The sequence below is a fragment of the Parabacteroides provencensis genome (assembly GCF_900232875.1).
GTDB lineage: Bacteria > Bacteroidota > Bacteroidia > Bacteroidales > Tannerellaceae > Parabacteroides > Parabacteroides chinchillae.
In genome coordinates, this window is record NZ_LT960489.1 from 1 (window position 1) to 57671 (window position 57671).

Sequence of the window (57671 nt, forward strand, 5' to 3'; positions counted from 1 at the left end):
GAATAATGATCTGCCGGCGATTTTCCCCATTTAATTTAAGCGATAAGTGCATAAAGCCTTTCAAGCGGTAAAAAATTACCTGATCAAAATTCAGTTTACTTTCTTTCAAGTCTTCCAATAATAGATTGCTTCCCAAAGTATAAATATCCACAGCTTCTCCCTTCCGGTGCTGGGAATCCCTTGCTCCTCTCACCCGACGGTTCAGCTCTTCACTCCGATAACCACTGCAAATCGGTATCGGCTTGCCATGGTATGCACGAAGTGGTTCCAGCAATTTGTCTACCAGATTCCGTATCCCTTTTACTGCATCTGAAGGGGGCGTATTATCCAATCCATTTTCTACAGCTACACGGCTATAGATAAATTCATCCATACAAAAATGTTCACTAATCCGATCCGTACGTTTTCTATTTCTATGTTGATTCATATCTTTATTTTTCGATTTAGTCAGACATTCATTCTACATGAGGACGGTCGCACTCCTTTTCTTCGACTTCCGGGACAATTCTGGTATATTCAAGCGCGTTTTTCGTTTCACGCAATTCGCTGCCAGGCGTAAAGATCAGTTTCGGCTTGCGAAGCATTGTCTGATCAAAGTCCCTAACATCGGTTACACCATCACTACTCACAGACATACGAAAATTGCCCAGTTCACCCAATTGCACGATACGCCCCTCCTGCAATTCCATATCCATTACAAAATTCAGATTATCCAAAACAGCTTTGACATCTGCACTCGAAACTGTACTACGGGCAGCAATCATCTTACATAGATGTTTCAAACCGGATATGCCATTGTTTATCGAAACAGCATAATTTTTTTTCTCCGAACCCCGAACACCCGGTCTGGACGGGCGTTGCACTAACTTAAATCCTTGCGCCATATTTTTTAATTATAAAAAGGTGTATGTGTTCCCTATTGAACACGACACAAAGGTAGGATGATCCAGAACCTCCACATTGGGGTACTTTTCAGCACATTAATCTATAGACCAATATATTATTTCCCAGAACCATTTCAAACACCAAACTATCGGCACATAACAGATTTCCCTGTTTTTATTACATATTCATACTATTTTTGCCGGATATATGTTCCTTCGTAGCGTCCAGACCTCATGGCCAACCCTATGGTATTATCTCACTAAGATCATAAAAGTCGTTCCCTACAAAAATAAACAAACTCATAGTTATAATTTTGGAAAGTTGTAACTATAAGTTGAAAAAATCATAACTATCAATTTCTAGCCATTACCTTATCTTCGCAATTATAAAAACCGTCCAGGTAAATATTCAAATCTTTATCTATTTCCACCACTGCAAAACTATTATTATCGGGCAAACTGCCTTCTATCATTCCTTTCATTGTAAAATAATGAATGCCTTCTTTAAAGCTATAATGGCCATAATGATGATGTCCCTGAAAAACAGCTATTACTTTCCGGCTTTGTTCAAGTACATCCACTATCTCATCCGCATTACTAACACAAACATCTTTTGATATATCCGAAAAGGCATCCAATAATTGATGTACAAACACGACGACAGGATATTTACTTTCCTCCAGTTCTTTTTTCAACCAGATTTTCTGGCCGGCCGGAATCATTGCTTTTGTCCAAACAAAATTACCACAGTCATAATCGGAACCGTCTTCATTAAAGTTTGCATCGAGAACAATAAACTTAACACCTTGCCGGATAAATGAGTAGAATGTTTTCCCTTGCGCTTTTCCATCATTTCTCGTATGTTCCAAATAGTCCTTCTTGGAGATACTATCCATATCATGATTACCCAATACATGATATACCGGTTTATTAAATGTACGCAAGGTTGTTTCTATTTCGTCCAGAAAAGACAATGTCTGCACCCTGTCCGGAAGTATAGCCTGATCCTTCAAATCTCCCAATTCAATTAAAAAGTCAAGTTTTTCATTATTAAAAACATGTATTGCTTCTTCCAGTTTTTGTTTGGATTGTTCATAAAAGCGCGTTTCCCACTTTTCCTTATGAGCAAAATGCAAATCCGTGATCAATCCAAAGCGCACCTTTTCATTTTCTTCAGGCAAATGAAACCCTGAACATGCCAACACAGCCATTCCCCCACACGACTTCTTAAAAAACATTCTCCGGTTCATAATATATCTTCTATTTAAGGAAACAAAGAAATGGCTATCTGCCACCCTGTCTTCAAAAACAACAACATAATAATATATAGCAAAAATAGACACATTCGGATGAAAACAAAATTCCTTTCGGGAGAAATTAAAATTTCTCCCGAAAGGAAATAAAAAAGCTCCATTTCCCGAAAGGAATATGGAGCCTAGTTCACCTCATCAACGGGGGTTAACCTAAATACGATTTGAGGAGCTTGCTACGCGTTCCTTGTCTTAATCTTCTTATTGCTTTTTCCTTGATCTGGCGGACGCGCTCTCTTGTGAGGCCAAATTTGTCGCCAATCTCTTCCAATGTCATTTCCTGACAACCAATACCGAAAAACATTTTGATAATCTCACATTCTCTTTCGGTCAATGTAGCAAGTGCTCTATCAATTTCTTTAGCCAATGATTCGTTCATCAACGACCGGTCAGCGATCGGAGCATCATCGTTCACAAGAACATCCAAGAGGCTATTATCTTCGCCTTCTACGAACGGGGCATCAACCGAGATATGGCGTCCGGATACTTTCAAAGTATCAGAAATCTTATCTACGGGAATATCCAATTCTTCTGCAAGTTCTTCCGGCGACGGTCTGCGTTCGTTTTCTTGTTCGAACTTAGAAAAAGCTTTACTGATTTTATTCAGTGAGCCTACCTGGTTCAAAGGAAGACGTACAATTCTTGACTGTTCTGCCAAAGCCTGCAAAATAGACTGACGAATCCACCAAACAGCATACGAAATAAACTTGAATCCTCTGGTTTCATCAAATTTCTCAGCAGCTTTTATCAATCCCAGGTTACCTTCATTAATAAGGTCGGGCAAACTTAGCCCCTGGTTCTGATATTGTTTAGCTACAGAAACGACGAAACGCAAATTAGCCCGAGTTAATTTCTCCAGCGCTCTTCGGTCTCCTCTTTTAATTGCCTGTGCCAATTCTACTTCTTCTTCAACTGTGATAAGATCCTCACGACCAATTTCTTGAAGATATTTATCCAGCGAAGCACTTTCGCGATTGGTAATGGACTTTGTAATCTTTAACTGTCTCATCCAATTGTTTTAATTGAGAATACGGGGTGCAAAGATAATAATATTTTATTGAAAGAATTGGCCGAATGCACCCCACATTCAGCCAATTATAAACCTTTAACAATCTTTTTACACCTATAAGACTAACTTATTTGTTTTTCTTATTCGGCCAGATCTATAGCATAGTACTTCGTACGTCCGTTCGGATAGAAACCTTTTATAAACAATCCCTGATCTTCGGAACGTCCCTGAAGTATGCTTTCCACAATCTTTTCCAAGTCTTCCGGGGTAGATATCTGTTGGTTATTAGCAATCATGATAATGAAGCCTTTCTTAATGCCGGCATCCTGCAATTTACCCTTGGTCAGTCCGGTAACTTCTATACCATAACTAACACCCAACTGCTGTTTTTGTTTATCCGTCAGAACTTTAAAAGCTGCGCCCAGGACTTCGGTACTGTCACCACCTTTGATAATCTGTGTACCACCTTGCATATTACGAAGTTCAACCGTAAACGTCTTAACCGTGCCATTGCGATCTACCTGAATCTCCACCTTATCGCCCGGACGATATTTACTGATTTGTTCCTGCAATACATTAGCAGATTTCACTTTTGTACCATTTACTGCAATAATCACGTCACCAATTTCGATACCGGCTTCTTTAGCAGAACTGCGTTCTCCGAAACCCGCAATATAAACACCTTCCGACACTTTAGTCTTCGACTTCATTGCTTCAAGTTCACTCTTACTTTTCGCATCCAGATTCGGCATACTCAAGCGCTCGGAAATATCGGATACGCTCAGGATATTAACTCCTAACATAGCTCGTTGCACAGTACCAAACTGCTTCAAGTCGCTTGCCACTTTACTGGCAATACTGATAGGCACGGCAAATGAATATCCCGCAAAATTTCCTGTCTGAGAATAAATAGCGGTATTGATACCAACCAGTTCTCCTTTTGTATTCACCAAAGCACCACCGCTATTACCCGGATTTACTGCTGCATCTGTCTGAATAAATGATTCGATCTTGCTTCCGCCACCCATTGAAAGACCGCGGCCTTTTGCACTCACAATACCGGCAGTTACCGTAGAAGTCAAGTTAAATGGATTACCGACAGCCAATACCCATTCGCCTACTTTCAATTTTTCAGAATCACCGAATGGTATAATAGACAAGTCTTTTGCATCAATTTTTAATAAAGCAATGTCTGTAGACGGATCGGCACCAATCACTTTGGCTGCAAACTTACGGTTGTCGTTTAGCGTCACTTCCAATTCATCTGCTCCTTCAATCACATGGTTATTCGTTATAATATATCCGTCTGTCGAGATAATCACACCCGAACCCGAACCTACACGCGGTTGTGGTTGCGGACGCTGAAACCCTCGGTTACCGAAGAAAAATTCAAAAGGATCAACATATTGTCCGCCTCCATCCGGTTCTTTCGCATTGGCAACAGCCTTAATATGGACTACACCATGAACCGTATTTTCGGCAGCTTTTGTAAAATCTGTATTTTCAGCAGCGACAGAGTTGTAATTTGCCAGTCGAAGGGGTTGCTTAAACGTGTTCTCCACTCCGGTAGCAAAAACGGGCTGTTCACTCTTCATCATGTAAGCGCTCGTTCCTATTGCAGCTCCCGAGCTTATTGCAGCCACGAGAACAACTCCAAGCATATTCTTCCACATTTTTTTCATATTTCTATTATTTAATTAAACACTTAAATTTAACAGTTTCTTTGCGACAAATTAAACTCAAAAAACGTGCAGATATTCCATTACACAATGTTTTTTTATCACTTTTAACGACGCTAATCCGTTGCTTAACTGCGCTTAACAGTACTGTGTATTACAAAGTACCTTTTTAACAATCTTAAATCTGCCAAATGGTCATACATTTATTATTATAACAGACAGGGCAACGAAAAGTTGGCAGTAAAAGAAAGCATGCTCCATTTCTTACGAATACCGCAACACAAGTTGTATATCAAAGGATTAAAGTTACTAATCAAAGACTATACAAAATAATTGTCAGGTGTCTGCAGCCAACTGTCAACTAAATTCCATATCTTTGTAGTATTGCAGTCTGCCGGTCTGTCGCTCATCTTCAAGATGGGAGGAAAGTCCGGGCAACACAGAGCACCATACTTCTTAACGGGAAGTTGTCTGTAAAGGCAAAGTAATGTAACAGAAAATAACCGCCGGATCCGTCCGGTAAGGGTGAAAAGGTGAGGTAAAAGCTCACCGGGTTCCGTAGTAATACAGAATGCCGTACATCTTATGGGTTGTAAGGTCATGTATACCGGCGCATGTAGGATTGCTCGTCCGATGCCGGGGGGTAGACCGCTAAAGCTTGCCGGTGACGGTAAGACGAGATAAATGGCAGACGCTTCCGCCAATTGGCAGAAGTACAGAACCCGGCTTACAGGCAGGCTGCATCTTTTAATATTTTCTTTATGAAAACATCTGATAAAAAGCCTATTGGAGAACGAATCCAGATATTGCTGACACGCACGATTCGTTTTGTCACTTACGATATCTGGCGGATTACCGAGAATGAAGTAAGCGGCCTGAAAGAGCTTTATATCAACACTATCAAAACCATTATTCTTGCCATTCGCGGATTCCTGAATGAAAATCTGCAAACAAAAGCATCCGCACTTACGTATAGTACACTTCTTTCTATTGTTCCATTGCTGGCAGTATTACTAGGTGTTGCCAAAGGCTTCGGATTTCAGGGTACGGTACGGGAAGAATTAATAGATTATTTTCCGGGGCATGAAACAGAATTAAACAAAGCATTCGAATTTGTAGAAAGTTATCTGGATCAGGCACAGGGCGGAATTATTATAGGCATCGGTTTTATTCTATTACTGTACACGGTTATCAACCTGATTTCTTCCATAGAAGACACCTTCAATGATATCTGGCAGATACAAAAATCACGTCCCTGGTATCGTAAAATATCCGATTATCTGGCCCTGTTTATCATTTTACCGGTATTAATGATGACCTCAAGCGGCCTTTCGCTATTTGTATCAACACTACAGAATTCTTTCCTGAGCAAGTATTTATTTTTCACGCCGCTAATGGAAATTATCCTGAATATAGCACCTTACCTTATCACAACATTAACGTTCACAGCATTATACATTTCACTTCCCAACACGAAAGTACGGTTCGTAAACGGATTGATTGCCGGATTCATCGCGGGTTGCGCTTTTCAGTTTTTCCAATTCATATATATAAGCGGACAGATCTGGGTCAGCAAATATAATGCGATCTATGGTAGTTTTGCGGCCTTACCTTTATTATTATTATGGTTGCAACTTTCATGGCTGATTTGCTTATTCGGAGCCGAATTAACTTATGCATCACAGAATGTGAAGAAATTCAGCTTTGAAAGAGACAGTAAAAATATCAGTCGCCGTTATAAAGACTTCCTCACCCTGCTTATAGCTTCACTTATTGTCAAGCGGTTTGTGAAAGGAGAAAAGCCTTACACTGCCGATGAAATATCCGATGCTTACCGAATCCCTATCCGGTTAACGACACAAATATTATACCTCCTGACGGAGCTAAATATTATCATCGAAGTAAATTATGGTGACGATGACCGCGTAGCTTACTATCAGCCGGCAATTGATGTCAACAAGATTTCCGTAAGCTACCTGCTGACAAAAATGGATGAATACGGTTCAGAAAACTTCAAAATAGACACATCCTGTTTATTCAGTAAAGAATGGAAAACCCTTTTAAAGACAAGGGAAGATATGATAAAAGCAAACGACAACATTCTGCTTAAAGACCTATAAACCGCTAAGAGTGGAAAATGAACAACTGACAGTTAAAGCAAAAAACAAGAATGACCTGACGCGCGGTCCTGTATGGAAAGTCATCCTAGGTTTTGCATTGCCGTTACTCATAGGTAATTTATTACAACAACTGTACAACATAACCGACAGCATCATTGTAGGCCGTTTTCTGGGAAAAGAAGCGCTGGCAGCTGTTTCGGCCTCATTCTTCATATACTACTTTATCATATCTTTTGTAATAGGAATAGGCAGCGGGACATCAGTCGTTGTGTCGCAATTTTTCGGTGCCAAAGAATATGGTAAAGTACAACGTGCTTTTTCTTCTTTCTTTATTTTTATGCTTGTTGCCGGCATATTACTGTCTATTACCGGAATGATTTTTGCAGAACCCGTATTCAGAATCACCAAAACACCCGAAGAGGTCATACCACAGGCAGTTGCCTATTTCCGCATTTATATAGGAGGGACTTTCCTGTTTGTAACTTTCAATAGTATTATTTCCATACTCCGGGGCGTAGGAGAATCTTTCCGTCCCATGCTGTTCATCTTACTTTCGACCCTACTGAATATAGCATTAGACCTGCTTTTTATTATCGGCTTCGGCTGGGGAATAGAAGGTGCTGCCCGGGCAACTGTTATCTCGCAAGGAATAGGCATGTGCGCCGCCCTAATCTATGTTAACAACCAACATCCGTTGCTTTCCATAAAAAAACAAGATTTATTGTTCGACGGAGCCTTGTTCAAAGAAGGCCTTAAGATAGGTCTGCCTACCAGCATACAACAATGCGCCATAGCTCTCGGCCTTATTGCCTTGCTGGGTATTGTGAACAGTTTCGGCACGGATACGCTTACAGCCTATGGTGCAGCAGGCAAAATAGACACCATAATTACCCAGGCCATACTAACCCTATCGGGAGCTCTGGCAGCTTTTTGCGGACAAAATATCGGAGCCGGACGATTAGACCGTGTCCAGAAGGGGGTACGTTTTTCGATGCTGATAAATGTAGTATTCAGTCTAGCTGTTTTTACTTCTATCTTCTTCTTCGGCGATACGATGATGCTTGCATTTACAAATGATCCTGCAGTTATTGACATAGGAAAAGAATACCTGCTGATTGTAGGCGCCTTTTTTATCGTACACGGAATGCTCAACATATTTAACGGAACTTTGCGGGGAGCCGGAGATACAGTCTTTCCGATGGCCGTAGGCATTGTATGCCTATGGCTTATTCGTATTCCACTAGCCTACTGGTTAAGTTCCATATTAGGAAGAAGCGGAATATGGTGGGCTATTTCTTTCAGTATCACAACAGGTACAATTATTACCTATATTTATTACAAAACCGGACGATGGAAAAGTAAGAACATCACAAATAAGACATCAATTCCCGAAAAAAATGATTTAGGAAATAGTAGTATTTAAGAATATGCTTTCTTCTGTTATCTTTTCTGCATTATTGAGAAAAGAAATATTCCAAATTATCTACCTTTGTTTTTTATAAAGAGTGGCTATATCCAGAGTTCCGAAGGTTATGGCTATCGGAAGTGTGATTTGTAAATTCAGTAACCGACCGACAGGACAAAAATCACGGATAGGAAATATCATTATTGTGTTCCTGCCAGTTATTCGTTTCTCTTTACGGTCTTATCTGCTTAATTGTATTTATTCCGTATAGTATTGTACCGGTTACTTTGTGTTCTGCCTGCTGCTGGTTACCGTGATAACGGTAATGGTAGTTCCAACAATCTGGCATCCAACGGCAACTATTGGTCTTCTACTCTTAATGCGTCAGGTAAGTCTCCTAAACTGAACTTCAACAGTAGTAGTGCCAATACGGGTGAGAACAACCTTGCGTACGGCTTCTCCGTCCGTTGTGTCCAAGCATTTACAGGCCACTCTTTTGATTCAATTCTTTATCATCTTGCTGATATACTTACCAACAATATCGAACTCAAGATTTACCACCGTACCTTTTTCTATCTGGCAGAAATTGGTATGATCATGGGTAAAAGGGATAATGGCAACCTGAAAACTATTCTCTTTTGAATTGCAAACAGTAAGGCTAACACCATTCACACACACAGAGCCTTTTTCTACTGTCAGATAACCTTGCTTGGCCATCTCTTTATCATAAGGATACTCAAAAGTATAATACCAACTGCCATTTGCGTCTTCCACATTAGTACAAACAGCTGTCTGATCCACATGTCCCTGTACAATGTGACCATCTAAACGTCCATTCATCAACATACTTCTCTCTAAGTTCACCAATGATCCATGTTTTAATAAGCCCAGATTAGAACGTTCCAATGTCTCCCGCATTGCTGTAGTAGTAAATGTATTTCCTTCTTTACGAACCACTGTCAGGCATACTCCATTATGCGCTACGCTTTGGTCTATTTTCAATTCATCGACAAAAGAGCATTCCATTGTAATATGTATATTATCCTTATCATGCTCAATGTTAACCACCCGCGCTGTTTCTTCTATTATTCCTGAAAACATAGTATTATTGTGTTGTTTTAAAAAATATTACCAGGCTCAAAGATACGTAATTTTACATTACTTGGTGTTAGCAATTCAATCCTCAATGATATAAAACATCATTTCAAAGAAGTACAGCAACTATTTTCCTTGTATTTTTCATATATTTGCAGTAATTAAACAGTATTAAAATAGAATCATCCGTATTATGGAAATAACGCCAAAAGAAAAAATACAGAAGGCAATGAGCCATTCGATATACCGCAGAGCCATGTTTATGCATCTTTTGCTAACCGGTTATAAACTTTTCAACTCTATCCAAACAAAAAAAAGATGCACGAATAGTGAGTTCACATACAAAGATGCAGAAGAAATTGCCAACGCTTTAGAAGAAATAGCAGGTATGGATGTTTCCCCCTCGCAACTTCTGTTCAATAAAAATGAACTGGCAGACAAACTACTTGACGACTATCAGAAACTCCAGTCTATGATGAACAGCACTTTCGATGAAATAACGCGTTCCATCGCAAATGCTTATTACCATCATTTATATTTTTATCGCAAACCGGATTTCGCAGGTGTTATCCATCCTGTATTAATTGCCTTGACAGCTTTTATGGATTATATAACCGGAGTTATCAATAAAGAGGAATTAAAAAATAATATGGTCGCTTTTGATATACGCAACAATGAAATGATCGTAATAGACTCCAAATATGCACGACATAATTTTATTAAGCTGGAAAAAGATTTCAACGATATCTGTATCAAGCACACAAACAGATTTCTGAAAAAACCCGGCAAAGATCAAAACAGCAACTGTTCAATCAATATTTCTATTTCTTAAAGGAGACATCCCCAAAAAGAAAAAGAGGTAAAACAGTTTTGCTCTACCTCTTTTTTGATCAATAAATATATCTTATATTACTTAGCCTGTTCCAGTTGCAAAGTCTTAGTAGGCTCGTCGCATACTTCTGTCGGACCGAAATACTGTATAGGACCCGGATAAACATAGCTGGTAGTCATAGCCCATTCATCACGGTTGGCTGCAAATTTCTTAAATGGAGCACCATCCAGTTTAACCAAAGCTTTCTGGATAACCGGTTTCATTTCGCCATGACGACGTTCCATATTCATCATCATAGTAACAGGAATACCACCGGCAATCCATTTGTCGGCCGGAGCAGTTGTGTTACGTACAGATGACATATAGCCCGTCTTGCCCGAAGCAATCAGGCAAGAAGCCGTATATCCCAAAGAATAACAGTAGTCGGCATCATAATTTGACGGAGCAGCGCAACGTCCTTCATAACCGAAGAAGTGATGTTGTGCAGCAAATTTACCAACATATTTACCTTCTGCTTTCCATTCAGCCAATTTCTTGCCAACCATTTCAGAGAGCAATTTTTCTGTTTCGATCAAAGAAACCTGGACATTTCCATGCGGGTCGCGATCCAAAGATAATTGACGAGCTACGCCTTCAGGAAGAGAGGCATACAGGTCTGAGTTTTCTTTTGTCAGCTTACTGATGATATATGCACGTTGTTCGCTCTTCTTAATCATCTTGAATTCTACATCGTTCTTAGCAAGGAAGTCATTCAATTCTGCAATCAAACGTTTCATAGCCGGAACAAATTCAATCAAGCCTTCAGGAATCAAAACCGTACCGAAGTTATTTCCCTCGACAGCACGTTTTGCAACAATCTCTGCTATATAAGTCACGATATCATCCAGAGACATGTTCTTTTCTTCTACTTCTTCCGAAATGATACAGATATTCGGTTGAGTCTGTAAAGCACATTCCAATGCAATATGAGAAGCAGAACGTCCCATCAATTTAATAAAGTGCCAGTATTTTTGTGCAGAATTACAGTCACGTTGAATATTACCAATAACTTCTGAGTAAACTTTACAAGCAGTATCGAAGCCAAAAGATGTTTCGATCTGTTCATTCTTCAGGTCGCCATCAATCGTTTTCGGACAGCCAATTACTTGTACACCTGCATTGATAGCCTTATAATATTCGGCTAATACACAAGCATTTGTATTTGAATCGTCGCCACCAATAATAACCAACGCCTTAATGTCCAATTGTTTTAAGATTTCAAGACCTTTGTCAAACTGTTCTGTCGTTTCCAGTTTAGTACGACCGGAACCAATCATATCGAATCCACCGGTATTACGATACTCATCAATAATATCGGCAGTAAGTTCCATATATTTGTGATCAATCAAACCGCCCGGGCCAAGGATAAAGCCATATAAGCGAGAAGTTGCGTTATGAGCTTTGATTCCGTCAAACAAACCGGCAATCACATTATGACCACCAGGAGCCTGACCACCGGAAAGGATCACACCCACATTCATAGCCGGCATTGCTTTCTTTTCATTACTTTTTTCGAAAGTAACGATAGGCATACCATACGTGTTAGGGAACAATTTCTTGATTTCTTCCTGATCGGCCACTGATTGAGTATACTCGCCATCTACAGCCTTAACAGCACTTTTCAAAGCAGCAGGTACCTTTGGTTGGTAAGCTGCTCTCGCGATTTGTAATGCACTCTTTGTCATTTCTTAATCTTATTTATTTAGAAATTATCTGATTCATTTTCAAAAGCGGTGCAAATATAGAATTTTTTCTTCAATTTCACATACAATCTGTTTGTCGATTTTAAGGAACATGCCCGTACTAATGATTTTACAAAAAGATCGGGATGATTTTTAGAAATCATCCCGATCTTTTTATTATATTGTTTATAAAGAAGTCGACTATTAATTTTCACACTCAAAAAAGCATTCGGATGAAACTTTAAAATCATTAATCTGTAATCCGGGTATTTTTTTCCGTAATTTATCTACAATACATATCCTTGGTTATTTCTTATGTTTGTAACATCTGGAAGGAAAATTAAGAGAAATGATCACAATCGTTACTTTAACTACACAACAAACTCTACCCCAATTAAAAGCACACACAAACGCAGCCCTCAACATAGGAATCAGTCCCATTAAAATTCGAGAAGCTATTTATCAATTCGCTCCATTTATTGGTTTTCCTAAAACACTGAATGCGATAAACATTATCAACAGCAACTAGCAATAAAACAATACCAATCCTGATTTCGTACTTTTCAGGTAGACAACCAGCAAAGAAAGGATAAGTAAGAAAAAAGAGACTGTCTAACTTTTTATTAAACAGTCTCTTTGCTTTAATTTGCTATTTGCTTTCGCGGTGCGTACGGGACTCGAACCCGTGACCCCATGCGTGACAGGCATGTATTCTAACCAACTGAACTAACGCACCAATTATAAAAAAGGAACTTCCAAATATTGTGCGGTGCGTACGGGACTCGAACCCGTGACCCCATGCGTGACAGGCATGTATTCTAACCAACTGAACTAACGCACCAATATGTTCCTAAAGACAACCTCTCTCGATTGCGGTGCAAAGGTAAATATTATTTTCATATACACAATAGGCCAAGGAAATATTTTACAAACATTTTCTACACCTATGCTGAAAATCAATACATAAAGGCCTTAAATTCATTATAAAGATAAAATCAGCAAGACATAATCTTTAAACCACTATCCAAACAGGCAGTTTATTACAAATCAAACCCTTTTTGCAACTTTTCATCAACTATATATAATATGTTATGATAATTTGCTACTTTTGCATCTCAATATAAAAGCGTAACAAGAATGGATGTAGCCATTATTAAATATAATGCCGGAAATATTTACTCTGTAGACTACGCATTAAAGCGGCTAGGCATTACTCCCGTTATTACAGCTGATCCGGAAATTCTTTGCAAAGCTGATAAAGTTATCTTCCCGGGTGTTGGTGAAGCTTTCACTACAATGGAATATTTAAAGGAGCATAAACTTGACAGCTTAATCCGTAATCTAAAACAGCCGGTGCTTGGCATTTGCCTTGGCATGCAATTAATGTGCCGGCATTCGGAAGAAGGAAATGCCAATTGCCTAGGTATATTCGATACGGATGTAAAACTATTCGCTCCCAGAAAGCATGAAGACAAAGTGCCTCACATGGGCTGGAATACACTTACCAATGTTAAAAGTAAATTATTTAACGCAGGATTGGAAAACAAATTTGTTTATTTTGTACATAGTTACTATGTGCCAATAAACAATTATACCGCTGCAACTACCGACTATATACTTCCTTTTAGTGCTGCACTGCACAAAGATAATTATTATGCAACACAGTTTCATCCGGAGAAAAGTGGTTCGGTTGGCGAAATTATTTTAAATAACTTCCTAAAATTGTAACAGCAATATGATAGAACTTATTCCTGCTATCGACCTGATTGACGGTAAATGTGTACGTCTGACTCAAGGAGATTATAGCACAAAAAAGATATATAACGAAGACCCGTTGGAGGTCGCTAAAATATTTGAAGATCACGGGATACGCCGTCTTCATGTAGTTGATCTTGATGGCGCCCGTGAAGGACGGATTATCAACTATCGTACTCTTGAACGAATAGCCAGCCGTACCTCTTTAATCATAGATTTCGGAGGAGGACTAAAACAAGAAAACGATCTGGAAATTGCTTTCGAAAGCGGTGCACAAATGGTTACAGGAGGAAGTATTGCTGTAAAAAAACCGGAAATTTTCACTTCATGGATTAAAAAATTCGGAAGCGAAAAGATTATTCTGGGAGCAGATGCAAAAGATAAAAAAATTGCAATTAGCGGATGGGAAGAAACTACAGATAAAGAATTGATTCCTTTTATACAAGATTATTATGATAAAGGAATCACAAAAACCATCTGTACGGATATATGTAAAGATGGTATGCTACAAGGCCCTTCCATCGAACTTTATCAAGAGATCCGGAAAATGATACCTTTTATTTATATTATTGCAAGCGGCGGTGTTAGCTCTATTGAAGACATCGAAAAATTAATAGAGGCCAAAATCCCTGCTGTTATCTTTGGCAAAGCTATTTACGAAGGTAAAATCCAGTTGAAAGACTTGATTAAATTCACTTAATCATCGAAAGGATATATGCTTGCAAAAAGAATCGTACCGTGCCTGGATATTAAAGACGGAAAAACAGTCAAAGGAATAAATTTCGTCAATTTCCGCGATGCCGGCGACCCTGTTGAACTGGGTGCCCAATACAGCCGTGCCGGAGCGGATGAGTTGGTATATCTAGACATTACAGCCTCGCATGAAGGGCGGAAAACTTTTACCGAACTGGTAAAAAAGGTAGCAGCAAACATCAGTATACCATTTACCGTGGGTGGAGGCATCAACGAAATGAAAGATGTAGACCGGTTATTAAGCGCCGGAGCCGACAAAGTATCTATAAATTCTGCCGCTTTACGTAATCCTGACCTTATAGAAGACATTGCAAAAAACTTCGGGAGCCAGGTGTGTGTAGTAGCTATTGATGCGAATTTTGAGAATGGAAACTGGATTTGCTATTTGAATGGTGGACGCATTGCAACAGATAAGAGTCTATTTACTTGGGCTGCAGAAGCAGAAAGCCGCGGAGCCGGAGAAATTCTATTCACAAGCATGACACACGACGGTGTAAAAGACGGTTATGCCAATAAAGCGTTGGCTACATTAGCAGATTCTCTACATATCCCAATAATTGCATCCGGAGGTGCAGGAAAGAAAGAACATTTCCGCGATGCATTCACATCAGGAAAAGCAGATGCAGCTTTAGCTGCAAGTGTATTCCATTTCGGCGAAATAAGTATCAGCGATTTAAAGCAATATCTTTTGAACGAAAAAATCAATGTAAGAATATAAACGATATAAGAAAATGAAATTAGATTTTGAAAAAATGGGCGGCCTGATTCCTGCTATTGTACAGGATGTTAACACAAACAAAGTATTGATGTTGGGCTTTATGAACGAAGAAGCTTACGAAGAAACAAAAGAAACAGGCAAAGTTACATTTTTCAGTCGCACCAAAAACCGCCTGTGGATGAAAGGCGAAACAAGCGGTAACACATTACAGGTTGTAAACATGATGGTGGATTGCGATAATGATACGATCCTGATTAAAGCTATTCCTGCCGGTCCTGTTTGCCATACAGGTGCGGATACTTGTTTCGGAGAAAAGAACATAGAAGACATTATGTTCCTGAAATACCTTCAAGACTTCATCGAACGCCGCCGTCAGGATATGCCGGAAGGTTCATATACGACCTCACTATTCCAAAAAGGTGTAAACCGCATGGCACAAAAAGTAGGCGAAGAAGCTGTCGAAACCGTTATCGAAGCAACAAACGGAACAGAAGATGGTTTTATATACGAAGCCTCCGACTTAGTTTATCATCTCATTGTATTGCTTACAAGCAAAGGACTTCGTCTGGAAGACCTTGCCCGTGAGCTAAAGAAAAGACATAAAGGCTAATAATAATTATGGAAGAAATTCTGCTCAAATTAGAAGGTATAGAAATATGCCGGGATGAAAATGTAATTTTGCATGATGCATCTTTTACGCTTCATAATGGAGAATTTGTATATGTTATCGGAAAAGTGGGATCAGGGAAAAGCAGCTTGCTAAAATCGCTGTATTGCGAAATTCCCATCATACACGGCGAAGCTTGGCTGATGAATTACAATCTTTGCAAAATGAAACGGAAAGACATCCCTTTCCTTCGCAGAAAACTGGGCATCGTCTTCCAGGATTTTCAACTGCTAACCGACCGTTCTGTCACAAAAAACCTGGAATTCGTACTGAAAGCAACCGGATGGAAAAAAAAGACAGAAATCAGTTCCCGTATTACAGAAGTGCTTACTCAGGTCGGTATGCAGGATAAAGGATATAAAATGCCACACGAATTATCCGGTGGCGAACAGCAGCGTATTGTTATAGCGCGCGCTTTACTAAATGATCCGAAGCTGATTTTAGCAGATGAGCCAACAGGCAATCTGGATCCGGAAACCAGCGGACAAATAGTACAGTTATTACACGATATTTGTCAAAAAGGAACAGCAGTAGTAATGACTACTCATAATTATACTTTAGTGCACAACTATCCGGCACGTATCGTAAAATGCGAGAATGCGTGCCTAAGTGATGTAGGAGAATAATTTTTTATTTACCTTTGCAACGCATTTACATACAGGAATATGTATTCTGTAATTATACATCCCGGATAAATCCGGTTTCGATAGAAAAGACGAACAATTTAATACAGTAAAAAGAAAATGAAAGTTTTAAAGTTTGGCGGTACTTCTGTGGGGTCAGCAGAAAGAATGAAAGATGTAGCAAAACTAATTTCAGGCGAACGTAATATCATTGTATTGTCTGCCATGTCAGGTACAACCAACTCATTGGTAGAAATCTCCGAATATCTGTATAAAAAGAATCCGGACGGAGCGAATGAAATTATCAACAGACTGGCTCAGAAATACTATGGACATATTGATGAATTCTATAGTACTGACGAATATAAGCAGAAAGCCAAAGAACTTATAAAATCACATTTCGATTATATCCGTACATTTACCAAAGACCTTTTTACTTTATTTGAAGAAAAAGTCGTATTAGCCCAAGGAGAACTTATGTCTACCGGAATGATGAACTTATACCTGAATGAACAAGGTATCAAGTCCGTTTTAATTCCGGCGCTTGAATATATGCGCACAGACAAAAATGCGGAACCCGACCCTGTTTATATCAAAGAAAGACTTCACAAGCTTCTGAGTAACCATGAAGATGCAGACTTATTCATTACACAAGGATATATTTGCCGCAATGCATATGGTGAAATTGACAACTTACAGCGCGGTGGCAGCGATTATAGCGCATCACTTATCGGTGCGGCCGTTAATGCGGAAGAAATCCAGATTTGGACTGACATAGATGGCATGCACAATAATGATCCCCGTTTTGTAAACGGAACATCACCTGTTCGCCACTTGCATTTTGAAGAAGCAGCAGAATTAGCATACTTCGGTGCAAAGATACTCCATCCTACTTGTATTTTACCGGCAAAATTGAATAATATACCAGTCCGTCTATTGAATACCATGCAACCCGATGCTCCGGGTACATTAATTTCCAACACAACGGAAAAAGGTAGAATTAAAGCTGTCGCCGCAAAAGACAATATCACTTCCATCAAGATTAAGAGCGGACGTATGTTGCTTGCTACAGGTTTTCTACGTAAAGTATTCGAAATATTCGAAAACTACCAAACTCCAATTGATATGATTACGACATCTGAAGTGGGTGTTTCTGTAACTATCGACAACCGTAAACATCTGGAAGAGATTGTTGACGACCTAAAGAAATACGGAACAGTAACAGTTGATGAAGAAATGGTCATTGTTTGTGTAGTTGGAGATTTAGAATGGGACAACGTAGGTTTTGAAGCTTGTATTGTTTACGCATTAAAAGACATACCGGTTCGTATGATTTCATACGGAGGAAGCAATTACAACGTTTCGCTCCTTATCAAATCGGCCGACAAAAAAAGAGCGCTGCAAGCATTAAGCGATCATTTATTCAATAACAAATAAATAACTTAAACAAGGGCAGCCTTTTCAGACTGCCCTTATTTATCTTTATATAATTTCTTACATATATGCTCAAAGGAACATTCCCTGTAGAAAAATTCAAGGCGATACAAACGCCATTTTATTATTACGATGTCGAGTTGCTGAAAGAGACACTCTCAATAGTAACTACCGAAGCAGGCAAATATGGTTATCACGTTCATTACGCAGTAAAAGCCAATGCCAACCCTCGCATACTTTCCATTATATCCGAATTCGGATTAGGCGCAGACTGCGTTAGTGGCGGCGAAATAAAAGCAGCTCTTGAAGCGGGCTTTCCTGCTAACAAAATTGTATATGCCGGAGTCGGTAAAGCGGATTGGGAGATTAACTTAGGGCTGGATAACGATATTTTCTGTTTCAATGTCGAATCGGCTGCAGAACTACAAATTATCAACGAATTGGCTATTGCTAAAAACAAGGTAGCACCCATAGCCTTACGTATCAATCCGGAAGTAGATGCACATACGCATGCTAAGATCACCACAGGGATGAAAGAGAATAAATTCGGCATAAATCTGAGTCAACTAGGCCATGTATTAAGAGAGATCGGTTCGTTGAAAAACATTAAACTAATCGGGATACATTGTCACATAGGTTCACAAATCACCGACATATCTGCATTTCGTGGTTTAGTAATTCGCGTAAACGAAATACAAGAAGAACTTGAAGCACGTGGTATTCAGATACCGAATTTAAACTTCGGAGGAGGTTTAGGGATCGATTACTACCATCCGAACCATTTACCTATTCCTGCTTTCGACAACTATTTTGCCGTGTTCAAAAAATTGCTTCAACTTCGTCCCGGGCAACAGGTTCATTTTGAACCCGGACGTTCTGTTGTTGCTAATTGCGGTACATTAATATCAAAAGTATTATATGTCAAAGAGGGGGAAACAAAAAAATTTGCAATTCTGGATGCTGGCTTTACAGAGCTTATCCGTCCGGCAATGTACGAAGCCTACCACCGTATAGAAAATATTTCCAGTGATGAAGAAGTAGAAATATACGATGTCGTTGGACCTATCTGTGAATCATCCGATGTATTCGGAAAAGACATAGAGCTGAACAAAGCACATCGTGGAGACTTGATCGCTTTACGCTCTGCAGGAGCTTACGGTGAAGTCATGGCTTCTCAATATAACTGTCGACAATTACCAAAAGCATATTATTCAGATACATTATAGATATAATGGAACAAATATTTGTATTCAATACAATAGAGATTGCTTTTATGGGGGCAGTCTCTATATTATTTACCATACAATTATTATACTATTTGGTCATTTATGCGAGACCTATCCGGACTTCTGCTAATAAAATGCCATTGGCTTCAGGCGGTCAACCGCCTGTATCTGTTATTGTCTATGCTAAAAACGAATCCGAAAACCTGGAGAAATATCTGCCGTCACTTCTCACGCAAGATTATCCGGACTATGAGATAATTGTCGTAAATGACGGATCTACAGATGAAAGCGACAATGTCCTGAAAGCCTATGAAAACGAATATAAACACCTGTATCACACCTATATCCCCGAGGATGTAAAATACCTGAGCCGTAAAAAACTTGCTCTCACAGTAGGAATAAAAGCAGCTAAAAATGAAATACTTTTATTTACCGAAGCAAATTGTTATCCGTTAAGTAATAGATGGATTCATGCCATGGCAAAAGCATATCAGCCAACCACATCCATTGTTTTAGGTTACTGTGCTTATGGAAATCATAAAGGTTTTCTACACAAACTTATAGCTTACGACAATCTGTTAAGCGGAATCCAATACATATCATCAGCCTTAGCCCAACATCCTTATACGGGAAATGGAAGGAATTTATCGTACACAAAAGACCTGTTCTTCAAACATAAAGGCTATTACAAATCATTAAATCTGCATGCAGGAGATGATGACTTATTCATCAATGAATCAGCCAGCAAAAATAATACAATAGTGGAATATTCGGCCGATAGCATCACTGAAATGGCTAAAATAGAATATTTCAAAATATGGAAGGAAATGAAAGTATCGCGGGCAGCAACCCGACGGTTTTATAAAGGTAAACGCCTTATGTTTTACAGAATGGAGACAATGAGTTTCTTCCTTTTTCTGGCATTTGTCATTGCATCCATCATATTTGGTATTCAAAGCAACTGGTTAATAACAATATGGGGAATACTACTCTATATAATACTTTTCATTACAAAAGCTGCGATTCTGCATAAGTCTGCCAAATTATTACAACAAAAGCCTTTAACAGGCTGGCTCCCATTCATAGAAATAGTACAACCGATATTCAATCTATACGTACGTATTTACCGCATATTCAGAGGAAAAAATGACTATACATTTCGTTTAGGGAAATAACACTAAGGTAATTCATCTCCGTTAAAACAAAGAGGTAATAAAGCCTTCGCACTTTCAATTACAGAAACATGGCCTTTGTTGTAAAGGAGTATTTTAACCGGCGAATTATAGCGTTTTTCCACTTCCAGCAAAACCTGACGGCAAGCTCCACAGGGCGTGATATTCTGTACCTGTTTACCATCGGATATAGCAGCAACAGCAATAGCACATACCGGAATTCCAGGGTATTGAGCACCTGCATAAAACAAAGCAACCCGTTCTGCACACAATCCTGAAGGGTAAGCTGCATTTTCCTGATTACTTCCACAAACTATTTCTCCGTTTGCCAACAATGCAGCAGCACCAACCTGAAAATGCGAATAAAATGCGTAAGCTGTTTCTGCAGCTTTTAATGCTTTTTGAGCAAGTTTCCGAAACTCGTTAGACAGTTCATCAATTTGTAACTGAGTTACCCGAATTTCAAATATTATTTCCTTCATGCTTCCGACTCTTTATATTGGCAAATATATAAAATATATAACGAAAATCATCCCGATCATTTTTTCATTTCATCGGGATGATTTAAAAAAATGATCGGGATGATTTTTTTCTTTCAAACTTAAAAATACAATTTATCTGCTGAAACAGTGAGATAAAGATACGTTTATTTTATAAAACATGAGGTAAAATCGGTTCGTTGTATTTATCTTTGCGAAAATAATTACTCATAAGGAAACAAAGAATTATGAAATTTCTTGTACGCGTCTGCGGACTTATTGCACTGTTAATAACACTATATGCCACTGGTGCCAGTGGGCAACGTAAACTAGCATCTTATCAGAAATATATTAAAGAATACAGTGGATTGGCTGTAGATCACCAGCGTAAATATCGCATTCCCGCAAGTATAACTCTTGCACAAGGTTTATTGGAATCAGGAGCAGGACAAAGCAATTTAGCTCAACGTTCCAATAATCATTTCGGAATCAAATGCCATGCCGAATGGCGCGGAGGCCGGGTATATCATGATGATGATTTGCGAGGCGAATGCTTCCGCAAATACAAGCGCGTAGAAGATTCTTATACGGATCATTCAAAATTTCTTGCAGAACGTTCACGCTATGCTTCTTTATTCAAATTAAATATCAAAGACTATAAAGGTTGGGCCAGAGGATTACAAAAATGCGGCTACGCAACAGATCGTGCTTATGCAAATAAACTAATCAAAGTAATTGAGGATTATGAACTTTACCGCTTTGACTCCAATAAAGGAAAAAATAGGGTATCAAAACAATCGCAAAGTCCATCCTATACAACTGTTAAACGAACAATTTACCGAACCAACGGTCTTCTTTATGTATATGCAATAGACAACGACAGCTTCGACCGGATAGCAGCCAGTTTAGGCTTCAAAGCAAAAGAACTGATAAAATACAACGAAGTTCCCGAAGACTTTCCTTTACAGAAAGGAGACATCGTTTATCTGGAAAAGAAAAAGAAGAAAGCCGACAAGCCAAGCTATGACCATGTGGTACAAATTGGCGAGTCTATGCACAGTATCTCCCAAAGGTATGGAATACAACTGAAGAGCTTATATAAATTAAATAAAAAGCATAAAGATTATATTCCTGAAGAAGGAGATGTGCTAAAACTTAGATAAGTAACATAAAAAAGTATTACCTTTGCGATTCAAAATAAAGTATTACAATGAGTGACCAACGTTATAACCTGCGCGGCGTATCAGCTTCAAAGGAAGATGTTCACAACGCAATAAAGAACATCGACAAGGGAATTTTCCCAAAAGCTTTCTGTAAAATTATACCGGACATTCTGGGAGGTGATCCCGGATATTGCAACATTATGCACGCAGATGGCGCCGGCACAAAATCATCCCTTGCTTATATGTACTGGAAAGAGACCGGAGACATTTCGGTATGGAAAGGTATTGCGCAGGATGCACTAATTATGAATATTGACGACCTGCTTTGTGTAGGAGCTGTAGATAATATACTTGTTTCATCTACAATAGGACGTAATAAACTATTGATTCCCGGAGAAGTAATTTCCGCCATTATAAACGGAACAGACGAGCTACTGGCAGAATTACGCGAGTTAGGTGTTGGTTGCTATGCTACCGGAGGCGAAACTGCCGATGTTGGCGATTTAGTACGCACTATAATTGTTGACAGTACTGTAACTTGCCGAATGAAGCGTGCCGACGTAATAGACAACAAAAACATTCAAGGCGGCGACGTAATCGTAGGTATGGCTTCTTTTGGACAAGCAACATACGAAAAAGAGTATAATGGCGGTACAGGTAGTAACGGGCTTACATCCGCCCGCCATGACGTGTTTGCTAAATATCTGGCATCAAAATATCCCGAAAGTTATGATGCAGCCGTACCGGAAGAGCTTGTTTATTCCGGCAAATTAAAATTAACAGACCAGATCGAAGAATTAGGTATCGATGCAGGAAAATTAGTACTGTCCCCTACCCGGACTTATGCACCCGTAATCAAGGTATTACTTGACAAATTGCGTCCGCATATCCATGGAATGGTTCACTGCTCGGGGGGAGCGCAAACAAAAGTAATGCATTTTGTAGAAAACAAACGGGTAACAAAAAACAACCTGTTCCCTGTCCCTCCATTATTCCGTATCATCCAGGAACAAAGCGGAACGGATTGGAGTGAAATGTATAAAGTGTTTAACATGGGGCACCGCATGGAAATATACATCGCTCCGGAATATGCAGATGAAGTAATCAGCATTTCCAAGAGTTTTGGCATCGATGCACAAATAGTAGGTTTCGTAGAAGAAGCCCCGAAGAATGAATTGATTATTGAAAGCGAAAAAGGTCGCTTTGTTTATTAATATATTAAATGGCAGAAAGCAATTTATTAGATAAATTAGACGGATTGGTAAGCCGTTTTGAAGAAGTCGGTACATTAATTACCGACCCGGCAGTGATTGCCGATATGAAACGGTTCGTTAAACTGAATAAAGAATACCGCGACCTTGAAAAGATTGTAAATACACGTGAGGTATATGTAAAAACTCTAAACGGCATCCAAGAAGCGCGTGAGATATTGGACAACGAGCAAGACCCTGAAATGAGAGAAATGGCTCGTGAAGAGTTAGACGCATGTAACACACGTATTCCGGAATTAGAAGAAGAGATTAAATTACTTCTGGTTCCTACCGATCCCCAGGACGACAAAAATGCAATTGTTGAAATACGTGGGGGAACGGGCGGTGATGAAGCTGCACTTTTTGCCGGAGATCTTTACCGGATGTATATAAAATACTGCGAAGCTAAAGGCTGGAAAGTATCCGTGTCCAGCATAAGCGAAGGTTCGTCGGGAGGATTTAAAGAAATCATTTTCACTGTTAGTGGCGAAAAAGTATACGGAACGCTTAAATACGAATCCGGAGTACATCGCGTACAACGCGTACCTGCAACAGAAACGCAAGGACGTGTACACACATCGGCAGCTACCGTAGCAGTATTACCCGAAGCTGACGAATTCGATGTGGAAATAAACGAAGGGGAAATCAAATGGGATACTTTCCGTTCAGGAGGTGCCGGTGGCCAGAATGTTAACAAGGTTGAATCCGGTGTCCGTTTGAGATATGTATGGAAAAATCCCAACACAGGTATAAGTGAAGAAATTTTGATCGAATGTACAGAGACACGCGACCAACCGAAGAATAAGGAACGTGCTCTTACCCGTCTTCGCTCATTCATATACGACAAAGAACACCAGAAATATCTGGATGATATAGCTAGTAAGCGTAAGACAATGGTCTCTACAGGCGACCGTTCGGCAAAGATTCGCACATATAATTATCCGCAAGGACGTATAACCGATCATCGCATCAATTATACTATTTACAATCTGTCTGCTTTCATGGATGGAGACATACAAGGATGCATCGATCAACTGATTGTAGCAGAAAATGCAGAACGTCTGAAAGAGTCAGAATTATAAACACGGAATACATCATTTAAAAGAAGATATTTAAAGGGTATGAACAAACAACAGTTATTTGAAAACATTAAAAAGAAACAGTCTTTCCTTTGTGTTGGACTAGACACTGATATAAAAAAGATTCCTCAGCATTTATTGTCAGAGGAAGATCCTATTTTTGCATTCAACAAAGCAATCATTGATGCAACAGCCGACTATAGTGTAGCCTATAAACCCAATTTAGCTTTTTATGAGAGTTTAGGTGTAAAAGGAATGAACGCTTTTGAAAAGACCGTTTCATATTTGAAAACCAATTACCCGGATCAATTCATCATTGCGGATGCCAAACGCGGCGACATTGGAAATACTTCTGAAATGTATGCCCGCTCTTTCTTCGACCATATCAAAGTTGATGCTGTCACTGTAGCACCCTATATGGGAGAAGATAGTGTAAAACCATTCCTTATTTACCCGGAGGCGTGGGTAATTTTGTTGGCATTGACTTCAAACAAAGGTTCACATGATTTCCAATTGACAGAAGATGCTAATGGCGAACGTCTGTTTGAAAAAGTATTGAAAAAATCTCAAGAATGGGCAACCGATGAACAAATGATGTATGTTGTAGGTGCAACGCAAGGCAAAATGTTCTTAGATATCCGCAAACAGGTTCCGAACCACTTCCTGCTTGTTCCGGGAATTGGTGCTCAAGGAGGCAGCTTAGCTGAAGTTGCACAATACGGAATGAATGATATGTGTGGTTTACTGGTAAATTCGTCACGAGCTATCATATATGCAGATAAATCAGAAAATTTTGCCTCTTTCGCCCGCGAAGCAGCGCAAGCCGTACAAAAGGAAATGGCAGGCTACCTGTATGATAAAGGAATAATTCCTTGTAAAGCATAGGCAAAACAAATATTTTTCACCATTTTTGCAAACCGGTTTATCTTAATATCAGACATAACCAACAGATATACTTAATAATATTAATATATAATGGAGTTTTCAGCCCAACAAATTGCAAGCTTTCTGGGAGGAACAATAGAGGGGAATCCCGATGTGAAAGTAAGCAACTTTTCTAAGATAGAAGAAGGCAAACCAGGAACATTATCATTTCTGGCCAACCCCAAGTATGAACATCACATCTATAACACCGAAGCTAGTATTGTTTTGGTTAACAATGATTTCACTCCCACAGAACCAGTAAAGGCAACTCTGGTGAAAGTAGCAAACGCTTATGCAGGATTAGCTATGTTGCTCAATATGGTTGAACAGACTAAAAAGCCAAAGGCTGGAATAAACTCAACTGCATTTATCGCAACGACTGCCACTATAGGAGAAGGATGTTATATCGGTAATTTTGCTTATATCGGAGAAAACGTAAAACTGGGCAATAATTGTCAGGTTTATCCCCATGCTTATGTTGGAGACAATGTAACTATAGGTGATAACTGTATATTATATCCTCATATCACAGTCTACAGAGATTGTATTATCGGAAACAACTGTATCCTGCACGCTGGTTGTGTGATAGGTGCCGATGGATTCGGTTTTGCCCCCGAAGGTGAAAGTTATAAAAAAATACCCCAACTAGGCAATGTAATTATTGAAGATGATGTAGAAATCGGGGCAAACACTACTATCGACCGTGCCGTAATGGATTCTACAATTATTCGCAAGGGTGTAAAGTTGGACAATTTGGTTCAAATAGCACATAATGTTGAAGTAGGCGATAACACGGTAATGGCTTCCCAAGTAGGAATTGCAGGTTCCGTAAAAGTCGGCAAGCATTGCATGTTTGGAGGACAAGTCGGATTGGCTGGTCATATTCATATTGCAGACAATGTGGTATTCGGAGCACAAGCTGGCGTTATAAGCGATATAAAAGAAGCTACAACCGTATTAGGTGCACCCGCTATTAATGCAAAGGCATTTATGCGTTCCAGTGCTATTTTTAGCCGTCTGCCGGATATGTACCGTACTATGGGACAATTGCAACGCGAGATAGAACAACTCAAGAAAGAAATTAATAAATAACATAAATTCTATGCATAAACAAAAGACGCTTGCAGCAAGTTTCTCTTTACACGGGAAAGGGTTGCACACGGGATTAGATATACAAATTACATTTAATCCGGCTCCTGAAAATCATGGATACAAAATTAAACGTGTTGATCTTCCGGATCAACCGGAGATCGATGCTTTGGCAGAAAATGTTGTAAATACACAACGTGGTACTGTTCTTTCCAAAAACAATGTCCAGATAAGCACTGTAGAACATGCTATGGCTGCTCTTTATGCTTTTGGTATTGACAACTGCCTGATAGAAGTAAACGCACCCGAATTTCCTATATTAGACGGAAGTTCCCGCTTTTATACAGAAGAAATCCAGAAAGTAGGCGTAGCAGAACAAAACGCTCCGAAGGATTACTATATTGTGAAGCACAAAATAGAAGTAAAAGATGAAGAAACCGGTTCATCTCTTGTTATCCTGCCGGACGACAAGTTTAGCATTAATGTTCTGATCTCTTTCGATTCTCCTGTTTTGTCAAACCAATTCGCAACATTAAACGACCTGAGCGAATTTCCTACCGAACTTGCAGCATCACGCACCTTCGTTTTTGTACGCGAAGTTGAGATGTTATTAAAAAACAACCTGATTAAGGGGGGAGATTTAGATAACGCAATTGTTATCTACGACCAAAAAGTTTCTCAGGAATCCCTCAACAAACTGGCTGATATGCTTAACATTCCTCACAAGAATGTGCAAGACCTCGGATATATTAATAATAAGCCGTTGGTATTCGACAATGAACCGGCGCGCCATAAGTTGATCGATGTTATCGGAGATATAGCTCTAATCGGAAAACCGATCCGTGGCCGGATCATAGCAACCCGTCCGGGACATAAGATCAATAACCAGCTAGCACGTATGATCCGTAAAGATATCAAACTAAACGAAGTACAAGCTCCTGTTTATGATCCGAACACTACACCCGTAATGGACATCAACCGCATCCGCGAATTATTGCCACACCGTTATCCATTCTTATTAGTTGATAAAATCATTGAGATTGGTGGCGATTATATAGTTGGTATAAAGAATATCACGACTAACGAACCTTTCTTTCAGGGACATTTTCCACAAGAACCTGTTACGCCCGGCGTGCTTTTGGTTGAAGCAATGGCGCAAACCGGAGGTTTATTAGTACTAAACTCTGTAGATGAACCCGAACGCTACTCCACTTACTTCATGAAAATAGACGGTGTCAAGTTCCGTCAGAAAGTAGTACCGGGTGATACTTTGATTTTACGCTTAGAATTGTTAGCTCCTATTCGACGCGGTATTTCTACCATGAAAGGATATATCTTCGTTGGCGACAAACTGGTTTGCGAAGCAGAATTCATGGCACAAATTGTCAAAAACAAATAATACATACAGAAATGAATATATCTTCACTAGCAGTTGTTCATCCCGAAGCAAAGATCGGCGAGAATGTAACGATCGATCCGTTTGCAATCATTGAAAAAGATGTCGTTATTGGCGACAACTGTCATATATATCCTCATGCTGTTATATTAAATGGAGCCAGAATTGGTAAAAATTGTAATATATTTCCCGGTGCCGTTGTAGCAGGTATTCCCCAGGATTTAAAATTCAAAGGAGAAGTTACAACTGCCGAAATCGGAGACAATACAACTCTGCGCGAATGTGTAACCATAAACCGCGGTACTGCTTCCAAAGGAAGCACTATTGTAGGTAGCAACTGCCTCATTATGGCATACTCGCATATTGCCCACGACTGCGTATTGAAAGACAATATTATCATTGGTAACTCTACTCAGGTTGCCGGTGAAGTCGAAATAGATGACTTTGCCATCGTGAGCGGAGGTTGTCTGGTTCACCAATTCAGCCGGATTTCAAAGCATGTTATGGTACAGGGCGGTTCACGTATTGGTAAAGATATTCCTCCTTACACGCTGATCGGACGCGATCCGATTGTATATTGCGGTATAAATATTGTAGGTCTGCGTCGTCGCGGATTCACAAACCAACAAGTATTCCTGATCCAGGATATTTATCGCACATTATATACTCGCGGATTAAATAATACAGAAGCGCTGAAAGCTATTGAGACCGAATACGAACCAAGTGAAGAAAGAGATTTGATATTAAATTTCATCAAATCTTCCAGCCGCGGAATCGTCAGAGGTTCGATAGACGAATAATTCATCCAGAAGATATAAGTAAAATAAGCGACCTCCTCCATCTCCGACAAAGAGATAAGGAGGTCGCTTATTTTTTACCCTATTTATAAGGATAAATAGATATTTTTACTACTTTTGAAGCATCAAAAAACAAGTAAGATTATGCTATTTAGATTTCTTATCCTATCAGATGAAGTTGATGACTTCAAACGTGAAATCAAGATCGATTCCGAAGCCACCTTCTTGGATTTACATAACGCAATCCTGGATTCCGTAGGTTATACAAAAGACCAGATGTGCTCTTTCTTTATTTGCGATGACGATTGGAGCAAGAAAACAGAAATCACTTTAGTTGAAATGGACACTTCTTCTGAAGTAGATAGTTATATCATGGAAGAAACTCCATTGGAAGAACTTTTGGAAGATGAACATCAAAAATTGCTTTTCGTATTCGACTACATGACAGAGCGCGCTTTCTTTATGGAATTACGTGAGATAGTACCCGGAAAAGATTTGGACAAACCAGTTTGCAGCAAGTCCATTGGCATGCCACCCGCCCAGGTTATTTCTTTCGATGAATTTGAAACCAAGAACAATAGTACCGAAATAGGAGAAGACTTTTACGGCGATTCCGAATATGACATTGACGAACTGGATAAAGAAGGTTTTGAAGGATTAGGAGAAGGGCCTATGGATAATCCTTACGATGACGAAAAATTCTAAAATAATTACTTAATACATAAAAAGAAAGCATCCGCTGTAATAATCTTTACAAACGGATGCTTTCTTCTTATATACCCGTTCTTTATTAATCAGACCTCCCCGAAAACAATTCATCTGTTTAATCCGTTATAAAAACAAGCGGCATTGTATAGTTGTAATATAAACTTTAAACTTCATAAAACTATAAATATGGAATACCAGATAGGACATTATCCGGAAAAACATCGCTTCGAAACAGAAGTAGACGGAATAAAAGCTTACGTAGAATACCGCTTATATGACGGTGGTCTCGATATCTTACATACAGTCGTTCCTCGTCCGATAGAAGGTAGAGGCATTGCTGCCGCTTTAGTCAAACATGCATACGATTATGCAAGAAGCAACAGATTGAGAGCTTTGGCAACCTGTTCTTATGCTGTTGTCTGGTTAAACAGGCATCCTGAATATAAAGAATAACGAAAGCCGGCTTTATATTTAATTATTTCTAACCGGTAAGTTACGCCAAAGCCAACGGGGAATCATCCTCCAGAAAAAGACAAGCACCGCATACCGGAAATCAATAGTTGCAACATGCCGTTTATTATTCAAAGCCCGGATTATATGTGAAGCAACTTTATCCGCATGCATTAGCATCGGGTATTTATCATTCTTCAACAAAGCAGTCGCAACAAACCCCGGACGAACGTCGGTAAATCGGATATTCAGTTTCTCCATACAGGATAATTGTTCCAGTGCTTCAATATAGGTATTCTGAAAACGTTTCGTAGCCGAATAAGCCGGAGCCGATCCCAAACCTTTTGTTCCGGCAATAGAACTGATTACAGCAATATGTCCTCCGCTTTGTTTCCTGAAATAATCAAAAGCAGTGGTCACCATACGTATAAAACCTTCCACATTTGTCTTTGCCGTATTTAATTCGATCTGTATATCTAATTGCAGATTCTGGCTACCAACACCCGAACTCAGAAAAAACAAATCCATTCCCCCCAACTTATTTATCAGTAGTTGCAACTTTTCAGGAGCATCCGCTTCGGTTACGTCTAACACCTGTATTTCTACCTTTTCCGGGGCCAGAGCCTGAAATTTTTCAAGTTCCTCCTGTCTGCGGCCAGCCACCCCTATCCGCCATCCCAGCTTCAAATATCCTTTTGCCACTTCGTTACCAATACCTGAAGTTGCACCAACTATGACAATTCTTTTCATAAGACAAACCGGTTATTACTAATTAAGTATAGAAAGATTTCATTTCTTAAATACCAGATAAACCGCTGCAACCAGCAACACACAGGCTAAAGCATGGTTCCATTTAAACGATTCCCCTTTAAAAGCAATCGTACTGAAGCAAACAAAAACAATTAGTGTAATTACTTCCTGTATCACTTTCAACTGTATCAGATTAAACGGTCCTCCATTCTCGCGGAAGCCGATACGGTTTGCCGGCACCTGGCAACAATACTCAAAAAAGGCAATTATCCAGCTAAATAAGATTACTCCTATCAACGGCAAATGCTCAAACCAACTAAATTGCTGCTTCATCTTCAAATGCCCATACCACGCACACGTCATAAAAATATTAGAAACAATCAACAATAAAATAGTATAAAACCCCTGCATAATGTTATCTGTATTAACTCTTAATAAGGCGCAAAATTATACATAATCTGCAATAGGCAACCGTTTCCTCTTCAAAATATTCGTATCTTTGAACCACCTTTGGCTGCAAAAACGCAGTAAAGGTTTCGTATATTTTACAGATCGTCTCCTATGAACACATTAATCATATTATTAGGCCCTACAGGAGTGGGCAAAACAGAACTCAGTCTACGTATTGCCGAACATTTCCGTGCCCCTATCATTTCTGCCGACTCACGCCAGTTATACCGCGATCTGCCAATCGGCACAGCTGCTCCTACGGCAGCCCAAATGGCACGGGTAAAACATTATCTGGTAGGTACATTAGCACTGACCGACTATTATAGCGCCAGTAATTTCGAAGAAGAAGTAGTATCTCTCCTCCCTTCTTTATACCAAACTACCTCAACCGTTATTATGACTGGCGGTTCTATGATGTATATTGATGCTGTGACAAAAGGCATAGACGATATTCCTACGGTAACGCCGGAAATACGTAATTCCATTTATGCCCAATTCGAACGCAAAGGATTAGCCAATATATTGGCAGAGCTGAAAGTATCCGATCCTGTGCATTATGAAGAAGTAGACCGGAATAACTATAAGCGTGTTATTCATGCTGTTGAGATTTGCCGTATGACCGGAAAGCCCTACTCCTCTTTCCGTACGAATATCAGAAAAGAACGTCCGTTCAAAATAATAAAAGTAGGTTTAACACGCGAACGCGAAGAGCTATGCAACCGGATCAATCTCCGTGTAGATCAAATGATGGCTGACGGATTACTGGAAGAAGTCCGCCGGGTATATCCATATAAACACCTCAATTCGCTGAACACAGTAGGCTATAAAGAACTTTTCAATTATCTGGACGGTGCATGGACATTAGATTTTGCTGTAGAGAAAATTAAACGCAACTCACGCGTTTATGCCCGAAAACAGATGACCTGGTTTAAACGCGACGAAGAAATCCGCTGGTTCCATCCGGATAACGAAGCGGGAATCTTGTCTTATTTATGTGGTAAGTAATCTTGTTGGATATTCGTCATACTAGCCCAGATACTATAGCGGGCTTCGGGATTAATAGCCTCCAGGCGTGCAAGAACATCCTTCATTACAGAACGGCTTGAACCGGATTCATACGGACAGTTCTTTATTTGTTTCCGATAACCTTTCCATTCTGCAATACGGATTAATTCTTTCTCTTCTACCAAACATAAGGGACGAATAATTTCCATGTCAAACTTGTCCATCTTCAGTTTAGGCGGCATTGTCCCGAAAGCTCCCTGATGAATCATATTCATTAGTAAAGTTTGCAAGATATCGTCCTGATGGTGCCCTAAGGCTATTTTATTGCAACCATTTGCTTTTGCTATATCAAACAAAGCCTTCCGGCGTGTCCACGAACAAAGGAAACAAGGTGATTTACGCGTATCGGTAGAAGCATCAAAGCCCGTTTCATGCACAATGAAAGGCAAACCATGTTCATCGGCACAACTTTTCAGATAATCTAAATCCGAACGATACGGGATAGTAGACATTACAATATGGGTGACCACTACCTCGAACTTAGGACGGAATATTTTAGAACGGCGCCCCAGCAAATCCACTAGAGCCAACGAATCTTTTCCACCCGACAAACCAACCAATATTCGGTCTCCGTCTTGAATCAGGCTATAATCAAAAATAGCCTTCTTAACCTTTTCCTCTATTTTGCGAAACAATAATTCCTCTTCCGTCAATTTTGCCATATATAACAGTAAATATAAAAGACAAAAGTAAGCATTAATATCTGTTTCCTCCAACATTATCCTATACCCTTTTCATACAAAAAAAACAGCCATTTCCTACCGACAAACGAATCGGCTCATACTTATGAATTATATAAATCGAAGTTATGAACCAAATAATTTATACTTATGATTCAATTAAATCTTCGGGATGGGAACTTTATTTATTTACATAAGTTTTTTCACCGATTGCTTTTAATATATAAGCAAAGCCATTATCTTTGTGTACACTAGAAGACATGAAGAAATGAAACGGTTATCAAAAAAAGTAATTTATACGATAGGTATCGCTTTATTATGCGGAAGTTTGCAGGCGCAAAGCCTGGATCAAGCCAAACGATTATACACCGAAGGAAAATATGCAGAAGCCAAGCCTGTGTTTGAGAAATTAGTCAAACAAGCACCCAGTAATGCTTCATACAACCATTGGTATGGCGTTTGCTGCTTTGAAACAGGAGAGCTTTCCAAAGCAGAAAAGCATCTAAGCGTTGCCGTTAAACGAAAAATTCAGGATGCTTACCGTTACTTAGGAGACGTTTATTACCAGACATACCGCTTTGACGAAGCATCTGATATATACGAAGAATACATAGACCTTCTGACCAAAAAGAAACAACCGACAGAAACCGTAGACGCAAAACTGAATTTAGCAGAAAAGGCATCCCGTATGCTGGACAAAGTAGAGGATGTCCAGGTTATAGATAGCATGGTTGTAGACAAAAATGCTTTCCTTTCGGCTTATACATTAAGTGAAGAAAGCGGTAAGTTGATGTATTTTCAAGATTTCTTTGAAACTTCGGAGCCGGTAAACTCTACCGTTTACATGAACCAAAAAGGAGACAAAATATATTATGCCCATCCCACGGATGAAAACCATTATTGCCTGTTCAACCAATCTCTTTTGATTGACAAATGGGGAGACGAAAAACAACTACCCATGAATATTAACAGTAATGAAGACGACAATTATCCTTTTGTTCTTTCCGATGGAGTTACAATTTACTATGCATCCAAAGGAAACGGCACGCTGGGAGGCTATGATCTGTTTATAACCCGTTATAATTTAGGTTCGGACAACTATCTTACTCCGGAGCAATTAGGCATGCCCTACAATTCGCCTTATAACGATTATATGATGGTTATAGACGAGGCTAAAGGACTAGGATGGTTTGTTTCAGACCGCTATCAACCGGAAGACAAGGTATGTGTATATTTATTTATTCCAAATGACAACCGTTCACGTGTAGAAAGCGACGATATTGAAGTTAAACGGGCACATGCGACTCTTACTTCCATACAAAGCACATGGAAACATGACAGTAATTACGAGAATCTGATCAAACTGGCCCATAAGGAAATTCCTTACGGCAGAGCAGAGATTAAAAAAGACTTCGAATTTGTAATAAACGACAACACCGTATATTATACGATGGATGACATCAAAAGCCCCGAAGCCAAGAACCTCTATTCGAAAGTAGTAACATTAAATAAACAGATCAAAGAGATCAACAATAAACTGAATAGTCTGCGTACAACGTGGAACAACAGCAACAATGCCAAGCGTGATCAATTAAAGCCTCAGATTCTGCAAGCAGAAGATCAACTATACGAATTGCAGAGCCAGCCCGCCGAACTTGAAAAGAGAGCGCGTAATGCAGAAATTAATTTCTTGAAAAAGAACAGGTGAAACAGTTAACAAACTATTATGATACTGGATATTGCCATCATTGCATTCCTTTTGATTGTAGCCATAGTGCTCATTCTGTTGGAAATATTCTTCTTACCGGGAATTACACTAGCCGGTATAGGTGGATTTATTTTTGCGGCAGGCGGCATTATATTTGCCTATTCAGCCGGGACGATGATAGGCCACATATCATTAATAGCATCGATTCTGGTTTTCGGTATCGCCTTTGTATGGCTGATGCGGTCTAATTCATTCAGCCGGGTAGCTTTAAAGACAGACATCAATTCCAAACTAACTTCAAGTCGAGATCTGGGCATCCAACCTGGCGACGAAGGTATTACTTTATCCCGTCTGGCCCCTATCGGCAAAGCCCGTATAAACGGAATCAATGTAGAAGCAAAGTCCGAAGAAGAACTTTTAGACGAAAATACTCCGGTTATCGTTGTCCGCGTAGACAGTTACAATGTGATTGTAAAACCAAAAGACGAACAAAATTAAGTTACACATTTAAAATTAAACAATATGGAAATGACCTTTTTGCCTCTTATTCTGCTGGGTGCTGCGGTACTGCTACTGGCAATCTTTTTCTATTATGTACCATTCCTGTTGTGGATATCAGCAAAAGTATCGGGTGTAAACATTTCACTGATTCAACTCTTCCTGATGAGAATCCGTAAAGTGCCTCCTTACATCATTACCCGTGCTATGATTGAAGCACATAAAGCAGGTCTGAAAACATTGACCCGTGACGAACTGGAAGCACACTATCTGGCCGGCGGACATGTAGAAAAAGTGGTTCATGCCCTTGTTTCCGCATCCAAAGCAAACATCGACCTACCCTTCCAGATGGCAACAGCAATTGACCTGGCCGGACGCGACGTGTTTCAAGCCGTACAAATGTCGGTAAACCCTAAAGTAATTGATACACCACCGGTTACAGCCGTTGCTAAAGATGGCATCCAGTTAATTGCAAAAGCCCGTGTAACAGTTCGTGCTAATATCAAACAGTTGGTAGGTGGAGCCGGAGAAGAAACAATCCTTGCCCGCGTTGGCGAAGGTATTGTATCATCAATCGGTTCGTCGGATAGTCATAAAACAGTACTCGAAAACCCGGATTCCATATCCAAATTAGTATTGCGCAAAGGGCTGGATGCCGGAACCGCTTTCGAAATCCTGTCTATCGATATTGCAGACATCGATATAGGTAAAAATATCGGGGCTTACTTACAGATGGACCAGGCGCAAGCAGATAAGAATATAGCCCAGGCAAAAGCCGAAGAACGCCGTGCAATGGCAGTAGCTCTTGAACAGGAGATGAAAGCTAAAGCACAAGAAGCGCGTGCTAAAGTTATAGAAGCAGAAGCAGAAGTTCCAAAAGCTATGGCAGATGCTTTCCGTAACGGAAATCTGGGAGTAATGGATTATTACAAGATGAAAAATATAGAAGCAGATACTTCTATGAGAGAAGCCATTGCCAAACCCAGCAGTGCTCCTTCCAAACCATTAAAAGATTAGAAGATGCAAACAATTCCCGAATCAGAATTAATAATCAATGCAGATGGAAGTGCCTTCCATCTGCATCTGAAACCTGAACAGCTAGCCGACCGCATTGTGCTTGTTGGAGACCCGTCACGCGTTACAACGGTTGCCTCTTACTTTGACAATCAGGAGTGTGAAGTCTCGAGCCGGGAATTTCATACAATTACCGGAACCTACAAAGGGAAACGGATTACAGTAGTATCTCATGGCATTGGAACCGATAATATAGACATCGTACTAAACGAGTTGGATGCACTTGCTAATATAGATTTTGCAACACGTACAGTAAAACCTGAATTCCGCCAACTAACACTGGTTCGTATAGGAACGTCGGGAGGATTACAACCTTTTACTCCGGTAGGCACTTATGTTGCGGCCGAGAAATCGATCGGTTTTGACGGTGTGCTTTATTTCTATGCCAATTCTGAGAAAATACGTGACATTGCTTATGAGAAGGAATTAATAAATCAGCTGGATTGGAAACTAACGGGTCTGACACCTTATGTTGTTTCTGCCGACCATTCTTTGATTGAACAAATTACCCGCAATGACATCATCCGTGGCGTAACAATTGCGGCAAATGGTTTTTATGGTCCTCAGGGACGTAAGCTCCGTCTGCCACTCGCCGATCCGGATTTAAACTCAAAAATTGAAACATTCAATTACAACGGTAGCCATATTACGAATTTCGAAATGGAAAGTTCCTCGCTTGCCGGACTTTCCGCATTAATGGGACATAGGGCTATGACTGTTTGTTGCATCATAGCCGGACGTGTCAACCAGAACATGAATACAGAATACAAAGGCTCCATTCTCAACCTGATAGAAACAGTGCTGGACAGGATTTAAGTTTTTACGGATATGCAGTGGAAAAACAGTATTTTAGAAACCCTGGAATGGGGAAATAACATCAGTAATAAAGAAAAGAAACTGAAAATCGCGGATAAGATTGCATCAATGGTCGCCAATAATAGTATTATTGGTGTTGGTTCCGGTTCTACAGCTTATCTTGCTTTACAGAGTATCGCCAAACGTGTCAAGCAGGAACATCTGAATATTCTGGCAATTCCAACATCACTGGAAATCAGCATGGCATGTGCGCAACTAAATATTCCCCAAACTACATTATCTGCACACAAACCAGACTGGACTTTCGACGGGGCCGATGAAGTAGACCCAGACTACAACCTCATAAAAGGCCGTGGCGGAGCCATGTTTCGTGAAAAGCTATTGATTAGTGCAAGTCAGACCACCTATATCATTGCCGATTCCACCAAAATAGTTGCTAAACTCGGATCTCGTTTTCCTGTTCCCGTTGAAATATATCCCGAAGCATTGAGTTACGTAGAACAAGCTCTTAAACAATTACCGGTAAAAGAAATCAACCTGAGAATGGCTCAAAAGAAAGATGGCCCGGTAATTACAGAAAATGGCAATTTAATTCTGGATGTATGGTTTGATGAAATACCGGGATATATAGAATCCGCTATCAAAGCCATTACGGGGGTCATTGAAAGCGGACTCTTTATGCACTATGACGTACAAGTAATAACAGGAGAAGAATAGATCACATTAATCTTTAATAAATCCCTGATCCTTCAGTACCTTCATCAAAACTTCCGAGAAGTATTCATTATTCTTCTTTGTATAACGAATATCAGTAAAAACTTGCGCTAAGGTTTCCTTATTGTTTATCGTTACATATTGTTTGTTCACTTCCAGATTTTCCTTCTCTTTATAAAAAGCATCAATAGAAGCCGGTGTATAATCGACATACGCTTCCTGATGGACAACAGCCGACAGGGGCAAACGTTCCACTTGCTCAGGTAACGGTTCTGCGGGGTAACCAACTGTTACCGTAACAATTGGCACAACTAAATGAGGAAGAGACAAAGCTTCAATAATTTTATCCGCATTATATGCGGTTGTACCTAAATAACAAATACCTAAACCTTTCTCCTCTGCAGCATCACAAAAACTCTGGGCAAACAACATAGCATCTATTGTAGAAGCTATAAACGTTTGCATATTATCGAAACCGGGCTCCGCTTTCCTCTGCTCCGCCCATTTCACAAAACGATTTGCATCGGCACAAAAGGTTAACACCACAGGAGCTCCCGTTATCATTGGCTGATTAAAATGCAGCGGCGACAGTTTTTCTTTATTTGCTTTATCTCGGGTTACAACAACGCTGTATAATTGCATATTCCCCGTATTGGATGCACGCGCAGCAACCTCAAGCAGTTCATTCAATAAGGTATCCGGTATATCTTGTGCTGTATATTTACGGATACTTCTTCTATTCTTCATGCTATCTGACATAACACTCTTATTTTTTTAATTAATACAAAAAACCTAATACCCAAACAGGCATACGATTCGTGATACATTTAGGCAAACCATATACTGCAGCAAAACTATTTTCTTTATTTTTTATAGGTTCATAATCACGTAGCGGATCACCAACCATAAAAGTATATTTGTTATTTATAAGGAAATCATCATTCTCTATCATTTCCAAAGTGGCGACATTTGATAATTGGTCTACAAAAAATGTCTCCCCCATATTACGGCGATTATCTTTATTTCCGTAAAGAGCAGCCAGCAGATTCGTATTTCCCATATAAATTTTCTGATTCAAAGGTGTTATCCTTGCCATATATTTAGGCATATAAATAAAACCGCAATCATTCAGATACCCCATATAATCGTCTATTTGCGGACGAAGCAAACCAACATCCTTCAACATTTCTGCAGGGCGTATACGTGCCGGCACTTTCTCGACAACAGACATTAGTAAACGCTTAACTTTGGCTATACCCGCCGGATAAAGTGTTCTAAGAACTGGCAAGTCTACATCTAAGGTTTCACGAACCGTATCAGCTAACCGGTAATAAAAAGCATCAGGGTCCTGCCAATAAAAAGGATAACAACCATGTTCAAGATAGTTGCGAAAAACGGGGACAACGTTAAACTGAGCATTAATCTTCTTCACGAACTCAGCATAATTTTTTAATAAATCGTCTAATGGAACAGGAGGTATATCCAATATACTTTCGTATGAAAGAAATTCCCGGAACGACATCGTATGCATTTGATAACATGCAACACCTCGTTTTAATTCTTTCTTAACAACAGGCACAGACTGCAGGATTGAAGCTGTTACAATTATATGGATAGAAGGATTTTCATCAAATAAAATGCTTACTTCTTTTATCCATTCCGAATAACAATGAACATTATCCAGGAACAAATGTGTGCCACCCGCCTTACAAAAATCCTTAACCGTATCCAACAAGGTATTACGCTGAAACCACAGATTATCCAAGCTCAGATACAGGGCAGTGTCCGAGTTATCAAAAGTAGATTTTATATGTTGTAATAACAATGTAGTCTTACCAACACCTTGTTGGCCAAATATGGCAATCAAACGATTGTTCCAATCAATCTGTTTATGCAGATAACGAAGGAAAGTGCAATTAACCCCCTTTATTAACTCATGATGGTTCAAATGGAGCATGTTCATACGCAGACCTTTTTTTGCAAAGATAGCAATTGTTGAAAATAATCATGTAAATTTGCAGTGCAAGAAATGTCTTCTTGCCGTGTGCTTGCCTAACCACGTATTAAAAACAAGAAAAAATGAAACAACAAGAAGCCGCCTTAGTATGCTTCTCCGGTGGACAAGATTCCACGACCTGCCTTTTCTGGGCAAAGAAGCACTTTCCAAGAGTAGAAGCCGTATGTTTTACCTACGGACAAAAACATTCTTTAGAAATTGAAGTTGCCCGTAAAATTGCATCCGAAGCAAGTATACCATTCCATTTACTGGATGTGTCATTAATCAGCCAATTAGCACCAAACTCACTAACCGACACGTCCATTCCGATGGATCAGGATAAACCGTCAGACAGTTATCCCAATACATTTGTGCCGGGAAGAAACATGGTATTCCTCACATTCGCTGCAATTATGGCAAGAAGTAAAGGAATATTTAACCTCGTAACCGGAGTTTCCGAAGCAGACTTCAGTGGATATCCGGATTGTAGAGATACATTTATCAGATCACTTAATGTTACATTAAACCTGGCAATGGATGAGCAGTTTGTTATTCATACACCTTTAATGAAGCGGGACAAAAGTGACGTATGGGAGCTATCGGATAAACTTGGCGTATTTAATCTGGTCCGTACACAAACACTCACTTGCTATAATGGCATTTTGGCAGACGGGTGTGGACATTGTCCGGCTTGCAAATTACGTAAAGAAGGTTTGAATAAATACTTACAAAGAAAAAAGCAATAATATGGATACAAGACAAAATGAAAACGAATTGCATTTATTGGGCAGTTCAACACAATACAAACAAGATTATGCCCCCGAAGTCCTGGAAGCATTTACAAACAAACATCAGGATAACGACTACTGGGTGCAATTCAATTGCCCTGAATTTACAAGTTTATGTCCCATCACCGGTCAGCCGGACTTTGCTACTATTCATATAGATTATATTCCGGACATAAAAATGATAGAAAGCAAAAGCCTTAAACTCTACCTGTTCAGTTTTCGTAATCATGGGGCATTCCATGAAGATTGTGTAAATATCATCATGAAAGATCTGATACGGTTAATGGAACCGAAATACATAGAAATTACCGGTATCTTTACTCCTCGTGGCGGCATAAGTATCTATCCATATTGTAACTACGGACGTCCGGGAACAAAGTATGAAGAATTAGCAGAAAAACGTCTCTTTAACCATAGAATCCAGTAAATTCTGTTTGGATAAAGTTTCATTCTACTAAAAAAACTGTAAGTTTGTGAGACAATTATTATCTGTAAACCTAAGTAATATTCTAGACCATGAATAAAAAAAACATGACTGTCAAAACCGTACTTTTCACTTTAGCATGTACGGCTACTATTGGAGTGAACGCACAAAAGCAGTATCCTCAACCTGAAAAGATGACTCCCGGAATGTCCGAATACTGGACACCGCAGCCCAAAATTGTTACACCAGGCGACATTTGCACTAATTCTGCACCGTCTGATGCTATCGTATTATTTGACGGCAAAGACCTCTCTGCATGGGAAGATTCAAAAGGAGGCCCCGCACAATGGACTGTACATAACGGAATATTTACAGTAAACAAACCTGCCGGCGATATACTGACCAAGCAAAAGTTTGAGAACTTTCAGTTACATATCGAATGGTGTATTCCGGAAAATATTACCGGAAACAGTCAAGCTCGTGGTAATAGCGGAATCTTCCTGCAAGACATGTACGAAATACAAGTACTGGATTGTTACAACAATGAAACTTATGTAAACGGCCAGACAGGTAGTGTCTATAAACAAACGCCTCCACTAGCCAATGCTATGCGTAAACCGGGAGAATGGAATGTGTACGACATCATTTACACTGCCCCTGTTTTTAAGGAAGATGGTACATATCGTATCCCTCCTCACGTAACAGTTATACAAAACGGTATTGTCCTTCAGAATAACACAACAATATTAGGAACAACCGAATATATCGGATTCCCCAAGGTGATTAAACATGGAGCAGGCCCTATCAGGCTGCAAAGCCATGGCGATCCAAGCGAACCCATCAGTTTCCGCAACATTTGGCTAAGAGAATTATAATATAAACAAGAAAGGGCTTTTAAAAGCCCTTTCTTGTTTATATTTCCCTACTTTTGAATAAGCAGGTTTTCACTAATAGCGACGCAACCTGGATAGCAGTCACAGGTATATTCCTACATCCATTCCAGGCAGTCAAGTAAAACCGGAGAGAGTTGTTTACTTTAATCCAATCTCAGATCAAATTCTTCTTTCAACTTCGATAAAGCCGGATTTATACTTAACAGATGTTCAAACTTTTCTACTGATGTATATGCCAAATGCTTTTCATTTGTTTCAATAATCCGGACACGCATCTGGATACGTGAATTCTTTAATTGTAAACGAAGAAATGACAAAATATCGATAGCTCCGTTTATCAACTCCTCCTGTTGTCCCGGATTATGCACTGCCACCTCAAAATAATAGTTTTCCTGTAATACAGGTTTACAGTTTATCATTGTGTTCTTAAGATAAACTTTCTTATCTATTGTATCGGCAAAAGCATCCCAATTACGAATCAATTCCTCTTCTGAAAACGGATTTGCCAGTTCTTTTGAAGTATTAGATATTTGTTGGTCTATCTGTTCTTTTGGTTTCTCCACTCCTATTTCTTTTAATGAAGTTCCCACAGGAGGGCGCATAATAGATTTATTGCGGGGTGTCGCCGGAGGTGGAGTTTGAGAAGGAGTCGAAATAGTAGGAGGCATTTTTGTTGTCACGACCTGTTGTTGTATAGGAGCAACAGACGGAGCAGAAGATGTTGCTGTTACAGGCGGAGTAACTACAGAAGCCTGTACCTGTGCTACCGGTGTTGTATTTGAAGGTATCGGTTCAATCAGTCCTTTTTTTTTACTGTCTTCCTGCACCGGATTACTTAACTGGCATAACTGGATCAATGTCAATTCAAGCAGCAGACGCTTATTCCGGCTGGCACGATAATTCAAATCACACGTATTAGCCAGTTCTATTGCTTTAAACAATAATGCATCCGGGCACCGTTTTGCCATTTCTTTATACCGCTCCCTGATAGAAGCGCCTACTTCGAATAAGACCAGAGTAGATTCATCTTTGCACACCAACAGATCACGGAAATGCCCGGCCAGGCCTGTAATAATATTTTGTCCGTCAAAACCTTTATTCAGTATTTCATTAAGCAACAACATGGAAGCCCTTACATTACCGGAAAGAAAGGCATCCGTCAAACGGAAATAATATTCATAATCCAGCACATTCAGGTTATCAATTACAGCCTGATAAGTAATATTTCCATTCGTAAAACTAACCACCTGGTCAAATATAGACAATGCATCGCGCATTCCTCCATCTGCTTTTTGCGCAATCACATTCAAAGCTTCCGGCTCCGCATTCACTCCTTCAGATGAAGCTACATATTCTAAATGCTCCACCATGTCGCGAATGGATATACGCGAAAAATCATATATCTGGCAACGCGACAATATGGTAGGGAGTACCTTATGCTTTTCTGTCGTAGCCAATATAAACAGTGCATGGTGGGGAGGTTCTTCCAATGTCTTCAGAAAAGCATTGAAAGCTGCCGAACTCAACATATGCACCTCATCAATAATAAAGACTTTATACTTTCCTATCGGAGGCGGAATACGTACCTGGTCTATCAAAGCACGAATATCGTCTACCGAGTTGTTGGATGCAGCATCCAGCTCATGGATATTATAAGAACGTTGTTCAAGAAATGCCTTGCATGATTCACATTCGTTGCAGGCTTCACCTTCAGGTGTCGGATTCATGCAGTTTATGGTTTTTGCAAAAATACGGGCACATGAAGTCTTCCCTACCCCGCGGGGGCCGCAAAATAAATAAGCATGCGCAAGTTTGTTACTTTGTATTGCATTTCTTAATGTAGTGGTAAGAGATTTCTGCCCGACTACACTCCGGAATGTAGAAGGACGATATTTTCTTGCCGATACAATATAGTTATCCATCGTCTGCTTTTTTATTGATAAGACAAAGATAAACAAAATAATTAATTTACCTTTGCAAAAACTATGATTCCATGTCACGCATAAAAGAGTTTTATAATAAATATCTATCGTGGATAAACATCTATTGGCTGGTTTCCATTGTATTTCTGGCGCTTACTTTCACAACCGGAGACAGTAGCCTTTATCAGCGTTATACATACGATGAAAAAATCCGTAGTTTAGAGAAGGAAATAAAACACTATCAGCAAGAGATTGAAACAAACACAAAAAAACTGAATGATCTTCATACGGATAAAGAAGGTTTGGAACGGTTTGCCCGCGAAGAATATTACATGAAGAAATCAAATGAAGATGTTTATATTATAAAAGATAAATAATGAATCAACAAGTAAGAACTATTCTTTTTAATATAGCCGGTCTTCTTATACTGATTGGCGCTGTATCGCACTTCTTCCACTGGATAGCAGCACCTTATCTTTTTGCTCTTGGCGCAGCCGGTTATGCTGTCAGCTATCTGACTATCCAGACAAAAGAAATGGACTTCAGGAATCGTCGTTTACACCGCTTCAATATCATTGCTGGACTACTAATGATTTTCGCTTCGGGATTAATGTTCAAAGGAGGTAATGAATGGGTTATTTGCCTGACTATTGCAGCCATTCTACAAATGTACACGGCTTTTGTTGCTTCTAAACAGGAGAAAAAGTAAACAGGAATAATTCCAGATATCATCCGTTTTCCCATTTCATTTTATCGGTGTCGGAAAAAAGTTTCATCCCGATAAAAATAAAGTTTCACCAGGGGAAAAAACAAAGTACCTTACAGCTTATTCCTCTCATAGGAATCCCGTACCCAACAAAGATAGACCAATAAAGAGGCCACACAACATCCTGCCCCACTAAGATAAGCAACCGACAAATTGGTATACGAAGCAATAAAACCGGCTGAAAGCATCCCTATACCCACTCCTAAATCCAAAGAAGTAAGAAATGTAGAAGTAGCCGTTCCCCGCATGTGATGAGGTGCCACATTAACAAAAAGGCATTGGAAAGCCGGTACGCTAATACCAAACCCCATACCGATAGTTAATGCTAAACTAAAAAAGAGAATCTCATTATGAACCAAGGCAAATAACATAAACGATATGACTAAACTAACCAATGAGCAAACAGAGACCGTGTGAATCTTTCCATGATCCACCAAACGCCCCGAAACAAGGCGTGAAGTACCAACCCCGACAGCCATAAAGATAAAGAAGTACCCGGGATCGGATATTCCTGTTTCTTTTCCATATAAGACCACAAAGGAAAGAATCATCCCGTAAGGAATAGCGACAAACATATACGAAAAAGCTGCCGGCAAAGCTTTTAACAAGATAAACCGGTCTAAAGAAAAAGAAGGACGGGCCGCCTTTTCACGTTTCGGATAACGAATCAGACTGACTGAAAATACACCAATAAAAGCAATCATTAACCCCGCTACAACCAAAGAATCAAACCCTTTCCATCCATACAAAGGAAGAGCAGCCAATGGAGCAAGCGACATACCCAGGTTTACAGCCAATCCGTAAAATCCCATTCCTTCTCCCCTACGCTGCGAAGGGATAACATCTATTGCAATTGTATTACCCGATACAGAAGTCAACCCCATAAATCCTCCTTGCAGGAAACGGACAGCTATAATGCCAGCCATCGTAACTGCTACCAGATATCCGGCAAACAAGCCTGCAAAAACAATAAAACTAAAAAGATAAAGTGGTTTCCGCGAAAAGCAATCCACCAGATAACCTGAAAAAGGGCGGACGCACATTAAGCCAATGGTATAGCTAGCCATCACCAAGCCAACTTCCGATGCTTCAATTCCCAGTTCACCCACCAGATAAACCGGCAACGTGGGCACCAACATATAAAATGCAAAGTTCATCAAAAAGTAAGAAAGGCAGCATTGTACGAAATTCCTGTTCCACAAAGCAGGATTCTGTTTATCCTTTGTATCCATCACCAACTAATTATCAAACAGGGAGCAAATGTAAGAAAACAAAAGGCCAACTCAAATGAATAAAAGGGTTCTTTATTCGCAATCAATAGGAAGTGCGCTTTCTATTTATGCAAATTCGCTTAGTTCCAACCAACGCATTGTCTTTTCATCAATTTCATCTATTACTTTGGCAATGCGATCCGCTTTTGCCATCAGTTCGTCATTTGATAATGAACCACTACTCATAGCCACTTCTAGTTCTACCTTTTCCGTTTCAAGGGCAGGTATCTCAACTTCAAGCGCTTCGTATTCTTTGCGTTCTTTAAATGTGAGCTTTTTCTTCGCTTCGTCGGGTGAACGGTTAGGCTTTCCCTGAACAGGACTTAACTTGGCCTGACGAGCTGCTGCTTCTTCCTTCTCCTGCAGATCAATCGCTTCTTTCCATTCCCGGTATTGTGTATAATTACCAGGGAAATCTTTTATATCAGCATTACCACGGAATACTAACAGATGGTCTACCACTTTATCCATAAAATATCGGTCGTGTGAAACAACAATCACGCAACCTTTGAAATTGGAAAGATATTCTTCCAACACATTCAAAGTAATAATATCAAGGTCGTTGGTTGGCTCATCCAGCACAAGAAAGTTCGGATTCCGCATCAGTATCGTACAAAGATATAAACGGCGTTTCTCGCCTCCACTCAACTTATAGACGTAGTTATGCTGTTTTTCGGGAGCAAAAAGGAAATAATTCAAGAACTGGGAAACTCCCATTTTACGGCCGTCACCCAAGTCAACATATTCAGCAATATCCTGTACTACGTCAATTACTTTCATTTGCTCGTCAAACTGCAAACCATCCTGACTATAATAACCGAAACGCACAGTTTCGCCAATATCGAAACGGCCACTATCCGGTTCAACTTCACCCATCAGCATTTTAATAAAAGTAGACTTCCCGGTTCCGTTATTCCCTACAATACCCATCTTTTCATATCTGGCAAAAACGTAATTGAAATCTTCCGTAATTTTCAGATCACCAAAACTTTTACTTACATGTTCTGCCTCAAATATTTTCGAACCTATATACGAAGCCTTCACATCCAGGTTAACATTACCGGCTTCATGCTGCTGTTTTGCTTTCTTTTCCAGTTCATAAAAAGCATCAATACGATATTTGGCTTTCGTTCCGCGCGCTTGCGGCTGACGGCGCATCCAGTCCAATTCTTTACGAAGCAAGTTGCTTGCACGGTCTACTTCGGCATTCAATGCCTCCATCCGCTCCTGGCGTTTTTCCAGATAATAGCTATAGTTCCCCTTATATTGGTAGATTTGTTTCCTGTCTATCTCGATAATTTCACTACATACACGATCCAGAAAATAACGGTCGTGAGTCACCATCAATATACTGATATTGGCACGGCTCAGATATCCTTCCAGCCATTCGGTCATCTCCAGGTCAAGGTGGTTGGTAGGTTCATCCAGAATAATCAATTCAGGATCGGTAATCAGTACGTTGGCAAGTGCCACACGTTTCAACTGGCCTCCGGAAAGCTCACTTATCTTCTGGTCAAAATTGTAAATCTTGAGTTGCCCTAAAATCTGCTTAGCCTTCTGCTCATAATCCCACGCCTTCATGTTATCCATCCGGAGAAGGATATCTTCCAGATTAGAATGGTCATCATTAGCCATAGCCTGTTCATATTCGGCTATCAGGCGAACGGTTTCATTTGAAGAATAGAAACAAGCCTGCAAAACAGTCAGTTCGGAAGGATAAGCAGGAGATTGCTCCAGATACCCAACTCTCAAATCATTACGAAAAACAACGGAGCCGCTATCATAATCCTCTTTCCCGGCAATAATATTCAACAAGGTTGTTTTTCCGGATCCATTCTTCGCAATAAGACCAATCTTCTGGCCTTGTGTAATACCAAACGTTATATCTTCAAACAAAACCAAGTCTCCAAAACTCTTAGTCAGCCCGTTTATATTTAATTGTGACATCTAATCTACCTTTTTCTTTTGGGACAAAAGTAATAAAAACAGAACCATTTACATACACAGAGTGTTAATTGATTTAGAAATTTCATACTTTTGCATCGTTAAAAAATACACGTTTAATACATATACATTATGTTAACATACATGATCATCGTCTTTCTGGTCGGATATGTGTTGATTGCCCTGGAGCATCCGCTAAAGATTAACAAAGCAGGAACGGCTTTACTTGTCGGAACCATTTTATGGGTATTATATACATACGGGGCACCTTCTTTCATACCCAATGCATCTGTCGAAGAATTCAAACAATTTTTACAAAATAACCCATCTTATTCATTATTCTCTTTTAAAGAACAATGTATTCATTTTGTCGTAGAGCATCAGGTTCTGGATAGCATCGGAGAAATAGCCGAAACACTTATCTTCCTAATTGGTGCAATGATTACGGTTGAACTCATTGACGTACACGGTGGATTTATGTTTATCACCAACCGTATTATCACAACAAAGAAACGCAAGCTTTTATTCATGGTGGCGATTATTACATTTTTCATGTCTGCCGTTTTGGATAACCTGACTACTTCCATCGTTATGATTATGCTGATACGCAAATTAATCGGGGATTATAAAGACAGATGGGTATTCGGGAGTATTATCATTATCGCTGCCAATAGCGGAGGAGCTTGGTCTCCGATCGGAGATGTAACAACAATCATGTTATGGGTAAGAGGAAATATTTCCACAGCTTCCACTATTCCGCATCTGATTTTGCCTAGTATAGTATCTGCTCTGGTTCCGGTCTTGTTAGTTATGAAATACCTTCACGGAAATGTAACACTCCCGAATGTTTTCGATAACAACCCGAATGAAGAGGTACTAAAGTTCTTAAAAACAAAAGAAAAACTATCCATTCTTATATTAGGCGTATTTTGCCTGCTTTTTGTCCCGATATTCAAGACATTGACACATCTGCCTCCTTTCATGGGCATCCTTATGGGAGTAGGGATTTTATGGTTCTATACCGAAATAATGTACAGGAATAACCGGATCGAAGAAGACTTAAAGCTGCGTCTTTCCAAAGTTGTCCACCGTATAGACGGCTCAACATTACTATTCTTCCTCGGTATTTTATTAGCTGTAGACGCATTACGCTGTAGCGGCGCACTTACCGGCTTTGCCCTCTGGCTGGACAAAACTGTTGGTAATGTGTATGCTGTCAATTTAATTATCGGTACATTATCGGCTGTTATCGACAATGTTCCTTTGGTTGCCGGAGCAATGGGTATGTATCCCATAGCGAATGAAACAATGATTGCAGCAGCTGCCGATCCCGTATATATGTCTCATTTCGTGCAAGACGGCGTATTCTGGCAATTCCTGGCATACTGTGCCGGTGTAGGAGGAAGTATGTTGATTATAGGTTCGGCTGCAGGAGTTGTCGTTATGGGATTGGAACGTATCAACTTTTTATGGTATCTGAAACGTATTTCATTTATAGCCTTGCTTGGCTATCTGGCCGGAGCTGCCGTATATATCATCCAGAGAGTCGTTTTTAACTTTTAAATATCACGTTTATGATTCTAATAGCCGATAGTGGTTCCACAAAAACAGAATGGTGCGTTGCGGACAATATAAAAGGGATTTCCGTCCAAACAGTTTTAACAGCGGGAACAAATCCATACTTCCAATCTCCTGAAGAAATTGCAGGAGAAATAAAAGATACACTTTGCCCGGCTATTGCAAACTACAAAATAGATGCTATTTATTTCTACGGGGCAGGATGTGCTTTTCCTGAGAAAAGCAAGATCATAGCAGATGCTTTACTTCGTTACATACCTGCACCTATAGAAGTTTACAGCGATTTGATGGCTGCAGCTCGCTCTCTATGCAAAACCCAGCCGGGAATAGCCTGTATTTTAGGTACAGGTTCTAATTCTTGCCTGTTTGACGGAGAAGAAATAGTAGAACATGTTTCCCCGTTAGGTTTTATTCTGGGAGACGAAGGCAGCGGAGCTGTTTTAGGGAAGACTCTTATAGGCGACTGCCTGAAACATCAATTACCGGAATATTTAGTCGACAAATTCATGAAACAATATGAACTGACTCCGGCCATAATTTTAGATAGGGTATATAAACAGCCTTTCCCAAATCGTTTCCTGGCAACACTTTCCCGGTTTCTGCTCGAAAATATAACCGAACAACCCATTTACAACATCGTATATTCCGGTTTCCGCAATTTCTTTATCCGCAATGTAATGCAATATGACGGATTCGACAAATATCCTATACATTTCACAGGATCTATTGCATTCTATTACAAAGAAATTCTGAAAGAAGCCGCATTATCATTAAATTTGCAGACAGGAAATATAGAAAAGGCTCCAATGCCCGGACTGATTTCTTATCACTCACATATATAAACTAACATGGCATTCCAAAAAATCACAGAATCCGATTCTTTATATAATGATCTGGATAAAATGTCTGTCCGGGAAATACTGGAAGACATTAACAAGGAAGATCAAAAAGTAGCAATCGCAGTAAATAAAGAAATTCCGCAAATAGAGAAACTGGTCGCGGCTATTGTGGAACGAATGAAAAAAGGCGGACGGATTTTCTATTTGGGAGCAGGCACCAGCGGCCGGCTCGGAGTATTGGATGCATCCGAAATTCCACCCACTTACGGGATGCCAAACACTTTAGTTATCGGACTAATTGCCGGAGGAGACACAGCACTACGCAACCCTGTCGAGGCAGCAGAAGACGATTTGGAAAAAGGCTGGAAAGAATTGGAAGCCTATCATATCAACCAAAATGATACTGTAATAGGTATAGCAGCTTCGGGTACAACACCTTATGTTATCGGGGCTCTGCGCAACGCACGGGAACGCGGCATCCTGACAGCTTCGGTCTCATGTAATCCGGACTCGCCTATGGCCAATGAAGCAGACATTGCTATCGAGCCGATAGTCGGGCCTGAATTTGTCACCGGAAGTACACGGATGAAAAGCGGAACAGCACAAAAAATGGTACTTAACATGATTACCACCTCCACCATGATAAAGTTGGGAAGGGTAAAAGGAAACCGAATGGTAAACATGCAGCTCACCAACCAAAAGTTGGTAGACCGCGGAACCCGCATGATCATGGAAGAACTAAGCCTGGATTATGAACAGGCAAAACACCTTCTTCTTTTACATGGTTCAGTAAAAGAGGCTATAGATTCTTTTCACAGAGAATGGCGCTTAAACCAATAATAAACAATTTGTACGTAGCCTGACTGCAGCTGCCGGTATATGGGCTACGGCCGGTATCGGGCTAGCCATAGGTTCCGGTATGTACGCTATAGGCGTAGCCGCAACTATTCTTACACTAATCGGACTGGAATTATTAAGTTACATTTTTAAAAGCATCGGACTACGCAGTTCGCTGATTGTCTTTTCTACAAACCAAAAAGATATTATTAAAAAGATAGCCCGCCTTTTAAATGACCGCGGACATATTATTTCATCCTATGAGATGAAGCATCTCAACCATACAGATACCGATTCTTACATTGTCACTATGGTAATAAAAGCTAAAAAGAACACAGAAGAAAGCCATTTACTTACCCTTATGGAAGAATTTCCGGAAGTTACTGTCGAGAGAATTGAATAGTTTATCGGTAGACAAGGCAAGTTTTATTACATTTGTCCCCGTAAATATCAATATAATAAACAGTGATGAATATAATCTCTAAATTATTCAGGAAGAATAGCGACGTAGCAGAAGAAACCGGCAAAGGTTCAGTTGAAGAATTTGTATCTCTTATCCGTGTATATTATCAAGCCGTAATGGCTGTCAACCTCGGTATTACCAATTTGAACATCTTGCCCGACATGGCATTGTTCAAACGTATGCTGAAGATACCGACCCAAAACAACAAACTGGGAGTTGCAGAAAAATCACGTGTCCGCAAAGTATTAATGCAAGATTACGGGCTGGAAGAGTCTTTCTTCAAAGAAATAGATGCCTCCGTAAAAAAGAATTGTAAAACCCAGAACGATATCAAAACATACTTTTTCATATTCCAGGGTTTCAACAACGACCTCTTTACCTTGCTTGGCAATCTGATGCAATGGAAATTCCGTTTTTCCATGCTGGTAAAGAAGCTATTAAAGAATATGACACAAAAAACGATTCACGACATTCTTACCAAGTCTGAATGGAAAGACGTCAGCGTACAGAAAACAGCATGGAGCATCCGTAAATATGCAGAAACACTAGGCTATTCGGAACAATGGATTTCCAACTTTGTGTATAACGTCGTTTTATTAGCTAAAGAAGACAATAAACGGGAGCTTAAAAAGAATGGACGCGGACAATAAACCAATAGAACAACACCCACTTGGTTTCTTTTTGCCGGCGAATACACATTTACTTATGCTAGGCAGTTTTCCTCCTCCGAAAGCAAGGTGGTCGATGAATTTCTACTACCCGAACATACAAAATGATATGTGGCGTATCCTCGGATTACTATTCCATGCGGATAAAGACTATTTTCTGGCAACAAGAAAAACGTTCAGTGAAGAAAAAGCAAAGAATTTCTGCCTGAAAAATGGAGTCGGTATCGGCGATACGGCTATGGAAGTAATCCGTCAGAAAGACAATGCATCCGACAAGTTTCTGGAAGTGGTAAAGCCGCTCAATCCTGAAGAAATACTCAATCGTATTCCCGAATGCAAAGCCATTGTTGTGACAGGCCAGAAAGCGATGGAAACACTATTATCCGTATTGCCGGAAATGGAGGAGCCAAAAGTCGGTACATACACGGAGTTTGAATTATCCGGCCGCACGCTTCGTTTGTATCGTATGCCCTCTTCTTCACGCGCTTATCCTAAACCATTGGAAGAAAAAGCAGAAGTCTACCGGAAGATGTTTACCGAACTGGGAATGTTGTAAAAAGAAGGTGTGCCCCAAAAGCTATTACGGAACGCAGATGGCACACCGCCTTTTTATTTACCTTATCCGCAATGAAAATAAGCCTTAACCAGTTCTTTCATTCCTTCGGGATTATTCTGTAAATCCGCACGCAAAGTTGCATCATTATATGACTTCAGTTTTTTTATTATACCATCAACCATAGCCGGGCAGAATACATTGTATTTCTCAAAAATGGCACGCTGCTGTTGCAGGCGGTCGGCAGAAGCCGCACAACTATCGGGTAGCTGCTCCAATAATTCCAGCCGGGCAGCATTCTCGGCCTGGTGAATATTTACATTAACATACGTCTTCTCTGCTATCTCCAAAGCATTTTCCATTTCAAATCCATGACGGCAAGCAACAGCCAACCCTGCAAGCAATTGATATAAATCGGCCGACCCATCCGGCGAACGCATTTCCACAGTCTGCTTTTGAGTTGTATCATAATGGCTCTCCTCTTCCAAAGGGTTAGCCAACATGCACATATCCGTTTTTGCCGACCATCCCAACGGTACACGAACAAGAACGGAACGGTTCCGGTCTCCCCAACAAATATTAGTAGGGGCTTCCTGGTGGGGAACCAAACGGAAGTAAGAAGTAGGATTTGTATTGCCGAAAGCAGTAATAGACGGAGCCAATACCATCATACCGGCAATCGCTTTGCGTGCCGTTTCAGAAAGGACGCCATTTGCCAACATCTGATTCTTCCCTTCTTTCATCATACGCATGTGAATATGCAAACCCGACCCTGCTTTTCCAACAGTTATCTTCGGTGCAAAAGTGATGTTGTAACTATATTCATTTGCCAGATTACGAATAACCCATTTTGCTATCATCAGTTGGTCGGCTGCATCGCTGGCACGTGTGGGAAGAAACTCTATTTCATTTTGCTCATACACCATACCGTCCAATGTAAAGTTCCCGACTTCCGAATGTCCGTATTTAATCTGTCCTCCGGCTTGCGCAATATATTTCATGCACTCGGTACGAAACTGATTGAACTTGGCATACGGGCCCGACTCATGATAACCACACTGGTCTGTGGCCGGGAAAAGTTCGTCGTCCGGCGCAATTACATAATATTCCAGTTCTCCCATTGCCTGAAACTCCATACCCGTCACATCGGTAAAAGCCTTACAAGCTTTATGCAACGTATATTCGGGTGCACTTTCCAACGGAGCGCCGTCCTTATTAAAGAAAGAGCATAACATTGTAAGAGTAGGCGAAGCCGAGAAAGGATCAAGAAACGCCGTACGGAAACGGGGTACGACATACAAGTCGCTGCTTCCGGCCTCAATAAAAGAAAACAGGCTGGAGCCATCGACACGTTCGCCACATGTCAATATCGCGTCCAGGTAAGCAAGATTGTTAATAACAAAATTCAAGGTTTTCAAACGCCCGTCACCTGCCGGATACATAAAGTTCACCATGTGTATATCATTTTCCTTGACATACCGGATCATATCGGCTTTTGTAAATTCCGAAGCGGGTTTCTGCAGGAACTCCACTAATGTGTTAGAGTTCATTTCTAATTCATTGTTCATGTTTTGTCAATTGTTTTTTACAGTATTTAAGATATAAGATAATATGCCTTTTATTCGGTGTCTTGTAAGCCAAAGAATTTTTCCTTGCTGCTGTCTCCCGAGATAAATGAAGAAATAGCATTCGAAACCTCGATAGGACGATCCGACTCTATAATATCCACACCTTGCCGGATTATCTGGCGATAAGCTTCCGCCCGGTCATCTTCCGTCGGCAATTTATCATCCGTAGGAGCTGCCGAAACCATACACATAACTCCACGCTCATGAAGCATATCCATCACTTCGCGATTTTCCGGCGTTACCTGCGGACCAATGTATGCCATAATATGATTCCAAGGAATCCCGTTTGCTTCATAGTCTTGCAACGCCTCCTTGGTTTTAACAAAGGCTTCAAACATAAAGTCCGGGTTTTTCTCGTAGTAAAAACGGGCATCAGCACCATTATGGACCGTTATCATAACGTAAGATTCGGCCTCCATATCGGTTATAAGTTGTGCCGTACGTTCCATCGGAACATCTTTCTTATCCAGTATCAGCACAGTCTTACCTTTAGCCCAACGGATGGCATCTTCCAGTTTAGGTATCCTACAATCCGTCAAATTGCCATCCGGGTCTTTTAAACGCAACTTCTGCAGCTCCTCCCAAGTATAGTCTGAAACTTTTCCGGTTCCATTGCTGGTCCTTCCCAATGTATCATCATGGAATAAAACAATCACACTGTCCTTTGTCAAACGGGGATCTATTTCAAAAGTGGCAGGGGTATAACTCAGTGTATTAGCAAAAGTTTCAAGGCTATTCTCAGGAAAACCTTTTACCCTGCCGCCACGGTGTCCGCTAATCAACGGAATACGATCTTCCGTATATTGGTAAAATGATATTAAATCATTCACATTGGCTATTTCAATTGTATTCAAGCCATTATATTCCACATCATTTTTCGGAGTATTCAGCACACAGGAAGAACACACCAGTGCAAAAGCACATATTATGACAGTAATTTCCGGTTTCATAACTAACTTGCTTTTATTCATTCGCCTTACAACAGACCAAAGATATGATTTTTATCAAATAAAAATTTCATCGGGATCATTTTTTGAAATCATCGGGATCATTTTATAAAAAGATCCCGATGATTTTCAGCAACGAAAACATGGTCATTTCATAAACATTCAAACAAGGGCAGCAATCTCTCAAAGTTTCTTTTTTAATGCCATTTTAATTAANACGAATGCCCTGCTAACTATCGTTTCGGATGAATATCGATGTTTAAAGAACGCATTGCCTTCTTTTGTCATTGTCGCACCTAGCTCTTACAAGCTTTCCATCTATAGGAGAGCGCATTTGGTGGTAGCCTCAGGTATTGATGCAGTGCGTGCGATGGCACTTTGTAAACCTTGTGTTATTTTAGGAGATTACGGTCTGGGAGGAATGGTGACGCCTGCTAACTATGACCACTTACAATCCGTATCTTTTAGAGGACGGAAAGGTGCATGTTTCAGAGAGATGGTTCCTTTGGATTTACTGGAAGTGGAAATCAGGAAATACTTTACATCTGATTCCCTGAAATCTGTTTTTGAGGTTCAAAAAAAGATATTTGCGGATTATGGTAAAATTATTATTGATAAAAAAATATTGGAAGAAACAGAGCGGATAATCAGTTTGTCTGCATCGATAAACAAACGCAGCGAAAGGTATTCGTTAAAGCCCCGCTTATCCTCTTTGTTTGCTTTGGAAGAATCGGACGGAAGACAAAATCTGATGCGTGGGTTCGGGTGTTTTGGCGAGATAGATATAGAAATGGTCAGCCTGCTGAAACAGTGTGACGGAACTCTGTCTGTACTGGAGTTAGCCGAACGAAACGGATATAATAAAGAGGAAACCGGAATACTTTGGTCTAATCTGTATGAGTTGTGGAAAGAGAAACTAATACTTTTTTCACCATGAAACAGTTGCCGGACTTTGATTTAAGCATCGTAATACCACTTTGTGGCCGATTAGATGAATTTAAACGGGTATTCTCGTCTGAATCGAACTACTATGAACGAAACGGTATTGAAGTGGTGCTGGTGATCAATGAGCCGAACGAACAGCAAGAGACACTGGATTATATCCGTACTTATCCATTTATCAATTGGATAGTAATGATTAATACACAAGATCACCCGCAACACAATCCGGCAACTGATTTTAATGCCGGCATCCGACAGGCAACGAAACAATACGTTTTGATTATGTATCCGGTATTGGAATTTTGCACGGACGTAATCTATGAGTTACGCGAAAAGCAGGATTCTTACCCGGAACATTATGCTGCCGGTCAAACCCGGTATATGGATAAGTTGATTCCCTATGGTAGCGTCATGGCTAAAAAAGAATATTTTGAAAAGGTAGGCGGATATGATGAACGTTATACCGAATGGAGAGACGCCGATGACAATTTGCGTAGACGTTTGGAGTTAGCTGGCATCCATCAACTGTTTTTCCCGGAAACTATATCGATTCAGAAAGAAGGTTTCTATCAGGAAACAGTCATACAGAATGAATTATTATCGGAGATACTTTTGCCTGTAGAGATAAATGTGAATAAATCTGATTGGGGAACCAATTATACGGTAGAATATGACTGGGAAGAACATCCATACGCCAAACAGCAATGTCGGGATTATCTTTCGACCTTAAAGCAATTTGATATATTGTCAGATGATATATTCGAAAAGTCATATCCTTTGATAGCTTTAATTCCTACTTACAACGAATCCGAACGCATAACTGATTGTTTGCGTAGTGTAGAGAAATATTGTGACGGCATCATTTTGCTGGACGATGAAAGTACGGACGATACCTACCGGATAGCCCAATCGGATAAACTATTAATCAAAGCGAAAAAAGCGCGTACCGAGTTTAATGACAAACAGAATCGTAATATCCTGTTGGACATAGCCTCGTTCTTTAAATCGGAATGGTTTATCTTCATAGATGCAGACGAACAGTTTGATGACCGGTTTGTGGATTTAAGGGAAGTGATGAAAAGAGACGATGTAGATACGGTAGGGGTTTGGATTGCAAATTTATGGGATAGCATGGAGACGTACCGGACAAATATGTTAGATTCTCATCCATTATCTCAAAATGGTTTATGGTTTAGATGGCGGATGTTCAGGAATAAGGGACGGATGCAGATTAATGCAAAACGACACTTACATTTTAAATCAGTTCCATATTCTGGTAATATGCATTTTAGCAAAACATTACTTCTGCATTTGGGATATCTTGATCTAACAGATAGAAACAGAAAGTATGAGTTTTATATAAAAGAAGATAAGCAAGAGCTGTTTTTTTATTATGATATTCTCTTGAAATCTATAAAAACCAAAAGAATTAATGATATTGAATTAAATTTCCTTGTCATTGGAAATGTATTTGATATCAGGTCTATATAATCTTAGTTTTCAAATATTATGAAGAAGTCAATTTATGTTTCACCATTTATCCCTTCTGGTGACATTTGGACACTAGGGAAAAATAAAATTAGCACGTAAGGTATTTATTGATTTTTTGCATCAATAAGTACCGACTATACTAAAAGCTCATGTGGCTTTATTGGCAAAAAGTAGTTATTTGTTCTAATCGTATAACTCTAAATAATTCTAATAGATGAAACTAAAGAA

General features: G+C 39.9%; 57 protein-coding genes, 2 tRNA genes, 1 other RNA gene and 2 pseudogenes (1 of these 62 running past the window's edge). 42 read left to right on the forward strand and 20 right to left on the reverse strand.

Annotation, left to right across the window (positions count from 1 at the left end; genetic code table 11):
- The 5 genes from CTY47_RS06820 to CTY47_RS06840 form a co-directional block, all read right to left on the reverse strand.
- On the reverse strand, nucleotides 1-427 hold a 427-nt coding region (locus tag CTY47_RS06820; protein WP_099464827.1), incomplete at its 3' end, for a D-Ala-D-Ala carboxypeptidase family metallohydrolase.
- A 28-nt stretch (nucleotides 428-455) separates the two neighbouring features.
- The gene (locus CTY47_RS06825; RefSeq protein WP_099464113.1) at nucleotides 456-884 is read right to left on the reverse strand and encodes an HU family DNA-binding protein; all 429 of its coding nucleotides are present in this window, start codon (nucleotides 882-884) and stop codon (nucleotides 456-458) included.
- 353 nt (nucleotides 885-1237) lie between these two features.
- Nucleotides 1238-2134: a metallophosphoesterase family protein gene (locus CTY47_RS06830; protein WP_099464114.1), complete on the reverse strand. Its 897-nt coding sequence runs from the start codon at nucleotides 2132-2134 to the stop codon at nucleotides 1238-1240.
- A gap of 208 nt (nucleotides 2135-2342) precedes the next feature.
- Nucleotides 2343-3203: a sigma-70 family RNA polymerase sigma factor gene (locus CTY47_RS06835; protein ID WP_099464115.1), complete on the reverse strand. Its 861-nt coding sequence runs from the start codon at nucleotides 3201-3203 to the stop codon at nucleotides 2343-2345.
- A 140-nt stretch (nucleotides 3204-3343) separates the two neighbouring features.
- The gene (locus CTY47_RS06840; protein ID WP_099464116.1) at nucleotides 3344-4885 is read right to left on the reverse strand and encodes a trypsin-like peptidase domain-containing protein; all 1542 of its coding nucleotides are present in this window, start codon (nucleotides 4883-4885) and stop codon (nucleotides 3344-3346) included.
- A gap of 383 nt (nucleotides 4886-5268) precedes the next feature.
- On the opposite strand from CTY47_RS06840, the gene rnpB reads away from it, so the two are divergent.
- The 3 genes from rnpB (at nucleotide 5269) to CTY47_RS06855 (ending at nucleotide 8425) form a co-directional block, all read left to right on the forward strand.
- Nucleotides 5269-5628: RNase P RNA component class A (gene rnpB / locus CTY47_RS06845), an RNA gene on the forward strand.
- Nucleotides 5629-5643: 15 nt separating this feature from the next.
- Complete coding sequence (locus CTY47_RS06850) at nucleotides 5644-7002, forward strand: YihY/virulence factor BrkB family protein (RefSeq protein WP_099464828.1); 1359 nt, start codon at nucleotides 5644-5646, stop codon at nucleotides 7000-7002.
- A gap of 10 nt (nucleotides 7003-7012) precedes the next feature.
- The gene (locus tag CTY47_RS06855) at nucleotides 7013-8425 is read left to right on the forward strand and encodes an MATE family efflux transporter (protein WP_233202119.1); all 1413 of its coding nucleotides are present in this window, start codon (nucleotides 7013-7015) and stop codon (nucleotides 8423-8425) included.
- A 483-nt stretch (nucleotides 8426-8908) separates the two neighbouring features.
- Here CTY47_RS06855 and CTY47_RS06865 read toward each other — a convergent pair whose 3' ends face one another.
- On the reverse strand, nucleotides 8909-9508 hold the full coding sequence (locus CTY47_RS06865) for a riboflavin synthase (RefSeq protein WP_099464118.1): 600 nt from the start codon (nucleotides 9506-9508) through the stop codon (nucleotides 8909-8911).
- Between the two features lie 187 nt (nucleotides 9509-9695).
- Between CTY47_RS06865 and CTY47_RS06870 the strand changes: the two genes are divergently transcribed.
- A complete protein-coding gene (locus CTY47_RS06870; protein ID WP_099464119.1) occupies nucleotides 9696-10334 on the forward strand; it encodes a hypothetical protein in 639 nt (212 codons plus the stop codon).
- Between the two features lie 77 nt (nucleotides 10335-10411).
- Here CTY47_RS06870 and CTY47_RS06875 read toward each other — a convergent pair whose 3' ends face one another.
- On the reverse strand, nucleotides 10412-12058 hold the full coding sequence (locus tag CTY47_RS06875; protein WP_099464120.1) for a diphosphate--fructose-6-phosphate 1-phosphotransferase: 1647 nt from the start codon (nucleotides 12056-12058) through the stop codon (nucleotides 10412-10414).
- Between the two features lie 325 nt (nucleotides 12059-12383).
- Between CTY47_RS06875 and CTY47_RS06880 the strand changes: the two are divergent.
- Nucleotides 12384-12575: pseudogene (locus CTY47_RS06880) on the forward strand (carboxymuconolactone decarboxylase family protein); the annotation flags it as partial.
- A 142-nt stretch (nucleotides 12576-12717) separates the two neighbouring features.
- Here CTY47_RS06880 and CTY47_RS06885 read toward each other — a convergent pair.
- Nucleotides 12718-12791: transfer RNA gene (locus CTY47_RS06885), tRNA-Asp, on the reverse strand.
- A gap of 31 nt (nucleotides 12792-12822) precedes the next feature.
- Nucleotides 12823-12896, reverse strand: a tRNA-Asp gene (locus tag CTY47_RS06890).
- Nucleotides 12897-13192: 296 nt separating this feature from the next.
- Between CTY47_RS06890 and hisH the strand changes: the two genes are divergently transcribed.
- The 8 genes from hisH (at nucleotide 13193) to CTY47_RS06930 (ending at nucleotide 20406) form a co-directional block, all read left to right on the forward strand.
- The gene (hisH, locus tag CTY47_RS06895; RefSeq protein WP_099464122.1) at nucleotides 13193-13783 is read left to right on the forward strand and encodes an imidazole glycerol phosphate synthase subunit HisH; all 591 of its coding nucleotides are present in this window, start codon (nucleotides 13193-13195) and stop codon (nucleotides 13781-13783) included.
- 7 nt (nucleotides 13784-13790) lie between these two features.
- Nucleotides 13791-14510 (forward strand): 1-(5-phosphoribosyl)-5-[(5-phosphoribosylamino)methylideneamino]imidazole-4-carboxamide isomerase, encoded by a 720-nt coding sequence (gene hisA, locus CTY47_RS06900; RefSeq protein WP_099464123.1) that lies wholly within the window; start codon nucleotides 13791-13793, stop codon nucleotides 14508-14510.
- Nucleotides 14511-14525: 15 nt separating this feature from the next.
- Nucleotides 14526-15281, forward strand: coding sequence for an imidazole glycerol phosphate synthase subunit HisF (gene hisF / locus CTY47_RS06905; RefSeq protein ID WP_099464124.1), 756 nt, complete (start codon nucleotides 14526-14528; stop codon nucleotides 15279-15281).
- Between the two features lie 13 nt (nucleotides 15282-15294).
- Nucleotides 15295-15891 (forward strand): bifunctional phosphoribosyl-AMP cyclohydrolase/phosphoribosyl-ATP diphosphatase HisIE, encoded by a 597-nt coding sequence (hisIE, locus tag CTY47_RS06910; RefSeq protein WP_099464125.1) that lies wholly within the window; start codon nucleotides 15295-15297, stop codon nucleotides 15889-15891.
- Between the two features lie 8 nt (nucleotides 15892-15899).
- On the forward strand, nucleotides 15900-16574 hold the full coding sequence (locus tag CTY47_RS06915; RefSeq protein WP_099464126.1) for a cell division ATP-binding protein FtsE: 675 nt from the start codon (nucleotides 15900-15902) through the stop codon (nucleotides 16572-16574).
- A 117-nt stretch (nucleotides 16575-16691) separates the two neighbouring features.
- Nucleotides 16692-18008, forward strand: a complete 1317-nt coding sequence (locus CTY47_RS06920; RefSeq protein ID WP_099464127.1) for an aspartate kinase — start codon at nucleotides 16692-16694, stop codon at nucleotides 18006-18008.
- A 65-nt stretch (nucleotides 18009-18073) separates the two neighbouring features.
- Entirely contained in the window at nucleotides 18074-19231 is a 1158-nt protein-coding gene (gene lysA / locus CTY47_RS06925; protein ID WP_099464128.1) for a diaminopimelate decarboxylase, read from the forward strand.
- 5 nt (nucleotides 19232-19236) lie between these two features.
- Nucleotides 19237-20406 carry a glycosyltransferase gene (locus CTY47_RS06930; protein WP_099464129.1) on the forward strand — a complete coding sequence of 390 codons (1170 nt, stop codon included), beginning with the start codon at nucleotides 19237-19239 and terminating at the stop codon, nucleotides 20404-20406.
- A 2-nt stretch (nucleotides 20407-20408) separates the two neighbouring features.
- On the opposite strand, the gene cdd is transcribed toward CTY47_RS06930, so the two are convergent.
- A complete protein-coding gene (gene cdd / locus CTY47_RS06935; RefSeq protein WP_099464130.1) occupies nucleotides 20409-20885 on the reverse strand; it encodes a cytidine deaminase in 477 nt (158 codons plus the stop codon).
- 245 nt (nucleotides 20886-21130) lie between these two features.
- Between cdd and CTY47_RS06940 the strand changes: the two genes are divergently transcribed.
- The 9 genes from CTY47_RS06940 to CTY47_RS06980 all read left to right on the forward strand — a co-directional run bounded on the left by CTY47_RS06940 (nucleotide 21131) and on the right by CTY47_RS06980 (nucleotide 29741).
- Entirely contained in the window at nucleotides 21131-22045 is a 915-nt protein-coding gene (locus CTY47_RS06940) for a glucosaminidase domain-containing protein (protein ID WP_099464131.1), read from the forward strand.
- A 47-nt stretch (nucleotides 22046-22092) separates the two neighbouring features.
- Nucleotides 22093-23259: an AIR synthase related protein gene (locus tag CTY47_RS06945; RefSeq protein ID WP_099464132.1), complete on the forward strand. Its 1167-nt coding sequence runs from the start codon at nucleotides 22093-22095 to the stop codon at nucleotides 23257-23259.
- 8 nt (nucleotides 23260-23267) lie between these two features.
- Nucleotides 23268-24377: a peptide chain release factor 1 gene (prfA, locus tag CTY47_RS06950; RefSeq protein ID WP_099464133.1), complete on the forward strand. Its 1110-nt coding sequence runs from the start codon at nucleotides 23268-23270 to the stop codon at nucleotides 24375-24377.
- Between the two features lie 39 nt (nucleotides 24378-24416).
- On the forward strand, nucleotides 24417-25259 hold the full coding sequence (gene pyrF, locus CTY47_RS06955) for an orotidine-5'-phosphate decarboxylase (RefSeq protein ID WP_099464134.1): 843 nt from the start codon (nucleotides 24417-24419) through the stop codon (nucleotides 25257-25259).
- Between the two features lie 90 nt (nucleotides 25260-25349).
- The gene (gene lpxD, locus CTY47_RS06960; protein ID WP_099464135.1) at nucleotides 25350-26390 is read left to right on the forward strand and encodes a UDP-3-O-(3-hydroxymyristoyl)glucosamine N-acyltransferase; all 1041 of its coding nucleotides are present in this window, start codon (nucleotides 25350-25352) and stop codon (nucleotides 26388-26390) included.
- 10 nt (nucleotides 26391-26400) lie between these two features.
- Nucleotides 26401-27786 (forward strand): bifunctional UDP-3-O-[3-hydroxymyristoyl] N-acetylglucosamine deacetylase/3-hydroxyacyl-ACP dehydratase, encoded by a 1386-nt coding sequence (locus tag CTY47_RS06965; protein ID WP_099464136.1) that lies wholly within the window; start codon nucleotides 26401-26403, stop codon nucleotides 27784-27786.
- Nucleotides 27787-27797: 11 nt separating this feature from the next.
- Entirely contained in the window at nucleotides 27798-28583 is a 786-nt protein-coding gene (lpxA, locus tag CTY47_RS06970) for an acyl-ACP--UDP-N-acetylglucosamine O-acyltransferase (protein WP_099464137.1), read from the forward strand.
- A 141-nt stretch (nucleotides 28584-28724) separates the two neighbouring features.
- The gene (locus tag CTY47_RS06975) at nucleotides 28725-29285 is read left to right on the forward strand and encodes an IS1096 element passenger TnpR family protein (RefSeq protein WP_099464138.1); all 561 of its coding nucleotides are present in this window, start codon (nucleotides 28725-28727) and stop codon (nucleotides 29283-29285) included.
- Nucleotides 29286-29474: 189 nt separating this feature from the next.
- Nucleotides 29475-29741, forward strand: coding sequence for a GNAT family N-acetyltransferase (locus tag CTY47_RS06980; RefSeq protein WP_099464139.1), 267 nt, complete (start codon nucleotides 29475-29477; stop codon nucleotides 29739-29741).
- An 18-nt stretch (nucleotides 29742-29759) separates the two neighbouring features.
- Here the strand turns inward: CTY47_RS06980 and CTY47_RS06985 are convergent, their stop codons facing one another.
- Together CTY47_RS06985 and CTY47_RS06990 are read right to left on the reverse strand one after the other, a co-directional pair.
- A complete protein-coding gene (locus tag CTY47_RS06985) occupies nucleotides 29760-30488 on the reverse strand; it encodes an SDR family NAD(P)-dependent oxidoreductase (RefSeq protein WP_099464140.1) in 729 nt (242 codons plus the stop codon).
- 39 nt (nucleotides 30489-30527) lie between these two features.
- On the reverse strand, nucleotides 30528-30899 hold the full coding sequence (locus CTY47_RS06990) for a DMT family protein (protein WP_099464141.1): 372 nt from the start codon (nucleotides 30897-30899) through the stop codon (nucleotides 30528-30530).
- Nucleotides 30900-31049: 150 nt separating this feature from the next.
- Here CTY47_RS06990 and miaA point away from each other — a divergent pair, with 150 nt between their 5' ends.
- Nucleotides 31050-31943, forward strand: coding sequence for a tRNA (adenosine(37)-N6)-dimethylallyltransferase MiaA (gene miaA / locus CTY47_RS06995; RefSeq protein WP_099464142.1), 894 nt, complete (start codon nucleotides 31050-31052; stop codon nucleotides 31941-31943).
- Here miaA and CTY47_RS07000 read toward each other — a convergent pair.
- Nucleotides 31925-32665 carry a tRNA 2-thiocytidine biosynthesis TtcA family protein gene (locus tag CTY47_RS07000; protein WP_099464830.1) on the reverse strand — a complete coding sequence of 247 codons (741 nt, stop codon included), beginning with the start codon at nucleotides 32663-32665 and terminating at the stop codon, nucleotides 31925-31927. The two genes, miaA and CTY47_RS07000, sit on opposite strands and share 19 nt — an antisense overlap.
- A gap of 286 nt (nucleotides 32666-32951) precedes the next feature.
- On the opposite strand from CTY47_RS07000, the gene CTY47_RS07005 reads away from it, so the two are divergent.
- From CTY47_RS07005 to rpiA, 5 genes are read left to right on the forward strand one after another with little or no spacing between them, the layout of a single operon-like run.
- The gene (locus CTY47_RS07005; RefSeq protein WP_099464143.1) at nucleotides 32952-34391 is read left to right on the forward strand and encodes a tetratricopeptide repeat protein; all 1440 of its coding nucleotides are present in this window, start codon (nucleotides 32952-32954) and stop codon (nucleotides 34389-34391) included.
- Between the two features lie 18 nt (nucleotides 34392-34409).
- A complete protein-coding gene (locus CTY47_RS07010) occupies nucleotides 34410-34889 on the forward strand; it encodes an NfeD family protein (protein ID WP_099464144.1) in 480 nt (159 codons plus the stop codon).
- Between the two features lie 24 nt (nucleotides 34890-34913).
- The gene (gene floA, locus CTY47_RS07015) at nucleotides 34914-35906 is read left to right on the forward strand and encodes a flotillin-like protein FloA (protein WP_099464145.1); all 993 of its coding nucleotides are present in this window, start codon (nucleotides 34914-34916) and stop codon (nucleotides 35904-35906) included.
- A 3-nt stretch (nucleotides 35907-35909) separates the two neighbouring features.
- Complete coding sequence (locus CTY47_RS07020) at nucleotides 35910-36779, forward strand: nucleoside phosphorylase (RefSeq protein ID WP_099464146.1); 870 nt, start codon at nucleotides 35910-35912, stop codon at nucleotides 36777-36779.
- 12 nt (nucleotides 36780-36791) lie between these two features.
- The gene (gene rpiA, locus CTY47_RS07025) at nucleotides 36792-37496 is read left to right on the forward strand and encodes a ribose 5-phosphate isomerase A (RefSeq protein WP_099464147.1); all 705 of its coding nucleotides are present in this window, start codon (nucleotides 36792-36794) and stop codon (nucleotides 37494-37496) included.
- Between the two features lie 6 nt (nucleotides 37497-37502).
- Here rpiA and CTY47_RS07030 read toward each other — a convergent pair whose 3' ends face one another.
- Both CTY47_RS07030 and CTY47_RS07035 read right to left on the reverse strand, forming a co-directional pair.
- The gene (locus CTY47_RS07030) at nucleotides 37503-38252 is read right to left on the reverse strand and encodes a nitroreductase family protein (protein WP_099464148.1); all 750 of its coding nucleotides are present in this window, start codon (nucleotides 38250-38252) and stop codon (nucleotides 37503-37505) included.
- Between the two features lie 19 nt (nucleotides 38253-38271).
- Entirely contained in the window at nucleotides 38272-39456 is a 1185-nt protein-coding gene (locus CTY47_RS07035) for an AAA family ATPase (RefSeq protein WP_099464149.1), read from the reverse strand.
- A 116-nt stretch (nucleotides 39457-39572) separates the two neighbouring features.
- On the opposite strand from CTY47_RS07035, the gene queC reads away from it, so the two are divergent.
- The 3 genes from queC (at nucleotide 39573) to CTY47_RS07050 (ending at nucleotide 41576) form a co-directional block, all read left to right on the forward strand.
- Nucleotides 39573-40235 (forward strand): 7-cyano-7-deazaguanine synthase QueC, encoded by a 663-nt coding sequence (queC, locus tag CTY47_RS07040; protein ID WP_099464150.1) that lies wholly within the window; start codon nucleotides 39573-39575, stop codon nucleotides 40233-40235.
- Between the two features lies 1 nt (nucleotide 40236).
- Entirely contained in the window at nucleotides 40237-40704 is a 468-nt protein-coding gene (queF, locus tag CTY47_RS07045; RefSeq protein ID WP_099464151.1) for a preQ(1) synthase, read from the forward strand.
- Between the two features lie 89 nt (nucleotides 40705-40793).
- Complete coding sequence (locus tag CTY47_RS07050) at nucleotides 40794-41576, forward strand: 3-keto-disaccharide hydrolase (protein WP_099464152.1); 783 nt, start codon at nucleotides 40794-40796, stop codon at nucleotides 41574-41576.
- Nucleotides 41577-41737: 161 nt separating this feature from the next.
- Here the strand turns inward: CTY47_RS07050 and CTY47_RS07055 are convergent, their stop codons facing one another.
- Nucleotides 41738-43516 (reverse strand): DNA polymerase III subunit gamma/tau, encoded by a 1779-nt coding sequence (locus tag CTY47_RS07055; RefSeq protein ID WP_099464153.1) that lies wholly within the window; start codon nucleotides 43514-43516, stop codon nucleotides 41738-41740.
- A gap of 71 nt (nucleotides 43517-43587) precedes the next feature.
- On the opposite strand from CTY47_RS07055, the gene CTY47_RS07060 reads away from it, so the two are divergent.
- Both CTY47_RS07060 and CTY47_RS07065 read left to right on the forward strand, forming a co-directional pair.
- Complete coding sequence (locus tag CTY47_RS07060; protein WP_099464154.1) at nucleotides 43588-43893, forward strand: FtsB family cell division protein; 306 nt, start codon at nucleotides 43588-43590, stop codon at nucleotides 43891-43893.
- On the forward strand, nucleotides 43893-44225 hold the full coding sequence (locus tag CTY47_RS07065) for a hypothetical protein (protein ID WP_099464155.1): 333 nt from the start codon (nucleotides 43893-43895) through the stop codon (nucleotides 44223-44225). The genes CTY47_RS07060 and CTY47_RS07065 overlap by 1 nt, the downstream gene beginning before the upstream one ends.
- 110 nt (nucleotides 44226-44335) lie before the next feature.
- Here the strand turns inward: CTY47_RS07065 and CTY47_RS07070 are convergent, their stop codons facing one another.
- Together CTY47_RS07070 and CTY47_RS07075 are read right to left on the reverse strand one after the other, a co-directional pair.
- Nucleotides 44336-45514: an MFS transporter gene (locus tag CTY47_RS07070; RefSeq protein WP_099464156.1), complete on the reverse strand. Its 1179-nt coding sequence runs from the start codon at nucleotides 45512-45514 to the stop codon at nucleotides 44336-44338.
- A 105-nt stretch (nucleotides 45515-45619) separates the two neighbouring features.
- Nucleotides 45620-47500 carry an ABC-F family ATP-binding cassette domain-containing protein gene (locus CTY47_RS07075; protein WP_099464157.1) on the reverse strand — a complete coding sequence of 627 codons (1881 nt, stop codon included), beginning with the start codon at nucleotides 47498-47500 and terminating at the stop codon, nucleotides 45620-45622.
- A gap of 129 nt (nucleotides 47501-47629) precedes the next feature.
- Between CTY47_RS07075 and nhaD the strand changes: the two genes are divergently transcribed.
- From nhaD to CTY47_RS07105, 6 genes and pseudogenes are all read left to right on the forward strand, one after another.
- On the forward strand, nucleotides 47630-49060 hold the full coding sequence (gene nhaD, locus CTY47_RS07080; RefSeq protein WP_099464158.1) for a sodium:proton antiporter NhaD: 1431 nt from the start codon (nucleotides 47630-47632) through the stop codon (nucleotides 49058-49060).
- Nucleotides 49061-49071: 11 nt separating this feature from the next.
- A complete protein-coding gene (locus CTY47_RS07085; protein ID WP_099464159.1) occupies nucleotides 49072-49917 on the forward strand; it encodes an ATPase in 846 nt (281 codons plus the stop codon).
- A gap of 6 nt (nucleotides 49918-49923) precedes the next feature.
- Complete coding sequence (gene murQ / locus CTY47_RS07090) at nucleotides 49924-50754, forward strand: N-acetylmuramic acid 6-phosphate etherase (RefSeq protein WP_099464160.1); 831 nt, start codon at nucleotides 49924-49926, stop codon at nucleotides 50752-50754.
- A 1-nt stretch (nucleotide 50755) separates the two neighbouring features.
- Nucleotides 50756-51154, forward strand: a pseudogene (locus tag CTY47_RS07095) (MgtC/SapB family protein); the annotation flags it as partial.
- Between the two features lie 65 nt (nucleotides 51155-51219).
- Nucleotides 51220-51864 carry a hypothetical protein gene (locus CTY47_RS07100; protein ID WP_099464162.1) on the forward strand — a complete coding sequence of 215 codons (645 nt, stop codon included), beginning with the start codon at nucleotides 51220-51222 and terminating at the stop codon, nucleotides 51862-51864.
- Nucleotides 51848-52438, forward strand: coding sequence for a uracil-DNA glycosylase family protein (locus CTY47_RS07105; RefSeq protein WP_099464163.1), 591 nt, complete (start codon nucleotides 51848-51850; stop codon nucleotides 52436-52438). Before CTY47_RS07100 ends, CTY47_RS07105 begins: the two co-directional genes overlap by 17 nt.
- A 62-nt stretch (nucleotides 52439-52500) precedes the next feature.
- On the opposite strand, the gene CTY47_RS07110 is transcribed toward CTY47_RS07105, so the two are convergent.
- Nucleotides 52501-54003 carry a glutamine synthetase family protein gene (locus CTY47_RS07110; protein WP_099464164.1) on the reverse strand — a complete coding sequence of 501 codons (1503 nt, stop codon included), beginning with the start codon at nucleotides 54001-54003 and terminating at the stop codon, nucleotides 52501-52503.
- A gap of 50 nt (nucleotides 54004-54053) precedes the next feature.
- Nucleotides 54054-55013 (reverse strand): glycerophosphodiester phosphodiesterase family protein, encoded by a 960-nt coding sequence (locus CTY47_RS07115; protein WP_099464831.1) that lies wholly within the window; start codon nucleotides 55011-55013, stop codon nucleotides 54054-54056.
- A 331-nt stretch (nucleotides 55014-55344) separates the two neighbouring features.
- On the opposite strand from CTY47_RS07115, the gene CTY47_RS07120 reads away from it, so the two are divergent.
- From CTY47_RS07120 to CTY47_RS07130, 3 genes are all read left to right on the forward strand, one after another.
- Nucleotides 55345-55947 (forward strand): hypothetical protein, encoded by a 603-nt coding sequence (locus CTY47_RS07120; RefSeq protein ID WP_143813353.1) that lies wholly within the window; start codon nucleotides 55345-55347, stop codon nucleotides 55945-55947.
- Nucleotides 55944-57443 carry a glycosyltransferase family 2 protein gene (locus tag CTY47_RS07125; protein WP_099464166.1) on the forward strand — a complete coding sequence of 500 codons (1500 nt, stop codon included), beginning with the start codon at nucleotides 55944-55946 and terminating at the stop codon, nucleotides 57441-57443. Before CTY47_RS07120 ends, CTY47_RS07125 begins: the two co-directional genes overlap by 4 nt.
- 214 nt (nucleotides 57444-57657) lie before the next feature.
- Nucleotides 57658-57671, forward strand: the beginning of a protein-coding gene (locus CTY47_RS07130; protein ID WP_099464167.1) for a TIGR04149 family rSAM-modified RiPP. It continues 238 nt past the right edge of the window; the window shows 14 of its 252 coding nt (coding positions 1-14); it begins with the start codon at nucleotides 57658-57660; the stop codon falls past the right edge of the window.

Excerpts from the sequence above, each read along its gene's own strand:
- CTY47_RS06825 (WP_099464113.1), bottom strand. The coding sequence starts at position 884 with ATGGCGCAAGGATTTAAGTTAGTGCAACGCCCGTCCAGACCGGGTGTT.
- CTY47_RS06830 (WP_099464114.1), bottom strand. The coding sequence starts at position 2,134 with ATGAACCGGAGAATGTTTTTTAAGAAGTCGTGTGGGGGAATGGCTGTG.
- CTY47_RS06835 (WP_099464115.1), bottom strand. The coding sequence starts at position 3,203 with ATGAGACAGTTAAAGATTACAAAGTCCATTACCAATCGCGAAAGTGCT.
- CTY47_RS06840 (WP_099464116.1), bottom strand. The coding sequence starts at position 4,885 with ATGAAAAAAATGTGGAAGAATATGCTTGGAGTTGTTCTCGTGGCTGCA.
- CTY47_RS06850 (WP_099464828.1), top strand. The coding sequence starts at position 5,644 with ATGAAAACATCTGATAAAAAGCCTATTGGAGAACGAATCCAGATATTG.
- CTY47_RS06865 (WP_099464118.1), bottom strand. The coding sequence starts at position 9,508 with ATGTTTTCAGGAATAATAGAAGAAACAGCGCGGGTGGTTAACATTGAG.
- CTY47_RS06870 (WP_099464119.1), top strand. The coding sequence starts at position 9,696 with ATGGAAATAACGCCAAAAGAAAAAATACAGAAGGCAATGAGCCATTCG.
- CTY47_RS06875 (WP_099464120.1), bottom strand. The coding sequence starts at position 12,058 with ATGACAAAGAGTGCATTACAAATCGCGAGAGCAGCTTACCAACCAAAG.
- hisH (WP_099464122.1), top strand. The coding sequence starts at position 13,193 with ATGGATGTAGCCATTATTAAATATAATGCCGGAAATATTTACTCTGTA.
- hisA (WP_099464123.1), top strand. The coding sequence starts at position 13,791 with ATGATAGAACTTATTCCTGCTATCGACCTGATTGACGGTAAATGTGTA.
- hisF (WP_099464124.1), top strand. The coding sequence starts at position 14,526 with ATGCTTGCAAAAAGAATCGTACCGTGCCTGGATATTAAAGACGGAAAA.
- hisIE (WP_099464125.1), top strand. The coding sequence starts at position 15,295 with ATGAAATTAGATTTTGAAAAAATGGGCGGCCTGATTCCTGCTATTGTA.
- CTY47_RS06915 (WP_099464126.1), top strand. The coding sequence starts at position 15,900 with ATGGAAGAAATTCTGCTCAAATTAGAAGGTATAGAAATATGCCGGGAT.
- CTY47_RS06920 (WP_099464127.1), top strand. The coding sequence starts at position 16,692 with ATGAAAGTTTTAAAGTTTGGCGGTACTTCTGTGGGGTCAGCAGAAAGA.
- lysA (WP_099464128.1), top strand. The coding sequence starts at position 18,074 with ATGCTCAAAGGAACATTCCCTGTAGAAAAATTCAAGGCGATACAAACG.
- CTY47_RS06930 (WP_099464129.1), top strand. The coding sequence starts at position 19,237 with ATGGAACAAATATTTGTATTCAATACAATAGAGATTGCTTTTATGGGG.
- cdd (WP_099464130.1), bottom strand. The coding sequence starts at position 20,885 with ATGAAGGAAATAATATTTGAAATTCGGGTAACTCAGTTACAAATTGAT.
- CTY47_RS06940 (WP_099464131.1), top strand. The coding sequence starts at position 21,131 with ATGAAATTTCTTGTACGCGTCTGCGGACTTATTGCACTGTTAATAACA.
- CTY47_RS06945 (WP_099464132.1), top strand. The coding sequence starts at position 22,093 with ATGAGTGACCAACGTTATAACCTGCGCGGCGTATCAGCTTCAAAGGAA.
- prfA (WP_099464133.1), top strand. The coding sequence starts at position 23,268 with ATGGCAGAAAGCAATTTATTAGATAAATTAGACGGATTGGTAAGCCGT.
- pyrF (WP_099464134.1), top strand. The coding sequence starts at position 24,417 with ATGAACAAACAACAGTTATTTGAAAACATTAAAAAGAAACAGTCTTTC.
- lpxD (WP_099464135.1), top strand. The coding sequence starts at position 25,350 with ATGGAGTTTTCAGCCCAACAAATTGCAAGCTTTCTGGGAGGAACAATA.
- CTY47_RS06965 (WP_099464136.1), top strand. The coding sequence starts at position 26,401 with ATGCATAAACAAAAGACGCTTGCAGCAAGTTTCTCTTTACACGGGAAA.
- lpxA (WP_099464137.1), top strand. The coding sequence starts at position 27,798 with ATGAATATATCTTCACTAGCAGTTGTTCATCCCGAAGCAAAGATCGGC.
- CTY47_RS06975 (WP_099464138.1), top strand. The coding sequence starts at position 28,725 with ATGCTATTTAGATTTCTTATCCTATCAGATGAAGTTGATGACTTCAAA.
- CTY47_RS06980 (WP_099464139.1), top strand. The coding sequence starts at position 29,475 with ATGGAATACCAGATAGGACATTATCCGGAAAAACATCGCTTCGAAACA.
- CTY47_RS06985 (WP_099464140.1), bottom strand. The coding sequence starts at position 30,488 with ATGAAAAGAATTGTCATAGTTGGTGCAACTTCAGGTATTGGTAACGAA.
- CTY47_RS06990 (WP_099464141.1), bottom strand. The coding sequence starts at position 30,899 with ATGCAGGGGTTTTATACTATTTTATTGTTGATTGTTTCTAATATTTTT.
- miaA (WP_099464142.1), top strand. The coding sequence starts at position 31,050 with ATGAACACATTAATCATATTATTAGGCCCTACAGGAGTGGGCAAAACA.
- CTY47_RS07000 (WP_099464830.1), bottom strand. The coding sequence starts at position 32,665 with ATGGCAAAATTGACGGAAGAGGAATTATTGTTTCGCAAAATAGAGGAA.
- CTY47_RS07005 (WP_099464143.1), top strand. The coding sequence starts at position 32,952 with ATGAAACGGTTATCAAAAAAAGTAATTTATACGATAGGTATCGCTTTA.
- CTY47_RS07010 (WP_099464144.1), top strand. The coding sequence starts at position 34,410 with ATGATACTGGATATTGCCATCATTGCATTCCTTTTGATTGTAGCCATA.
- floA (WP_099464145.1), top strand. The coding sequence starts at position 34,914 with ATGGAAATGACCTTTTTGCCTCTTATTCTGCTGGGTGCTGCGGTACTG.
- CTY47_RS07020 (WP_099464146.1), top strand. The coding sequence starts at position 35,910 with ATGCAAACAATTCCCGAATCAGAATTAATAATCAATGCAGATGGAAGT.
- rpiA (WP_099464147.1), top strand. The coding sequence starts at position 36,792 with ATGCAGTGGAAAAACAGTATTTTAGAAACCCTGGAATGGGGAAATAAC.
- CTY47_RS07030 (WP_099464148.1), bottom strand. The coding sequence starts at position 38,252 with ATGTCAGATAGCATGAAGAATAGAAGAAGTATCCGTAAATATACAGCA.
- CTY47_RS07035 (WP_099464149.1), bottom strand. The coding sequence starts at position 39,456 with ATGAACATGCTCCATTTGAACCATCATGAGTTAATAAAGGGGGTTAAT.
- queC (WP_099464150.1), top strand. The coding sequence starts at position 39,573 with ATGAAACAACAAGAAGCCGCCTTAGTATGCTTCTCCGGTGGACAAGAT.
- queF (WP_099464151.1), top strand. The coding sequence starts at position 40,237 with ATGGATACAAGACAAAATGAAAACGAATTGCATTTATTGGGCAGTTCA.
- CTY47_RS07050 (WP_099464152.1), top strand. The coding sequence starts at position 40,794 with ATGAATAAAAAAAACATGACTGTCAAAACCGTACTTTTCACTTTAGCA.
- CTY47_RS07055 (WP_099464153.1), bottom strand. The coding sequence starts at position 43,516 with ATGGATAACTATATTGTATCGGCAAGAAAATATCGTCCTTCTACATTC.
- CTY47_RS07060 (WP_099464154.1), top strand. The coding sequence starts at position 43,588 with ATGTCACGCATAAAAGAGTTTTATAATAAATATCTATCGTGGATAAAC.
- CTY47_RS07065 (WP_099464155.1), top strand. The coding sequence starts at position 43,893 with ATGAATCAACAAGTAAGAACTATTCTTTTTAATATAGCCGGTCTTCTT.
- CTY47_RS07070 (WP_099464156.1), bottom strand. The coding sequence starts at position 45,514 with ATGGATACAAAGGATAAACAGAATCCTGCTTTGTGGAACAGGAATTTC.
- CTY47_RS07075 (WP_099464157.1), bottom strand. The coding sequence starts at position 47,500 with ATGTCACAATTAAATATAAACGGGCTGACTAAGAGTTTTGGAGACTTG.
- nhaD (WP_099464158.1), top strand. The coding sequence starts at position 47,630 with ATGTTAACATACATGATCATCGTCTTTCTGGTCGGATATGTGTTGATT.
- CTY47_RS07085 (WP_099464159.1), top strand. The coding sequence starts at position 49,072 with ATGATTCTAATAGCCGATAGTGGTTCCACAAAAACAGAATGGTGCGTT.
- murQ (WP_099464160.1), top strand. The coding sequence starts at position 49,924 with ATGGCATTCCAAAAAATCACAGAATCCGATTCTTTATATAATGATCTG.
- CTY47_RS07100 (WP_099464162.1), top strand. The coding sequence starts at position 51,220 with ATGAATATAATCTCTAAATTATTCAGGAAGAATAGCGACGTAGCAGAA.
- CTY47_RS07105 (WP_099464163.1), top strand. The coding sequence starts at position 51,848 with ATGGACGCGGACAATAAACCAATAGAACAACACCCACTTGGTTTCTTT.
- CTY47_RS07110 (WP_099464164.1), bottom strand. The coding sequence starts at position 54,003 with ATGAACAATGAATTAGAAATGAACTCTAACACATTAGTGGAGTTCCTG.
- CTY47_RS07115 (WP_099464831.1), bottom strand. The coding sequence starts at position 55,013 with ATGAAACCGGAAATTACTGTCATAATATGTGCTTTTGCACTGGTGTGT.
- CTY47_RS07125 (WP_099464166.1), top strand. The coding sequence starts at position 55,944 with ATGAAACAGTTGCCGGACTTTGATTTAAGCATCGTAATACCACTTTGT.